Genomic DNA, 57,671 nt, shown 5'->3' with positions numbered 1-57,671 from the left:
TTTAAAAAATCAGAAGATACCTCTTCTTCTGGAGATATTAGTCACTTCCAAGCACTTATGACAGCTATGGCCGCAACGATTGGTATGGGAAATATCGCTGGTGTTGCAACAGCTGTTACAATTGGTGGTCCTGGTGCAATATTTTGGATGTGGATTACCGCTTTATTCGGTATGGCAACAAAGTATGCCGAGGCAATACTTGCAGTGAAATACCGTGTTAGTAATGAAAATGGTGAATATTCAGGTGGACCAATGTATTATTTAGAGCGTGGTTTAGGTAAGAAATGGCTTGCTATATTATTCGCTATATTTGGTACAACTGCTTCTTTCGGTATTGGTAATATGGTGCAATCTAACTCAGTTGCAGAGGCAATGCGAATTAATTTCTCTTTCCCTCCTGCTTTAACTGGTATACTAATGGCATTTTTAATCGCAATTGTTATTTTAGGCGGTGTAAAAAAAATCGGGAAAGTGACGGGTTATGTCGTTCCGATAAAAGCTTTCTTTTATATAATTGCTGGTCTTATAATTATTTTCTATCACTACGACCAAATTCCAGAAGCATTTTCACTTATTTTTTCTGGTGCATTTAATGGTACGGCAGCTGCTGGTGGTTTTATTGGGGCAACAGTTGCATCAGCTATCCAAATCGGAATGGCGCGTGGTGTATTTGCGAACGAAGCTGGTTTAGGGAGTGCACCAATTGCTGCTGCGGCTGCAAAAACTGATTCGCCTGCAAAGCAAGCTTTAGTTTCAATGACTGGTACTTTTCTAGATACGTTTATTGTATGTACAATTACAGGACTAGTATTAATTACTACAGGCGCTTGGAAATCTGGTAAAACTGGCGTTGAAGCTACAACACTTGCATTCCAATCTGTATTCGGTACTGCTGGTAGTATGATTCTCGGTATCGCAATTATTTTATTTGCCTACTCTACTATTTTAGGCTGGTCGTATTATGGAGAAAAATGTGTAGCTTATTTATTCGGAGAAAGTGCAGTTAAATATTATAAAGCAATCTTTATTGTCATGATTGCAATTGGTGCTAATTTAAAACTAGGAATCGTATGGACATTTGCTGATATTGCAAATGGACTTATGGCAATTCCAAACTTGATTGGTCTAATTGGATTAAGTAGTATTGTTGTTGCTGAAACGAATCGCTTTTTACAAGCAGAGAAATTGAAAGAAAGTAATAAAAAACAGGCAAGTTAATCTATGAAAAAAGGAATGACTCATACATGTTGAGCATTCCTTTTTTCATCCCCTCTTTTACTTAATTACTGTCATTAAAAATATATTTATATCAATGTTTACTCCTTTTTATTCCTCCAAAAGTTTTTCACATAAATGTCATAAATCGTATGGTCTAACTATATAGTTGAAAAGGAATGCGACATTAAAGAGTCGCTGAAAAACTCATCCAAGAAAAGGGAGGAAAAATCTTTTGAAAAACAAAATCATTGCTTTCCTATCTGTTTTGTCATTTATTATTGGTGGTTTCTTCTTTAACACAAATACTTCAAGTGCTGAAACTTCATCTACTGATTACGTTCCTAACCAATTAATCGTTAAGTTCAAGCAAAATGCATCTTTAAGTAATGTGCAATCTTTTCATAAATCTGTCGGAGCTAATGTCTTATCTAAAGATGATAAGTTAGGTTTTGAAGTCGTACAATTTTCGAAAGGTACTGTAAAAGAAAAAATAAAGAGTTATAAAAATAATCCAGATGTGGAATATGCAGAACCGAATTATTACGTTCACGCCTTTTGGACTCCAAACGACCCATATTTTAAAAATCAATATGGATTGCAAAAGATTCAAGCTCCACAGGCTTGGGATAGCCAACGAAGTGATCCTGGTGTAAAAGTAGCTATTATTGATACAGGAGTCCAAGGATCACACCCTGATTTGGCTTCGAAAGTAATTTACGGGCATGATTATGTTGATAATGACAATACATCTGATGATGGTAATGGTCATGGTACACATTGCGCTGGAATTACTGGAGCACTTACAAATAACAGTGTCGGAATTGCTGGTGTTGCCCCACAAACTTCAATTTATGCTGTCCGCGTATTAGATAATCAAGGAAGTGGTACTCTTGATGCTGTAGCGCAAGGTATTCGAGAAGCTGCTGATTCGGGTGCAAAAGTAATTAGTTTAAGTTTAGGAGCTCCAAATGGTGGTACTGCATTACAACAAGCCGTTCAATATGCATGGAATAAAGGCTCTGTTATAGTTGCAGCTGCTGGAAATGCTGGAAACACAAAAGCTAATTACCCTGCTTATTACAGCGAAGTAATTGCAGTTGCTTCTACAGATCAATCAGATAGAAAATCTTCATTTTCTACTTATGGTAGCTGGGTAGATGTTGCAGCACCAGGTTCAAATATATATTCAACATATAAAGGAAGCACGTATCAATCATTAAGTGGTACATCTATGGCAACACCTCATGTTGCAGGAGTCGCTGCTCTTTTAGCAAATCAAGGATATAGCAATACACAAATCCGCCAAATTATTGAGTCAACTTCTGATAAAATTAGTGGTACAGGTACGTACTGGAAAAATGGTAGAGTCAATGCATATAAGGCTGTACAATACGCTAAGCAATTACAAGAAAATAAAGCTTCTTAATAAATAAAGTAAAATTTTAATCGGTCGATCTACCATTAATGCCGGATAAAATAGAAGGAGAGACTTCTACAATTACAGCCTCTCCTTCTTACAAACTATATTACTCTCCCTGCTTTTTAACCATATGTAAATACAGTACAAAATCCATCATTGTCGACGAATGACCAAGTTGACGGATCATCGCTGTTATATTTCCTCTATGATATATACCATGATTTACGACATGTTGCACTAATTCTAAAATCGAAGTTTCTAATTTCCCTACGTATGGATTCTCAATAACAAATACAGCATTCACATCTTGTATTGTAATTAAAAACTCTTTATATTGATTTGCCATGTTTTCAAACATTTTTTCTAATTCATGTAACGATTTAGTTTCAATTTGTTTTCGTAAATCTTCTCGGTCTTGTATTGCTTCATTCATACTTTTACCATGCAATATATGTAACCACACTTGATCTGTAATATAAATATGCACAAAAGTATCCTTAATGGATGGGAATACACTCTGTATCTGCTCATTAAAAATTGTCTCATAGTTTGGTAACTCTTTTAATCGATTGAATAATCTAGTATTAGCCCAAGCATGGTAATCACACTGTTTTAATATATAATCTTTCAATTTATATTACCTCCTTATTGTATGAAACGAATGGTTTGTTTCTTCATTTCTGATTCTCTATCAGCCTTTGCAATCCCTTTTTCTTTCATTTCATGCTTATTTATCGTTTTATATTTTACATACGTATAAAATTCCGTTTGAAATGGAAATGGTGTAATCCGAATTGTTTCCTCGTCCACCCATTCAGCTTGAATAAGTTTCTCCTCTTTACTATTAAACATTTCTGTTCCTTCAAAACCATCTTTAAATAAGTCAATTTCATCTTTCTTTTTGACACCAGGCTTATTCATACATACGTATAAAGAAAGTTCATCACAAAATTTTAATAATCTATAATGCTTATCGAACATCGCAAACTGTTCCTTTGTTAACGTTTTCAAAATTCTTTTTTGTCGTTCTAATTCATGTTTATAAAATGACATCATTTCTTCATCTTCCTCGTTTAGTGGAAATGATAAAAAATGTTTACTACAAAGCAATGCCCCGTATGGATTAGAATTTTCAATTTCATTCAACCCAATCGTATAAAAAACAAAACGTAATGGGCTTGGACAATCCATAAATGTATATGGAATATTTTTAGCATCATTCAAAATTGGTACTTTATCAAGCTCTATCCATCCTCTGTCATGCTCATATATTGCATCAACTGTTTCTTTTAAATATGTTTTATCTTCAAAAAAGTCTTCTTTTATATGCTTTGCAATCTCTCCAGCTAAAAAACCATGATCATGTTGACGAATTAAAATACTTTCCTTCTCATTTTTTTCACGAAAAATCATTCGTATACTCCCCCTTATCCTCATATTAAAGCTTTTTATATGCATCGATTCTTAATTAATCCCTAAATAATAGAAGGGATTCAGTCTCTTGCAACGAAATTAACATAATTATATAGTATTCTTTCTAATCATAGTGATAGCTTTATCTTTACTATCTATTATACTAAAACATTCATTCCAAAAATTTTTTTATGAGGTGAAAACATGAACAAAACAGAATTAATTAAAAACGTAGCTCAATCAGCTGATATTTCTCAAAAGGACGCTTCTGCAGCTGTACAATCCGTATTTGACACAATTGCTAATGCATTACAATCTGGAGATAAGGTTCAACTAATCGGGTTTGGAACTTTTGAAGTACGCGAAAGATCTGCTCGTACAGGACGTAATCCGCAAACTGGCGAAGAAATTCAAATCGCCGCTGGTAAAGTTCCTGCATTTAAAGCGGGTAAAGAATTAAAAGAAGCTGTTAAATAAAAACAAGAAACCAGCCATTTTATAGGCTGGTTTCTTGTTTTTATTTAAGCAATTGCTTTATATTCTCTGCATGATACACTTCACAAATATAAAATACACATTTGCAGTTACTTACAATTTGATACTTTCTAGTTGGATACACATTCGCTGTAACAGAACATCCATCAAACAATTCAATAATATTTCCAGATGGCTGATATCCTTCATATAATACGTTTCTTCTTACTTCCATCTTTTCTATAAGCTTTTCAACAGGAATATTTCCACTCTCTAATTCACTCTTTATTGCGTCCGGTAAAAACGAAGTGTCTGCAAAAATTAGATTTTCAGATAACACCTTTCCTTTATAACTAACATTAGATACACGGTAAAGAAATGTTCCATCTTTATCAAAGAAATTCTTTGCTTCTTTCGGAATGTACTGTCTACCAAGTGCCTCTTGTTCAAGAACATCAAACTGAACTGTATCATTTAAAATCTTTTCTAAAGCATGAATGGATGATGTATCTCCAGAAAATAAAATATTTTTAATTGCTTGTACATTATAAGTGAATTCATTCTTTCTATTTTCCGCTACTAACATGAGGAACACCTCTTCTGTAATTTTTTTATTTAAGATTTAAAAGTGCTGCTGCGTCTAATTGCGTAATTTCAGTCACTTCCTTACTGAATATTGCAACAGAAGCCCTATAATCTAAACTAGGCCTTACATCTTCCATCATTGTATTACTTGCTAACTCTTGTCTATCCTTAAAAACCAACAAGTTTGGAGGATCATTTGGAGCTGATACTGTAATATGTACTGGTGGAATCATTAGTCCTTCACCTGTCGCTTTCAGCACCGCTTCTTTTCGAGTCCAATATGTTAAAAAACCTTCTATTTTCTGTTCATTTGACAGTTTCATAACTTGCGCTATTTCAATGTCTGTTAATACACCTTCTGCCATTTTCATAACATCTATACTTGGATTCATTTGTTCTACATCTATGCCAACAGGTGCGGATTTTGTAAATGCAACGACAACCCACTCACCTGAATGCGAAACGGATAATTGCGGCATACCTTCTGGTAATTGTGGTCTTCCATGCTGCAATTTACATACTGAGCACATTCGATCAATTGGTACTTGGACTGGTGACATAGAAAGTATCTTGCCGAGAACTAATCTACTTATTACGCAACCTATTATAAAACGAGCTCGATCTGCCGAATAATGATACGAATTTGCTTTCTCTCGCTCTATATCATTTAGTAAATTGTAATGCCATGATTGTAAATCCGAAATTCTTGCCCACCATATTTGACAATCATTCTCATTCAAAGTTGGAATAGAATCTACAACTTTACTTTCTATCATGTAAACTCTCCTTTATTCAACGAATATCAATTTTCATAAAAAAGCATACGTATATTGTTATTCATTGACAAGTACTTTCTCTTTTTCTGATACAGATAATGTTTTTTCTTTCTTCTTTGACATTACCTCTTTATCGGAAATACGTAAAGAAAATAGTAGTGCTATGAGCAAAAATATTGCTGACCCAATTAATGCTGCTTGATATGGTAAAAAATCGGATTGAACGTTATTACCTCCAAAACCAGCTAGTATACTAGCTAAAACCGCTACTCCTATTGCTGAACCTAGTCGATTTTGCACATTGAATATAGTAGTCGCTCTCCCCATAGAAGGCGGCGTGATATTGTTAAAGGCAGAAAATTGAACCGCACCGACAGATTGACCTAAGAAAATACCGATACCAAACAATAATGCCCGGATTTGCCACGGATTCGTATCGTGATTTACAAAACTTAATAAAACAAAGATAACCGCGGTACAAATTAATCCAATAGAAATTACCTTTCGAGCTCCTAATTTCTTATATGACCATGGTACAATTTGTGAAGAAATCATTAATCCAATCGCCTCTGGAAATGTCGTAAGTCCTGATTCCAGTGCAGAAACTCCTATCACATTTTGATACATAAGAGGAAAAACAAATAACATTCCTAATAAACCAGCTGATGAAAATAATGATATAAGGCTCATCTTTCTAAAGACTGGTTCTTTTAATAAGCGTAAATCTAACATCGGTTGCTTTACTTTCAGTTCTACAATTATAAACAATGTAATGAATACAACCCCAGCTATCCCAGTACTCATAATTTCTGGAGAAATCCACCCTTTTGATGGTCCCTGGCTGAGTGCATATATGAGCATCGCAAATCCTGGTGCTGATAAAATAAAGCCGAGCGAATCAAAGCGACCAGCTGATTTTTCAACATGTTCTGCTAAAAATAGAAGTCCAAATAGCAATGCAACGATTCCAAACGGTAGATTAATATAAAATGCCCAACGCCAAGACATTTGATCTACAAAGAAACCACCGATGATAGGACCAATTGCTGGTGCTACAGCAATTGGAAGTATAATGAACCGGGAAATCTTCGGTCTTTCCTCTGGTGAAAATGTTCGAAATAACATCGACATTCCAACCGGTGTTAAAAGCCCTCCGCCAGCACCTTGAATAATACGGAAAATATTCAATGAAGTAATATCGTTAGCCATTCCGCATAAAGCAGATGCAATTGTAAATACGAAAAGAGCAATTAAAAACACTCTTTTCGTACCAAAACGATCTCCTAACCAACCAGAAATCGGAAGGAAAACAGCTAAACTAACTAAATACCCAACATTAACCGTCCCCATTGCAGATGGAGGTACTTGTAGTTCTCTACTTATCGTTTGCAGTGCTACATTTACAATCGTTGCGTCCATCGCAGCCATAAACATCGCAGTTATATAAACGATACTTACAACTACTTTTGGATTTAGTTTTTCTTTCATTATCGTTTTCCTACTAATGTTTTTTCGCGAACTTGATTACCTTGTGGATTCAAATCTTTCCAGTTATATTCAACATATTCTAAGCAACTCTGCCTACTAGCTTCTTCATATACGACATTCCAGCCAATAGGTACATCGAGAAAAGCAGGCCAGAGAGAATACTGGCCCTCCTCATTTATTAATACTTTATATGTGTAATTATCATTTTCAAATGGATTCGTCATACTCTACTTACCCCTTTCTTATTCTGCAAATATTTCGCTAATACTTGTCCAATTTCCGTAAGTGGACCTGGCTGACATAGATCTTTATGTCTACAATCAATATCGTGCTGCACAATTTGCCCATCTAAATAATTTAGCCACGTATTTGGAGAAATAGGATCAAACCAGTCTGGTATAACAGTAGATCTAAAGAATAAGATATCTCCGTTATAAACTTTCGGTACATATTTCCCTAACAACCCTACTGAATTTACATATGTTTCTTTCAAGTTCAATATAGTCTCTTCTTCAAGACTTGCTAATGCACTTCCATCTTTACGAAGGATTTCAACTGCACTTTCCATTGTAAGTGGTTTACCATCCATGTTATCTGGGTCATATCCGCCTAAAGCAAGTAATGCGATTAACGCTTCCTCTTCAGTAGGCGCTTCCGTATTCGGTAAGAAGTGTCCAGGATAAGAGTCAAGCATAACGAGTAATTCTACTTCTTCCCCTTCATTTTGTAATTGCGCCGCCATTGCATGCACAACATTTCCTCCAAGCGACCAACCTAGTAAACGATATGGTCCATAAGGCTGTACTTCACGAACATGTTTCAAGTAATCCGCCGCCATCTCCTCTAAACTTTTTGGAAGTTCTTCATTTTTAGCAATACCTCGTGCTTGTACACCATAGATTGGATAATCTGTTCCTAAAGATTTCATAAGTCCTGCATAGCACCAACTTAATCCACCAGCTGGATGTACACAAAATAGTGGTAATTGATCCCCACTTGCTCGTAATGGAAGCAACACATCAAGTGCACTTTGACCATTCCCCATCTCAAGTCTTTCAGCTAACCCTGCAACAGTCGGTGCTGCAAATAAAGTACCAATATTTAGTTCCACTCCAAGCGCCTCTTTCATGCGGCTCATAAGCTGCACTGCAAGGAGTGAATGGCCACCAAGATCAAAGAATCCGTCATCAATTCCAATTTGAGGTACACTTAGCACTTCTGTAAACAAGTCACATAACATTTCTTCTTGCGGTGTTCTTGGACCACGACTAGAAGATGATGCAATAAATTCTGGAGCTGGCAATGCCTTTCTATCTAATTTACCGTTTGGAGTTAAAGGTAACTCATTTACTACTACAAAAGCGTATGGAACCATATAATCTGGTAAACTACCACTAGCAAACTGACGCATTTCATTCGTATCAATCGCTTCATTATTTGATGCAACGATATAAGAAACTAACCGTTTATCCCCTGGTTGATCTTCACGTACAATAACGGCTACTTGCTCAACTTTAGGGTGCTTCATTATGACTGCTTCTATTTCTCCTAATTCAATTCGGAATCCACGAATTTTGATTTGATGATCTGCACGTCCTATATAATCTAGCGTCCCATCTTTACGCCAGCGAGCTAAGTCTCCTGTACGATACATTCTTGTACCTGGCTTGCCAAATGGATCTGCGATAAAGCGTTCAGCCGTTAATCCTGCTCTTCCTAAATATCCACGCGCAAGCCCTGCACCTGCAACATACATTTCTCCAACTACTCCAGGTGGCACTGGTTGTAAATAGTTATCTAACACATACACTTTAAGGTCAGGTATACTGCACCCAATTAAACTATTTGCTCGTAAAGAGACGATAGTTTCATCTAATTCAATATAACTAACATGTACTGTCGTCTCCGTAATACCGTACATATTAATAAGCTTTGGTGCGTTATGAGGATGTCGACTATACCACTCTTCTAAGCGACTTAGCTCAAGTGCTTCTCCTCCAAAAACAACATATCGTAAAGATAATTTTTGGCCAATCTCTTCATTTTCACGATCTGCTTGCATCAATTGATAGAACGCTGATGGAGTTTGGTTTAAAATCGTAACCTTTTCTTTAACAAGAAGCTGTAAAAATTCTTTCGGTGAGCGACTTACAGTATGTGGCACTACAACTAAACGCCCTCCGTATAATAAAGGTCCCCAAATTTCCCAAACCGAGAAATCAAAAGCATATGAATGGAACATCGTCCAAACATCGTTTTCATCAAACTGGAACCAATGATCAGTTGCTCCTAAAAGTCTTACTACATTTTGATGAGGTATCATAACGCCTTTCGGTCTACCCGTTGACCCTGACGTATAAATAACGTAAGCAATATGTGATGGAGATAATGGCTTAATACGTTCCACTTCATCAATATTGTCTTCACTATATTTCTCAACTTCTGCTATTACTTTTACATTATCAATTAAAACTTTTAGTGCCTCATTACATTCAATTTCCACTTCTGAATTCGTTAAAACACATGATGGTTTCGCATCGTGTAGCATAAATGAAATACGGTCTGCTGGGTAATCTGGATCTAACGGAAGGTATCCAGCACCAGCTTTAAGAACAGCTAATAAGCTTACAACCATGTTTAATGATCTTGGCATCGCTAAAGCAACGAGTTGATCAGGACCAATCCCTTTTGCTATTAGGAATCGAGCTATTTTATTTGCTTTTCTATTTAACTCTTCATAAGTTAATTTCTTATCTTCAAAGACAACAGCAATAGAATTTGGATTTATATGAGCCTGCTTTTCAAATAATTGTGGCAATGTCATTTCTGGTGCAATTTGAAAACCACCATTCCACTTTTCTAACACTGTATTTTTCTCTGCTACAGTTAATATTTCTAATCTGCCAATGGATCGATCCGGATGTTTCGCTGCATCATCTAATAACAAAACGAATCGTTCTATTAGTTTTTGAACCGTTTTACGTTTATATAAATCGGTACTAAACTCTAGTAATCCATGTAAACCGTTCGGAGTACCGTCACCCCCGTTACTCTCACTAATTTCAAATGTTAAGTCAAATTTTGCAGAACCGACGCTTTGAATTTCAAGGTTCGCTTCTATATCCGGGGCATCAAAGATTGCTTCTGGCGTATTTTGGAAAGCTAACATAACTTGAAATAGCGGATGACTATTTCGAGTACGCACTGGGTTTAACACTTCAACGAGTCGTTCAAATGGAACATCTTGATTTTCATAAGCTGCAAGATTTGTCTGCTTTACTCTATTCAATAATTCTTTAAAACTTGGATCTCCTGATGTATTTGTACGTAACACTAATGTATTTACAAATAAGCCGACTATGTCAGAGAGTACATCATCATTTCTTCCAGCAATCGGACTTCCAATTGGTATATCAGTGCCTGCACCTAATCTTGTAAATAGTGCACTAAGCCCTGCTTGCAATACCATAAACAAACTAGCTCCATTTTCACGTGCAAGCTCTACTAACCTACTATGCATTTCTTCATCTATATGAAAATGAATTGTTTCCCCGCGGTAACTCGTCTCAATTGGACGCTGGAAATCTGTAGGTAACTCCATTTGGTCTGGTAAACCTTTAAGTTCTTCTTTCCAAAAATCTAATTGTGTTGAAATAAGACTCTCTGGTGTCGTTTCATCACCTAGCAATTGCTGTTGCCAAAGTGCATAATCTGCGTATTGAACGGGAAGTGACTCCAGCTGAATTCTTTCACCTTGACATCGCGCTTTATACGCCGCTGTAAAATCTCTCGTTAACGGCTGTAATGACCAGCCATCACCTACAATATGATGTAATAGAATTAATAATACATGTTTGTTTTCACTCACTGTAAAAAGTTGCAAACGAACTGCCGGCTCAAAATCGAGGTTAAAGCTATATCTTACCGCCTCTGAAAGTACACTTTCTAATTCATCTTTACATGTATTAGTTATAACCATTTGTAGATTTAAGTTTTCCATATCTAAAATTTTCTGATAGGAACTACCTAATACGTTAGGGAAAATTGTTCTAAGTGTTTCATGTTTCTCAACTACATCATAAAAAGCACCTTGTAATGCTTCTCGATTCAATATTCCATTCATACGAATGACTAGCGGAATATTATAAGTAGGACTTGGACCTTCTAAACAATTTAAGAACCATAACCTGCGCTGTGCAAATGAAAGTGGAACTTCATTTGGCCTACTTGCTTTCTGAATAGCTGGTCTTGCGCTTTTGGCATGGTCTAATTGTTTCGCCAGTTCGGCAACAGTTGGTGATTCAAATAGTTTCCCGATTCCTAATTCCACACTTAACGTTTCACGAATTCTTGCCATTAAACGAGATGCTAGAAGGGAATGTCCACCCATTTCAAAGAAATTATCATCAATGCTAATTCGAGAAACACCGAGTACTTCTGCAAATAAATCACATAATATTTCTTCTTTCGGATTTCTAGCAACCCTCTCATTGTTCATTCCATTAAAATCAGGAGCAGGTAATTTCTTTCTATCCACCTTACCATTTGGCGTTAATGGTAATTCTTCTAGCACAACAAATGCTGATGGTATCATATAATTCGCTAAACTTTCTGAAACATAAGAACGAATTTGTGAAAGATTAATCAGTTCCTTTTCTTCTGCAACGATATACGCAATGATGCGCTTATCATTTGGGCGATCTTCTCGTACCATTACAACCGCTTGTTGAATATTTTCATGTCGTTGTAATACCATTTCAATTTCAGCTAATTCAATTCGGAATCCACGGATTTTAATTTGATGATCTGCACGACTAATGTACTCTAACACACCTTCACTATGCCATTTCACGAGATCTCCAGTACGGTACATGCGCTTCCCTGATTCTCCATAAGGATTTGCAACAAATCGTTCAGCTGTTAACTCAGGTTTTCCTAAATATCCGCTTGCAAGTCCTTCCCCTGCAATATATAATTCCCCAATAACTCCAGGTGGAACTGGTTGTAACCCTGCATCCAATACATACACTTCTGTATTGCAAATTGGCTTTCCAATAGGAGGTATACCCTTTTCACCTTCATCAATGTTCATGAAAGTAGACCAAATCGTCGTTTCAGTTGGTCCATATAAATTGGTTATTGAGCAACCTAATTCTTTTAATTTATTTGCTAAATGCGCTGGAAGAGCTTCACCACCAACAAGTATATTTAGCCCTTGTAGCTTCTCTGGATAATCAGTTACTAACGCCTGCCAAAGCGTCGGTGTAGCCTGCATAATGGTCACTCTTTCTTCATGTAAAAGTGTCGTTAATGCAGAAGGCTCTTGTATGTCTTCTTTTTGCGCAATTGTTAAACTTGCACCACTAATAAGAGGTAAATAAATTTCTAGAGCAGAAATATCAAATGCAAACGTTGTAACTGCTAATAAATGATCATTTTCATTTAATGAAAACTTTTGTTGCATAGCCATTAAAAAGTTACTTAAACCTCTCATAGGAACAATTACACCTTTTGGGTTTCCTGTTGAGCCTGAAGTATATATTGTATAGGCTGGGTTTAAAAGTGATACATCATTCTTACATGCTATATTCATACGAGAATATGTATGTAACGCTAGTTTCGTTTCTTCTTCATCTAATACAATTTTTTTCATATCATTTTCTATAACTAACTTAGATGAAACAGATGAATGTGTTATGATACAAACTGGTTTTGCATCATTTACTATATAATTAATTCTTTCTGCTGGGTATTCTGGATCTATTGGTAAATACGCTGCACCAGCCTTTAAGACTGCTAGCATACTAACTACCATTTCTATTGATCTAGGGAATACTAAAGCTACAAACCGGTTTGGTCGTATTCCTTCTTCTACTAAATAATGTGCTAGTTCATTCGCTCGTTCATTTAGCTCTTTATACGTAAGGTTTACACCGTCACAAGTAATGGCTAGTTTATTGGGGTTTTTTTGCACTTGTTTTTCAAATGATATAGGCAGACTGATTAACTCATCGTCTTCCTTCGTTTCATTCCATTCCAATAAAACTTTATGATTTTCTTCAGGCAGAGTAATGTTTATTTTTCCAATCGACTCGTTTTTCTCATAATTATTTACTACTAATTCAAATAGATTCATAAATCTTTCTTTATGCAATGCTAGCTCCGCGCCATTATATACTTCAGGATTTGCATCAAAATGAATCATTAGCTCATTTTGATCAAAACGTTTATATACATTTATTGATAAATCATCGACAGGTCCTGCTGATAAATTATGCGTAATACCACGATTTCCAGCAAAATTTAGCCCGTAATCAAAAGGCATAACATTCACTAACGGTCCAAACAACCTTTGATTTTCACCTAGTAACTTTAAGTCTCTTCTTAATTCCTCATGACGGTATTTATAATGGCGACGTACATCTCGGATTTCTTTAGAAACTTGCTGCAATAATTCCGCAAGAGTTATATTTGGAGTTACTGTAATACGAAGTGGAACTAAATTCATTACCATACTTGGTGTATGAATAGATACCGAACCTAGACGTCCCATCATCGGTAAACCTAAAACAATATCATTTGCACCTGTTAACTTATGCATATAAATACTTGTTACAGCGACAATGAATTCCGGCCAACTTGTTAACGAAATATTGATATCTTCTAATAAAGTTTTCGTGCTAGAACTAGATAAATAAGCTGTTTCTCGTGAAAATCCATTTGATGTTCTCGGTGCTCGCTCTGCCAAGCTTACAACTTCTGGTTCATCCGCAAATTTTTCTAACCAAAAAGTACGATCTTCCTGAAATTTTTTAGACTCACGATACTCAATATCTTCTTGCACGACCTTTGTAAGAGAACCAAATGGCTTTTCATTCTTGTTTGTTTCTTCTATAAGTGATGTATACTCATTCGCTACTTTTTGGCTAAGAAGTGAAAATCCATAGCCATCCATCACAATGTGATGGATGCGCTGATACCAAAAGAAACGATTATTTTCAACTTGAATAAGTGCTTCAGTAAATAGTGTATCTTTTTTCAAATCGACTGGCATAGATAAATCATTTTTCATCCATACTTTAGCAGCTTCTTCAGGATTTTCTTCTTTACGAACGTCAATAAAATGCATATGAAAATGTGATTCTTCAATAACTTGCCATGGGCCAATTTCATCCTCCTCGAAGCGAACATGAAGTGCTTCTGCTTCCATTACAACTTTACGTACAGCTAATTCGAAAATTTCTTGATGAATATTTCCGTTTATTTCTACATATTCCCCAGTATTGTAAATTGGATTAAGCGGATCTAATTGTTGCGCAAACCACATACCAGACTGCGCAGATGATAACGAATGACGAATCTTTTGACTGTTAGGCATTCTTTACTACCCCTTTATTATGTAGTCTATTTGTTACAGCACCTGTGCTGTTTGTGAAGATAGTAAACTGTACCAACCTGCAACAGTTGGACGTTCTGCTAAATGTGCAAAAGTGATTTCTTTCCCTTCACGACGCCACTTCTCTACTAAACTCATAATTCTGATCGAATCAATCCCTCTATTTAATAAGTCCTCATCAATATCAATACTCTCTACTGGCTCACGAAGTAGTTGTGCAACTAGTTCATGCACTTCCTGTATAGTGATTCCTTCACTCTCATCATCTTTTACACTTTGTAAATCGTTTAACAGTAGGTTTGTTGATGTCGTTACTGCACATCTATTAGATGCATACTCCAATGCTTGTTTATGATGCTCTAGTGAAAAATCAGCAACTGCATCTGCTACAAAGAACGGCTCTATACCATCCATAAATGCTTCACAAGCTGTTAAAAGACAGCCAATATGCGCATAAATACCGCAAATAATGAGTTGATCTTTTCCTTGTTCATTTAAAATTTCTAATAGATTTGTCTTTTTAAATGCACTATATCTCCATTTTGTGAGGAATATATCATCCTCATCAGGAGTAAGTTCATCAACAATTTTCTTTTTATCTGGTCCAGCAGGTATACCGTCACCCCAAAAGTCTTGTAATAAACCTCGTTGTTCTAACGTTTGCCCACCAGGTTGTGCTGTATAAACAACTGGTATACCAAGTTCCTTACATTTTTCTCTTATCATTTTAATATTTGAAATAAGTTCTACTTTTGGTGATTCTTTATCGCTATATGCATCAAGAAAATATTCTTGCATGTCATGAATTAAAAGTACTGCACGTTTCGGATCTGGTGTCCAATTCACTTTATTTTTTGGTAGTTCTGATTCAATTGGCATTTTATATACTGAAATAGATGGGATAGCCATCTAATCACTTCCTTCCGATTTTTATTATTGTTTTACTGTAATAAGCTTTTCAGCAATGACTTTACGTAGTTCTTTTTTGCTGACTTTTCCGACTCCTGTTTGCGGGAATGCTTCAATAAATTCAATTCGATCTGGAATTTTATAAGCCGCTATACCACGTTCTCTTAAAAACATTTTTAATTCACTTACTGCTGGAACTTGTCCGCGAGCTATAACAAAAGCACAGGTGCGTTCACCTAAATAATCGTCAGGCATAGATACAATTGCTACGTCATGGACCGCATCGTGTGCTAATAGATGATTTTCAACTTCTTCCGCAGCAACTTTCTCACCACCGCGGTTAATTTGATCTTTATCTCTTCCTTCTACAATGATGTATCCTTGTTCATTTACTTTTACAAGATCACCTGTGCGATAAAATCCATCCTTTGTAAATGATCGTGCATTATGCTCTTCGGCTTTATAGTAACCACGAATTGTATATGGACCTCTTGTTAATAAACTACCTACTTCGCCAGGTTGCACATCGTTGTCATTTTCATCAACAACTCGTACTTCATCGAGTGCAGACATTGGTCTACCTTGTGTATAAATAATAATTTCTTCCGGATCATCTAATCTTGTATAGTTCACTAATCCTTCCGCCATACCGAACACTTGCTGTAACGTACATCCAAATGTAGGACGTATACGTTTTGCAACCTCAGCGCTAAACTTAGCACCACCTACTTGCATAACCTCTAGGCTTGATAAATCGGCATTACGAGAAGATGCAGCATCAAGCCAAATCATTGCTAATGGCGGAACGAGCGCTGTAATTGTAACTTTTTCTTTTTCGATAAGAGCAAAGGCCTCATCTGGACTACCACCAGTTGCCAATACCACTTTTCCACCCGCATAGAAAGTTCCAAATGTCCCTGGAGAACTCATTGGGTAATTGTGTGCTACTGGAAGAACTGCCATATAGACGCTTTCTGCATTCAAATTACAAATTTCAGCGCTAACACGTAAACTATAAATATAGTCATCATGTGTTCTAGGAATTAATTTAGAAAGACCTGTTGTGCCTCCTGATAATTGGAGAAATGCAACATCACTTGGCTGAACTTCTGGTAATGAGACGGGATCCATATACAGATCATTTATGTTCACAAACTCTTCTTCTTCTCCCACTACAATTACATGTTGTAAAGTTGGCACTTTCTCTTTCACTTCTCTTGCTAATTTTCGATAATCAAAACCGAGAGCCTTATCTGAAATAACGTAAGCGCTCGCCTCGCCAAACTCACAAAAATAACTAATTTCACTGCTTCGATGTGAAGGTAGTGCAAAGACAGGAAGCGCTCCAATTCGAAATAGTGCAAAACATATTTCGAAAAACTCGATAATGTTAGGTAACTGGATTACAACTCTGTCCTCTTTCTTTATTCCTAAATTCAGTAAACCTGCCGCTAAACGATCTACCTTTTTATTAAGTTCACTATATGTTATATGCTTCTTACCACTTACAACCGCGATTCGATCTCCATATTTCTCAGCCCGCTCTCTTAACACTCCTCCAAATGTTTCACCAAGCCAACATCCTGCTTCTCGGTAACGATCGGCAAATTCTTTTGGCCATTCTGTATAACCTACTAGCATTCTTTCTTCCCCCTATTTTTCATTAAGTGAACTATCTCTTAACCCTAAAGCTTTTAGCATTGTTTGGAACTTAGCTGATGTTTCTGCTAACTCATCTTCTGGTTTTGACTCAGCAACAACTCCAGCTCCTGCATATAAACGAAGTGTATTTTCTTGTACTTCAGCACAACGAATTGTAACAATCCATTCTCCATCTCCATTTAAATCGCTCCATCCTAGCATTCCTGTAAAGAACTCGCGGTCAAATGGCTCAATATGCTGTATAGCCTCTCTTGCTTTTTCCATCGGAGTTCCGCAAACTGCTGGCGTAGGATGAAGGGCAATTGCTAATTGTAAAGAAGAAGTATTTGGATCCTTAAGTTCACCTTTCACTTCTGTAGACAAATGCCACATCGCTTCACTATGAATAACTGATGGCTTTTCTGGAACATGTAATGTATGACAATACGGACGAAGTGCAGCGGCAACCGCTTCAACTACTACCGCATGTTCATGTAAATCTTTTGGCGAAGAAAGTAATTCCTCTGCTCTTCTTTTATCTTCTACTGGGTCCTCACTACGTGGCCTTGAACCAGCTAACGGGTTAGAAATAACTTGCATACCATTACGTGAAACAAGTAATTCAGGGCTTGCTCCAATTAGCGTCTTACTGTTCTCTTTTTCATCTTTCGGTAAATTTACAGCAAATGTATAACCATACTTATTATGCTCTGCTAATTCTCGCAGAAGTTTTTGCTTATCAATCTTTTCGGAAGATTTAACATCTAACGATCTGGATAGAACGATTTTCTTTAAATCACCGTCCTGTATTTTTTCAATTCCTTGCTTCACACCATTCATATAAACTTCAGGGTCTGGCACTGGTGTCATTTCAAATGTTACATTCTCATTTGTTTCAAGCTGATTTGTTGTATCCAATTGTAAACGCTCAGAAATTCTGCTATATTCTGGTACGATGAGTTGGACTTCTTTTCTACGATCAAATGGCAAAGCACCCACAACGATAGGATTTGGATTTCCAGCTTGTTTCGCATTACTTAATGTCGCTTGCACAAGCTCTGGGAAACTTTCAATTTCACGATGCTTTACTGTAGTAAACTCTCCTTCTGCTAATATCGTTCGAGTTGGTGAAGCGAAAAAGAATGAAGATTCAGTCTTATAATCTTCTAAAAGTTTTTCTGACAATTCCTTTACAGCTATATGTTCATTCATAATATAATAACCTCCTGAATTTTTATTAAACTCCTAACGTAGCACCGCCATCAACACATAAATTGTGCATTGTAATATGACTTGCTCTATCTGAGGCTAAAAATAACACTGCTTCAGCAACTTCTGAAGGTTGTGCAATTTTTTGTAATGGAATTCCGAGTCTATATGTATTTTGAGAACCAGCAATTATATTTTTAGCTCCATTCTCATCAGCCCATAGTAATCTTTGCATCTCAGTTTCAGTAGAACCTGGAGAAACTAAGTTGCAGCGTATATTGTATGCCGCAAGCTCTAGTCCTAAACATTTCATAAACATCGTCGTTGCGGCCTTTGACGCAGCATACGCAGCCATCTCCATTCTTGGCGTATTTGCCGCATTTGAACCGACTGTAACAATTGCCCCCGATTTTCTTAACATCATATTTTTACTTACCGCTCGGGACATATTGAAAACCCCTGTCGTATTTACAGAGAATGTTTTATTCCAATCTTCATCACTTAACGAATGAATTGGTCCCATACGTAAAACCCCTGCAACATTTATTAAAATATCTATTGGCGCTATTTCATTTGCAATATGATTTACCATGTCTTCAACAGCGGCGCTATCACTCACATCTAAACGAAACGTTTTCATACGTGTATTGTTTAATTCATTTTGATTTAAGAGTACATTTAACCCCTCTTCATTTTGATCAACCGCAATAACTGTGGCTCCTCTTTCTAAAAACATTTTGGCAACGACACTGCCTATGCCTTGTGCTGCACCTGTTACTAAAACTGTTTTCCCATCAAATTCCCCTAAGTTCATTTTCTCTATCCTTTCACATAAACATTAATTTCATTAAGTAACACCGATGATATTGATTTTCATTATCAGTTGTGTTGTAAAAAATAATACACTTACTAAACTAATTGGTCAAGTGCGCATTACTTTAAAATCCATTTTATTGATAATGTTTTTCATTTACCATCTTACACCGAAATGATAATGTTTCTCAATAAACTTGTCAATCTTTTTTTATTTTTCAGATAAACCATTTTAATGCTTCTTAATAAAATCATATGTAAACGCATTAAAAGTACTTATATTATAAATAAAATTCAAAGTCCTCTTTTTAAAATTGAAGAAACTAAACTAGAGATACGTTCATTTACAATGCTTTATGAAAAACTCAAGTATATATTTTCTCAATATTTTTCTGAAAATATATCTTACAAATACTAATGAATGTCTTTTTTGTCATTTAAGATTTAATATATATTTCGAATACGATGTATCAATTTATTATATTCCACTCACTTTTACATCTATAAAAATCCCAAAAGTAATTTAACCTTGTTAAAATAACTCATAAAAAAGCATCCTAATTAATAGAATAGGATGCTTTTTCGTAATCATAGTGTTATAGAAGATTTGTATACTTATGCTACGCTGCGATACTCTTCTTCTTTTTCTTTTTTCTGCTTAGGTGCTTGAATTAAAATTGCGATAATGAATGACACGACACATAATACACCTATTACCATGAACGTTGGTTTGAATCCACCTAGAAGTGCACCGATAAAGGAACCTGCAAGCGCCCCAAATCCAAATCCTTGATACACAATTCCGTAGTTCTTACTATGGTTTTTCATACCGAAGAAATCACCAACAATAGCTGGGAAAATAGTGATATTTCCACCAAAGCAAAACGCTACACTTGCTACACATACGAAGTAAATACCATAATTTAAATCTACAAAACTTAGAACTAAGACTGAACTCGCCATAACAACAAAAGTACCAGTAACGATTTTTAAACGCCCAATTTTATCCGATAACGGTCCTAAAATGATACGACCTAATGTATTGAAGATTGCAACCATAGCCACCGCATTAGCAGCTGTTGCTGCGCTAAGTCCTACAAGTTGAACACCAATGTCTTTTACCATACCAATTAAGTATAAGCCACTCATACATGATGTAAATAACATGATAAATAATAAGTATACTTGTTTTGTGCCTAACATTTCTTTCGTTGTGTATTCCTCAGTTTTTGTTTCATGAACTGCTCCTTGATCTGCAGCTTGATGGATTAAACAAGCACCAATTACAATCATAGCTGTAACAATTAAACCCCAGTATATAAATGCTTGGGATACACCAACTGATTCAATCAACTGTGCGTTAACGTATTTAAAGATTAAGCTACCTGAACCATATGCAGAGACAGAAATACCAGCAATTAAACCTTTACGCTCTGGAAACCACTTTATTAAATTTGATAATGAAGTGATATATGCTGTACCATCTGCATAACCTACAACAACTCCCGCTAGTACATAAAATAATATTAGTGAGGATGCTTGTGAACTAAGTATTAATCCTAGTCCTAATGCTAATCCAGCTATCATAATAAGTTTACGAAGTCCCCATTTTTCTTGCAATTTACTCGCAAATAAAGTTGAAAATGCTAAAGAAAGACTAGTAATTGAGAAAGTTATCGCAACAGCGTTAAGACTCCAACCATATTTACTAACTAAAGGCTGATTGAATAAACTCCATGTATATATCGTCCCAAGCCCCATCTGTACTATAACTGTGCCAAGGACAACAAGCCATGGATTAACAGTTGATTTTTTCATATCTTTCCGCCCCCTCTTTCTATTTCAATGCTATTCGCTAAATTTACTTTTTTTATGTTCATTTTGGTCACCTCTTTTGATTTGACACCTTCATTGTATAAGATGTTTTCATTTATGTAAGCACTTACAAGATAGAGCGTCAAAAACATGGAATCAGTTACAGAAAATGAAGGACGAAATACAAAAAACTATTTATTAAAGAAACGGTTTTATTAAGTCAATTCAAAAGCCTGACTTTCTTTATACGCTTATAATTGTTTATTAAAATGTGACAATTTAACAAACAAATTCCATCATAATGAAAGCATTTTTAATACGTCTTGTTAAAACCTCTTTTAATTCTGCACACATAGACAACAAATATTTTTTTGATAAATAAAACTAAATATTCACTAATATATCTATCCGTGGTTTAATATATATAATAAAAAAATTTCTGTCTTTAATGAGGAGGTACTATGAAAGCAAACATAGGGGATACTATACTTTTTCAACGAAATAATTTAAAGATTACAGGATCTGTATTAAAACTTTATACTGAATCGGTCTTAGTTGAAATTACAAATGTAAGCGGTGGTACTTTTGAATTTGATCGAACAATTGTAAATCATAAAAACTATAAAGTTTTAAATACAAATACATAAAACAACACAAAATAGCCCCTGCTCAACAGCAGGGGCTATTTTATATAAAAATATTTCACTAGTTTATATACCCTAAAACATTAACAATCTTACTCGCTTTTAAATTGTTAATATGATAATAAATTTCTAAACCTCTTCTCTCTGCTCGTAACACTTTACCCTTCATTTTTGATAAATGTTGTGAAACAGTAGATTGCGGAATATTCAGTAACTCTGTTAATTGTGTTACATTACAAGTTTTTCTCGTACTTAATTCATTTACAATTTGCAGTCGGATTGGATGCGCCATAATTTTTAAAATATCTACATCTTCTTCTGAAACTAAAGTTTTTCTCATTTCACTCGTATATGTTGTCATAAGACATTCCCCTTTTATATGAATTCCATATTCATAAGATCTATTTCCAAATTTTTTAAAACCCTTGATTAAAACTTTTATATAGAAATAAAAGGATTTTAAATTTTTGAAAACAGAACTTACATTCACTTTATTTATTTATTTGGTACATATACATAATACAATGTTAATATGTGCTCTATGTGAAGTTCACATAAATTTGTGATGAAGATTTATTTAGCCACTCGCATCCTACTCATCTAATTACTCACTGCATAAAATCATCAGTTATTTTAACACATTTTAGGCGTTTGTATATACTATTTATAAAGTAAAACTTTAATCAGCCCTCACCAATCGTGCTTTTACGGGCAACCTGCCCCCCTCATAATTTCTTTGCTTCCGCTGAATTTTGAGATGGGCGTCTTACTGCACGGCAAATAGCGAAATAAAGCAACTTTTATAAAGGGGAATTCATATGCCTACAGCGTTACAAGAAGAAGTCGAAGAAGCACCGGAAACATATGTCAGTCATATCATCTTAGTTGGAGGATCGACTTTATTTTTAGTAGGCGGGGCTATATCGGCAATTTCAGCTTTTCAAGCTTATAATCGTTTGGAGAATACGCCGCCTTCTTCCGATAATTCATAGATATATAAATAAAACGTCGTCTCCAATGAAGAGACGACGTTTTATTTTATTACATACGAGACTAAAAGTATCGGTAGATTCCCTACTCCATTCTCTAAGCTTACTTCACCACAAACCTAGTCTGACTACATCCATCTTTCTGCTTCGTTACTTCTAATACAGCTGGCATTGCGTTTTTCAGCTCTTGTACGTGTGAAATGACACCGATAAATCGGCCTGATTTTTGTAGGTCAATTAAGGCATCTACTGCTTTCGTTAATGATTCTTCATCTAATGAACCGAACCCTTCATCGATGAACATCGTTTCGATGGAAATACCACCTTCATATGCTTGAATTACATCTGCCATTCCTAGCGCTAAGCAAAGTGATGCGTTAAATTTCTCTCCGCCAGATAATGTTTTTACATCGCGCGTTTGGCCAGTGTATGCATCGTACACATCTAAGCCTAATCCACTTTGGCGGTTTCTTTTTTCAACTCGTTCACTTCGTTTTAAATAAAATTGTCCATTTGATAATTTACGTAATCGTTCGTTTGCGATTTGAACAATTTGTTCCAGATACTCAATTAAGATGTAACGTTCAAATGATATACGACTTTCGTTATCACCTTTCATTACTTCATATAAATCAACAAGTTCTTGGAAGGCTTTTTCTTCCTCGTGAATTTGTTCGTCAATACGTCTAATGTTTTCATGTAAATCAGAAATATATGTTACCGCATTTTGCGCACGTTGACGTTTTTCTTTAATGATATCGAGATTAATTTCTAGTTCTTTTATGTGTTCACCTAAAGATGTAATATCCATATACTCTTTATCTTTTAATTCTGAGTTTAACTCTTCGATTTGTTTTGCAAGCACTTCAAGCGATGAATAATAACCTTGAATTTCTTTTTGTAACATCTCCATCTCGGCATCGCTTAATTTGGCTTCTTTATACGTGAATTGATCTGTAAACCCACTTTGTTCTAGCTCTTTCATAAAGCGTGCGAAAGTCTCTTCTTTCTTTAATTTTGCACTTTCAAATTGATTAGAAGCACCTTTTTGTTCAGCTTGAATACGTATATTTTCATTTTGCCAATGCTGATACGCTTCCTGCACTTTCTTCCATTCGTCCTCCAGTAACCTAAGTTCCTGCATAGCTTGGTCAAACTGTACTTTCCAAGCTTGTACTGTTTGTAAGCTTTCTGGAATATTTCGTTTATCATGTTCATATGACGTACGAAGTTGCATACACTCCATTTCTGTACGGTGCTGCATTGTTTCCATTTCTCGTTTTTGTTTCTGAAGTTCTTCTATTTTTTCTTCTACGCTTTTCATGTTCGCAGCAATCTGCTTACGTGTTTCTTCACTTGCTTTTAACGTATTCACGTCTGCAGCTAATTGTTTTCCTTTTTGAACAAGTGCACTATATGTTTCAGCTAATTTTTCCGAATTGTAGCCGCGCTTCACAACTTCTTCTATCACTTGTTCATATTGTAGTCGATAGAAATTCCATTTCTCCTCTACTTGCACATGTAATTTTTCAGCAATGTTCTTCTTATCTCTTAAATCGTTTAACTCTTTTTCATCGATCGCATTACTTTGCTCTGTAGCTTTTTGTGGATGATTCGTACTACCACATACCGGACAAGATTCACCGTCATGTAAATGAAGAGCTAATATACCAGCTTGTTCACTTAACCAGCGGCGCTCCATGTTTTCATATGCACGAACTGCCACTTGCATTTTATTAGTTGCCGCTTCTTTTTCTTGCTCGAATTTTTGTTTTTCTTGCCAAACATCATATGCTTGCTTTAAAACTTTTGCATCTTCTCGCATATTCGTTAGTTCTTCTACTTTAGCTACATATTGCTCAAGTGCTTGTTCTAATTGCTGCAATTCATCAGACATTCTCTGTTTTTGGTTTGTATGCTCTTCTAGTTGTTGATCTAACTTTTGCATACTTTCTTTTAATTTCCCTATTTGAATTTCGGCATTTTGTAAATTCAGCTTTCTCTCAGCTAATGATTCAATGATTGCTTGTAACTCTTCTAATCTTTGAACAAGTTTTTTAGCCTCTTCTCGTTCAGCTTCTTTATTCTTTACTACTTCATACTTCTCCTTAGCAAGTTCAAAGCTGTTCATTATCTGTTCTTGTTTGACAATTATCTGTTTTAACAAACTTTCAACTTTCTGCTCATTTTCCATCGCTTCTTCATACCATTGTTCAAATGGTAATAAGCGCTTTGCTTGTTCCGCACGTTTAAAGGATTTTTCTTTCCTTTCAATTGCTGCACGGTTCTCTTGTAAAGTGTTATATTTCTCATTCTTTTGTTGTAAATCTATAAATTTCTCATTTATAGATTTTGCTGCATGAAAACGTGTTTCTGCATCCTTTAATTGCTTCGTTTGAACATCTTGTTCTACTTGTAATTGCTCAACCTCTGCTTTATACACGGTTGTTTCTTGTTCTAACGCTTCTACTACTTGATGCGTATTTACATGTTCTTGTGCCACTAATGTCTCTAATAATGCTCCATCACGGATTGGTAATTTAAAAACATTACGGAAATAGAGCTCTCTCTCTTTTTGTTTTTCTTGCAAGACATCTTTCCATTGTTTTCTCTTTTGATCAAGTAACTCACGCATTAATTTATAACGATCCGTTTTAAAAATACGACGTAAAATCTCTTCTTTGTTTTCCGTCTCAGATGTTAATAGTTTTCGGAATTCCCCTTGGGGTAACATAACAATTTGGCTAAATTGATGTTTACTTAACCCAATTAAATCTTCCACTTTTTTGTTTACGTCTGTTACATGAAAACGATCGACGGCTGGAACGTTTTCTCCATCAATAACTTCATATAATTCTACTGCATGTCCTGTAATGGTCTTATTCCCTTGTTTTTTATGTCCAAGTTGTCGTTTTATTTCATAGCGTTTCCCTTTTAACTGAAAGGTTAATTCAACACTTGTATAAACATTATCATCAGCAAATTGACTTCGAAGCATGCTCGTATCACTACGTTCTTCTCCACTAGCCTCACCATATAACACATAACAAATCGCATCAAAAATCGTTGTTTTTCCAGCTCCTGTATTCCCAGAAATAGCGAAAATACGATGTTCTCCAAGATCTTCAAAATCGATTACTTCTTTCTGTTTATATGGCCCGAATGCTGTCATAATAAGCTGAATCGGTCTCATCCTCGTTCACCTTCCCGTTCTTGCACTGTTTGTAATACATCTATAAATAGGCGTTCTTTCTCTTCTGATAAATCTAACCCTTTCATTTCTTTATAGAAAGCCTTTAAAAGAGATAAATCATCCGTTTTATGTCTTGAAACAGTTACTTCATTTGTATCTGTGAGTTCTCGCCTTTGCATCGCTCTTTCAACGTGCATTGCATTTGGATATACAGATCGTATTTTCTCCATCGGCTGTAAGACAGGGTTTTCGTCTAATAATTTTACAAATACGTAATCTTCACTTACTGGGTGCTGTAATAATTCATCTATTTTCGCTTCTACTGTTCGCATTTTACGACGTGGTGAAAGTAATCTTTTTTCAATTGCTACTTCACCAGTTTCATTCAGTTCTACAATGTAATAACCTTTTTTATGTTTCTCTTCAGAAATTGAATAGGCAAGTGGTGAACCTGAATATCGAATCGTCTCATTACGTACGAAATGCGCTTGATGTAAATGTCCAAGCGCTGTGTAATGAAACTTATCAAAATAATGACTATTTACATATTCAGCACCACCAATTGAAAGTGGTCGTTCTGCATCACTTGTATTCTCCTCCGCTTCTCCTGAAGAAGTTACAAATGCATGTCCAACAAATACATGTCTAGCTTCTTTATCCATCGTTTCAGAGAGCTCATTCATAAAAATGCGCATCGCATCATCATGAGAACGTACGTCTTCATTTTTCAACACGTGCCTCACTATGCTTGGATCTGCATACGGTATTAGATGGAAGTGAACCTCTCCATGTTCATCATTTAGTACAACAGGTTCATACGGGAATTGAAATTGACCTGCAATATGTAATCCTTGTTTTTTCATTAAACTACTTCCAAAATGGATACGATCCGGACTATCATGATTACCAGCTACCGCAATAACTGGTGTTTGCAAATCAATAACTATTTTTTGCAGCACATCATTTAATAAGTCTACTGCTTCTGTAGGTGGAATTGCTCGATCATATAAATCCCCTGCAATAATTACAGCATCTGGTTTTTCTTCTTCAACAGCCTGTACAAACTGATCTAATACAATCTTTTGGTCTTCAGTCATATACACGCCATGAACAAGCTTACCTAAATGCCAATCCGCTGTATGAAATAACTTCATATTTTTCTACTCCTTTTAATTTACTGATTTTAGTGAAACGAGTTGATAGTTTATTGTAGTTTTTCCGTTCTCCCACTCTAGCTTCAATATCGTTGCACTTCCAATTCTTTCTTCATTTGATTTATATAAAGGCAATATTTCTTGAACTGTAAATAAGTGATAGCCATCCAATATTAATTGAAATATATTTTCTTCAATATGTAATCTTACTTCTTTTTCATTTGAAATAATTTTTGTGTGCATCTCAAATTTCATGATAGATACAACCCCTTTTTATAATCTCTACATTTTAATAGTATAGTGGCTATGCAAGATTGACAAGTACATACACAGCAAAGTACACACTTTTCTATTGTTATATACTTCATGTATTTTATATAAAATACGGTATGTGAAATTTTATATTTTCTCCAAAATAAAAATGCCTATTATGACATCTTTATTTTTGTATAAAGTCTTTCATTACATAATATAAAACGGTAATTAAAACGATTGCGACGAAAAATGAGAACACTGCGACAATGTACCCATCTTTATTTAATAAAATACAGAATGAAATAGATATTATAAAAATCGGAAATACGAGACGTACTTTATCCTTCACTTCTTCTGTCGTATCTGTATGATGAAAATACTGCGTTATTCCTATCATTAAAAAAGACAAAATAATAACCGACAATAGTAAAGGTCCTGGCATTCCGATTTCTCCTTTCTCTATTTCTAATTCAGTGTAAAATTTTTTATTACAATTGTACGATTTATTTTTTCTTCAAACACTCTTTTAGAATTGATAATGAACAATTCACACCTATATAATAGCGCTTTTATCATTATAACTTCAAATAATTACACTTACAGTAATGTTGTAATATTCCCCCTCAGTCTCTGAAATCCTGCAAAGATAACTCGTCAAAATATGCGGTGACCAAATTAATATTTACCGTCAACTTTTGACAAAATTTATAAAGGACATTTCAGTACATATCAAGAATTAAGAATAAGAAGATATGTAAGGGAGGATGCATTATGACTGAACAAGTTTTATTTTCTGTTAGTGAAAACGGCGTTGCGACAATTACTTTAAACCGTCCAAAAGCACTTAATTCTTTATCTTATGACATGTTACAACCTATCGGACAAAAACTTAAAGAGTGGGAACACGATGAGCGTATTGCACTTATCGTGTTAAAAGGAGCTGGCACAAAAGGTTTTTGTGCAGGCGGCGACATTAAAACTCTTTATGAAGCGCGTTCCAATGAAGTGGCATTGCAACATGCAGAACGTTTTTTTGAAGAAGAGTATGAAATTGATACATATATTTATCAATATACAAAACCGATTATTGCTTGTTTAGATGGAATTGTAATGGGCGGTGGTGTCGGTCTTACAAATGGTGCGAAGTATCGCATTGTAACTGAGCGTACGAAATGGGCAATGCCAGAGATGAATATCGGCTTCTTCCCAGACGTGGGAGCTGCATATTTCTTAAATAAAGCGCCTGGATATACAGGACGATTCGTTGCTTTAACAGCATCTATTTTAAAAGCTTCTGACGTATTATTTATTAATGCTGCTGATTACTTTATGACATCTGATTCATTACCAAAGTTTCTTACTGAACTTGAAAGTGTAAATTGGTATAAAGAAGATGATGTACATACTAATTTAAAAGAAGTTATTCGTACATTTGCAACTGCTCCAAACTTAGAAAGCGAGCTCGCTCCTTCATTAGAAGTAATCAATTCACATTTTGCTTTCGATACAATTGAAGAAATCATCCATTCATTGGAGAAAGATGAAAGTTCCTTTGCTCTAAAAACGAAAGAAACACTGTTATCAAAATCCCCTATTTCACTAAAAGTAACATTAAAACAGTTTATTGATGGAAAAAATAAATCCGTTGAAGAATGTTTCGCTACGGACCTAATACTTGCTAAAAATTTCATGAGACATGAAGATTTCTTCGAAGGAGTACGCTCCGTTGTCGTTGATAAAGATCAAAATCCGAATTATAAATATAAACAGTTAAGTGACGTTTCAGAAGAAGATGTGAATCGTTTCTTTAACTTACTTAATGCATAAAATGAAATTGTCATGAGGGGATGTTTTGTTCATCCCCTACCTAACTTCTTTGCTTCAGCTAAATCTTGTGCGGTGAAAATCTTACTACCCGCAAATAGCGGGATAAAATCGAAGCTATATAGTAGTGTAATTACAGCTACTATATAGCCTTTTTTATTTAATTATTTTTAACAAAATTTAATTTTATTAAATCCATTTTTGTGCTACACTGATTTTAATCAAATATTCTAAAAATAAAAAGGAGGGGCGGCTATGATAGAAAATTATCTTCTTTTCATCATTATGTCTATTTGCCTTATCATTTTACCTGGTCCAGATACAGCAATGGCTACGAAAAATACATTGGTTGCTGGTAAAGTCGGTGGAGTGAAAACAGTGTTTGGTACATGTATTGCACTATTAATTCATACTTTAGCTGCTGTAATTGGTCTTTCTGCACTTATTGTAAAGTCAGCTCTTTTATTTTCTATTTTCAAGTACGTTGGGGCTCTCTATTTAATATATATCGGTATTAAAGCCCTTTTAGCAGTAAGAAACAAAGAAAACTTAGATACAAATGATCTATCTTTGAATAATGAAAACGAACATACTTCTTGCTTTCGCCAAGGATTTCTTACAAATTTATTAAATCCTAAAGTAGCAGTCTTCTTTTTAACTTTTTTACCACAATTTTTAAATCCAAATCATAATACATTTATTCAACTTCTTGTAATGGGCCTTACTTACCTCGTTTTAACAGTCATTTGGTTTGCATTTTATATATTTTTAATTGATAAAATTAGTGCTTTTATGAAAAAACCGAAGACGCAACGTTATATTCAAGGGCTAACAGGAGTCGTCCTAATTGGATTTGGTATTAAACTAGCTTTTGAAAAAAATAATTAACAAGACGAAAACCACCACTATTAATAGTGGTGGTTTTCATCAAATAACTGATTTGGTTGTTTACTCTATATTAAAACCAGCGCTCAGTTACAACTTTTTTACGTGTATAGAATTGAACGCCATCTGTACCATTTGTACCTAAATCACCAAAGAATGAAGCTTTATTTCCTGCAAATGCGAAGAATGCCATTGGTGCTGGAACGTTTACGTTTACACCAATCATACCAGCATCGATGTTATCACGGAATGTTTGTGCATGTTTACCATTTGACGTATAAATAACCGCACCATTTGCAAATTTAGATTGATTTGTTAGTTTAATACCTTCTTCTAAATCTTTAACACGTACAATACTTAATACTGGAGCAAAAATTTCATCTTGCCAAATTTTCATTTCTTGATTCACGCCATCAAAGATTGTCGCACCTACAAAGTAACCTTCTCCAACTTCTTCATTAATTTTACGGCCATCTACTAATAAAGTTGCCCCATCTGCTACACCGCTATTAATATAGCCTAAAACGCGCTCTTTATGAGATTCACGGATTAATGGTCCAACATAGTTATCTTCATTAAAGCCATCGCCTACTTTTAATTTTTTCGTTTCTGCTACTAATACATCAATGAATTCATCAGCAATTTCATCCACTACTGCTACTACTGAGCATGCCATGCAGCGCTCTCCACTACTTGCAAATGCAGATCCAATTACACCTTGTACTGTTTTCTCAAGATTGCAATCTGGCATTACAATCGCATGGTTTTTCGCACCTGCTAACGCTTGTACACGTTTTCCGTGTTTCGTACCTGTTTCATATACGTAACGAGCTACCGGCTCAGAGCCAACGAACGAAACAGCCTGAATATCTTTATTTTCTAAAATACTATTTACAACATCTTTTCCGCCTTGCACTAAATTTAATACGCCTTTTGGGAAACCTGCTTCATAGAATAATTCTACAAGTCGCTCCGCTAAAAGTGGCGTTCTTTCAGATGTTTTTAATACGAATGTATTACCGCAAGCAATAGCAAGTGGGAACATCCATAACGGAATCATCATCGGGAAGTTAAACGGTGTAATACCAGCAACAACTCCGATTGGGTAGCGCCAAATCGATCCATCAATTCCGCTAGCGATATTCGGAAGTGCTTGACCCATCATTAAATTTGGCGTAGATGTTGCAAGTTCTACCGCTTCAATACCACGCTGTACTTCACCTGTTGCATCCGTTAGCGTCTTACCATTTTCTAGCGTAATGATTTTTGCAAGCTCATCTTTGTTTTCTTGTAATAGCTGTAAATATTTATATAAATTTCTTGAACGATTTGGAACTGGTACTTTAGACCATGTTTCGAATGCTGCTTTTGCCGCTTCAACAGCTTTTTCAACATCTTCTTTTGGAGATAGTGGAACGTAAGCGATAATTTTTCCAGTCGCTGGATTTGGAACTGCTTCTACTTCCGTACCTGTCGATTCAACCCACTCACCGTTAATGTGATTTTTTACTCGTTTAATTTCAGTTGTAATCATTGTATTCTCTCCTTTGTATAATTTATTTTTGATTAGAAATTAATTGCTCGCTAACTTTCTTATATAAAGCAGCCATATCGTTTTCACCATATCCAGCTTGACTCGCTTCGTCATATACGTTTAGTAACATTTCGCTTACCGGTAAATGGAGTTCGCTTTCCTTAGCTAAGTCAACTGCAAATCCTAAATCTTTCTTCAATAAGTTCACAGTAAATCCTGGCTCGTAGTTTTCAGGTGCTATAAAACTTTTATAATTACGTTCATAAATTCTACTTTGACCGTAACTTACATTTAAAATATCAAACATTTTATCTAAATCCATATTGTTCTTTTTCGCTAATGTTAAAGCTTCACTCACACCAGCTGTATAAAAACCAATTAATAAGTTATTAATTAACTTAACAGTTGTACCACTATCAATCTGCTCACTAACGTGGAAAATGTTCGCGCCTAGTACGCCCATGATAGATTCCGTTTTCTCATATACGTCTTTTGATCCACCAACCATAAACGTTAATGTTCGGTTTTCGGCTCCGATTACACCACCGCTCACAGGTGCTGCTAAAAAGTCTACTTTCTTTTCCTTTGCAGCTTCCTCTAACTGTTTGTTTAACTGCGGCGATACCGTACTTGTATCAATGAAAACTACATTCGAGTGACCATTTTCAAATAATCCTTCAGCTCCAAAATATACCGCTTCAACAGCGCGAGGTGAAGGTAAACTTGTAAAAACTACATCACATGTTTCTGCTAGTTTTGAGATTGATAGACCGATAATTCCGCCTTCTTTTTCAAAGGACGCTTCCGCCTCTTTATTTAAGTCCACGCCATATACTGTGTAACCTGATTTAACTAGATTTTTTGACATTGGAAGGCCCATGTTACCTAAACCGATAAAACCAATCTTTTTCATATCGCTTTCCTCCTATTTACACAATATATTTCCCGCGATTTATAATAGCTTTCGCAATTTCTCTCTTCTTCGTAAATACGTTCGTGTATAAAGGCACTAATAATTGACGGATTTCAGCTAAAATCACATGTCTATCTTGTTCTTCTGTAACAGCCGCTGAAAGTACAGAAATCGCCGCTTCTTCTACTTTACGGTATCCTTCTTCACAAATAACATCCGTTATTAGTTGCTTCGTACGTTCTTTTTCCTCTCCATTTTTACGTACCGCTTTTCTCGTACGTAAAAACGCTGATTCCATGACGTACACGTCCGTCAACATATTTGAAATTACACGTGAATATTCTTGTTCTTGGTCAATTTTTAGGCCTGGAGTTTTAGAGAGCGTTTTCAAAGATTGTTTCAACAATTTTTTCGCTAATAAAATGTAACGATGGTTTCTTTCTACATTTGCTACATTACTTTCTACTTCAGTGTCTTCTAATTGTTCGATTTGTTTCATTAACATTTTAGCAACTGTTAATCTATTAATTTCGTTCGTTCCTTCAAAAATACGACTAATTCTTGCATCACGATATAATCGTTCTACCTCATACTCTTGCATATAACCGTAACCACCATGAATTTGTACAGCTTCATCTACGATATAAGCAAGTGTTTCAGAAGCATTTACTTTATTCAGTGCACATTCAATTGCAAATTGGGACATTTTCTTCATAAGATCTTCATCGCTCTCATGAATTGCTTCATCGATTACACCTGCTGTACGATAAGCTGCACTTTCGGCTCCATATGTAGCAATGATCATATTTGCAATTTTCTCTTGAATCATCGTAAAGTCTACTAATTCCGTTTGGAACTGTTTTCGCTCTTTTCCATATTGAACCGACAAACCAATTGCTTGTTTTGCTGTTCCAATATTTCCAAAAGCAAGTTTAAGTCTAGCAAAGTTAAGAATATTAAGGGCTACGTGATGCCCTTTCCCAACTTCCCCTAAAACATTATCAGCAGGGATGACAACATCTTCTAAAATAAGAGTCGCTGTTGAAGAACCTTTAATCCCCATTTTCTTTTCTTCTAATCCAATAGATACACCTTCACATGTTCTTTCGACAATAAACGCTGTCATTCCTTTATTTGTCTTCGCAAAAACAACGTATACATCTGCCATATGAGCATTTGTAATCCATTGCTTCTCACCATTTAACTTCCAAGCTGTTCCCTCTTCATTCAATACGGCGCTTGTTTTTGCACTTAATGCATCCGAACCAGCATTTGGCTCTGTTAAAGCATAAGCCCCAATCCATTCTCCCGATGCGATTTTCGGTAAATATTTTTCTTTTTGCTCTTTCGTTCCATAATATATGTAAGGCAATGTACCGACACCAGCGTGTATATTAAAAGAAACGCTAAACGCACCAGCGTAACCCATTTTCTCTGCTACAAGACCTGAGACAGCCTTTCCTAACTCGAACCCGCCATAATCTTCTGGTACCTCAATGCCTAATAATCCAAGTTCCCCAGCTTTCTCAAATAATTGACGAGAAACTTTATAGTTATGTTGTTCAATATTCTCCATTTGTGGAACAATTTCTTGTTTAACGAATTGTTCTGTCGTTTTTGCGATTAAATCTTCATCACCTGAAAAATCTTCTGGTGTAAAGTAAGTATGATTTATATCTTTATTAAGTGAAAAAAATTCATCCCATGGTAACTTCGTTTTCTCCATATGTATCCCCCTATCATTCGGCTTTCATAGCTTTTTGCTTATGCTCGTCTACGATGAGTGGAATATCTTTTTTGAAAATAGAAGGCGATGATTTTTCACATCAAGCATTTTATTTTGCCAAAGATGTATTTTCATCGCCTTCGCTGCTTTATCTATTGATCTTCTGATAATACTGTTTTTGCAATACCAGTATCTAACTCTTCAAAGTCATGATATGAAATTGTTTCGTATAATTCACTTCTCGTTTGCATATTAGAAAGTGCATCTTTTTGAGAACCTGTTTCTTTAATTAAAGCAAACACATTTTCATACGCTTTCGCTGCAACGCGAAGTGAAGTTACAGGATAAATAACCATTTGGAAACCCATATTCGCAAATTCCTCTGCACTATAATATGGAGTTTTTCCGAATTCAGTCATATTCGCAAGCAAAGGTGCATTTACCTTACTATTAAATAGACGGAATTCTTCCTCTGATTGAAGCGCTTCAGGGAAAATTGCGTCTGCACCTGCTTTTACATATGCATTTGCTCTTTCAATTGCTTCATCTAATCCTTCAACGCCACGAGCATCAGTACGTGCTACAATGTATAAGCTCGGTGCAACTTCTTTAATCGCTTTAATTTTTTGAACCAATTCTTCTGTAGTAACAAGTTTCTTACCATTTAAATGTCCACATTTTTTTGGTAATTGCTGATCTTCAATTTGGACAGCTGCTACTTTCGCTTCCACCATTTCTACAGCTGTTCTCGCCACATTTAGTACACCACCAAATCCTGTATCAATGTCAACAAGAACAGGTAAGTCTGTAGCTCTTACTAAATCTCTTGCTCTCTCAGCCACTTCAGTAGACGTCACGATACCTAAATCTGGTAAGCCTTTACTTGCAGTATAAGCAGCTCCTGATAAATAAAGAGCTGAAAAACCTGTATTTTTCGCAACAAGAGCTGCCATTGCATCATGAGCACCTGGAATTTGCAAAATTTCATTTGCTTCTACTAAAGCTCGGAATCGATTCGCAAGCTCCTCTTGTGTTGACTGCTTTTTCACAACCCAAGCCATTCTAAATTCCCCCCTATTATTAAATTAAGAATAGATCTACAAATTCGTTTACATTCATATTTTCTAGTTTTTCTTCATTTAAACAAACTTCATGAATTTGTTCTTGTTGCTTACTAGAATAATGACCTGCCATATTTGCAGTGAATTTTTGAACAACTTTTGGAATTGCTTCGTCTCTACGGAAGCGGTGACCAAGTGGATATTCACATTCCACATTTTCTGTTACTGTGCCATCTTTAAAGTGAACTTGAACAGCGTTGGCGATTGAGCGCTTGTTCGGGTCAAGGTAATCTAAACTGTACTGTTTGTTTTCAACAACAACCATCTTATTACGTAATTCATCTACACGTGGATCGTTTGCTACTGCATCTTCATAATCGTCTGCAACGATATCTCCTTTTAATAAACCAATTGCCGTAATGTATTGTAAACAATGATCACGATCAGCTGGGTTATTTAATGGACCTTCTTTATCAATAATACGAATTGCTGATTCATGAGTTGTAATTGTAATACGGTCAATTTCATCTAATCTCTCTTTAATTTCCGGATGCAACTTCACTGCACATTCTGCAGCCGTTTGTGCATGGAATTCTGCTGGATATGACACTTTAAATAATACATTTTCCATTACATATGACTCTAGTGGTCTTGCTAATTTTAATTCTTGTTTATTGAATAATACATCTTGGAATCCCCATCCTGGCGCAGATAATGCTGTTGGATAACCCATTTCACCTTTTAGAGCAGTCATTGCAAGATGAACACCGCGGCTCGTTGCGTCGCCTGCAGCCCATGATTTACGTGAGCCCGTATTTGGAGCATGACGATATGTACGAAGACTAGAATTATCAATCCACGCATGTGATAATGCATTAAAGATTTCTTCACGTGTTCCGCCAAGCATTTTCGCAACTACTGCAGTTGTTGCTACTTTTACATATAATACATGGTCAAGACCAACTCTGTTTAAGCTGTTTTCTAAAGCAAGCACGCCTTGAATTTCATGTGCTTTAATCATCATTTCTAATACTTCACGTACTTTTAAAGCTTCTTTTCCTTCTGAAATACGAACACGGCTAATATAATCTGCAACTGCTAAAATTCCGCCTAGGTTATCAGATGGATGTCCCCACTCTGCTGCAAGCCAAGTATCGTTATAGTCTAACCAACGGATCATACATCCAATATTAAATGCACCTTTTACTGGATCTAGTACATAAGACGTACCTGGTACACGTGTACCATTTGGCACGATTGTTCCTGGCACAACTGGTCCTAGTAATTTCGTACATTCTGGATATTGCAGTGCTAAAATTCCACATCCAAGTGTATCAAGTAATACGTAACGAGCTGTACTGAATGCTTCTGCACTAGTAACCTCTTTATTTAATACATAATCGGTAATCTCTTCTAATAATGCATCTTTTTGCTTAATTTCATTTGTTTTAATCATGCTATTCTTCCCTTTCTGTCGAAAATTCGTTATTATTAATGATGGGTGTCGGTCAAACACCCATCTGGCGGGCGGCGCTAACAACTCCCCAGTTGTTCTTATTTACTAAGTACATGTCGCTCGCCAATATAATTTACACGAGGACGGAACAAACGATTATTTGCATGTTGCTCAATAACGTGCGCACATAACCCCACTGTTCTAGAGCTAAAGAAGATTGGTGTGTAAAGTTGAATTGGAATACCTAACATCCAATATACTGGAGCTGCATAATAATCAAGATTTGGATAAATTCCTTTTTCTTTTTCCATAATCTTTTCTCCAGCTTCACACATTTCATATAGTGTATAATCACCTTTTACATCACATAACTGTTTTAAAGCTTCCTTCATCATAAGTGCTCTTGGATCCATCTTCTTCATATAAACACGGTGTCCAAAGCCCATAATTTTTTCTTTGTTATATAGTTTCTTCTGTAATAACTCTTCAAATTTCTCAACATTACCAGCTTCTAAAAGCATGTACATAACCGCTTCATTTGCACCGCCATGTAAACTTCCTTTTAAAGATGCAACTGCACCTGTTAAAGCACCGTATAAATCTGATTGTGTTGATGCAATAACGCGAGCTGTAAATGTAGAGTTTGGCATTTCATGCTCACTATATAAAACAAGGGAACGATCAAAGATCTTTTCCTCAAGTTCAGTTGGTTTTTTACCAGTTAACATATAGAAGAAATTCGCACTATAAGATAATTCTTTAAGAGGTTCAATTGGCTCCTCATTATTTAAAATATGATAGCTATTCGCTACAATGTTTGGCACTTTACTTAACAGCTTGTACCCTCGGCTTTTATTCACTTCTAACGAGCGGTTTTCGATATCATTATCGTAACCAGCTAACGCTGACACACCTGTACGTAATCCATCCATGGGATGCGTCTCTTTAGGCAATGCCTTTAGTACGTTGAATACACCTTCTGGTACTGCATATTCTTCTTTTAATTTCTTTTCAAGTGTTACTTTTTCATCTTCATTCGGTAGGTGTTCCTCCAATAAAAGGTGCACAATGTCTAAATACTCTTTTGTTTTTGAGAGTTCGATTAAGTCATACCCTTGAATTACAATTTCACCTTTTACTGTGTCAAGAAACGAGATTTTCGTCTCCGCTGCCACTATACCATCTAATCCCGGGGAAAATTTCTCTTCAGCTTTCATCATTATTTCCTCCAATCCTAATAGATCTTCGTGCACATAACTGTAAGCCTTTACAATATTGTGAAACTACATTTCTATTTCAATGTATCAGAGTTTTTAGAAGATTTCAATTTATTTTATAATGATAAGTTTCCTACACTTTTCTTACTGTAACAATACAATTTTTTGAAAATAATTCTTATATTTTATAAAGAAAGGATAGACTTCTTTGCGTATTTTCAAAAACAAGATATAAAGATTTTTCATATAACACCGCCAAATATACAATTATTCTAATTTTATTTGAGAAATAGAAAAAACGAGCTGTACATAAATACAGCTCGTTACTATATGATATTTATTTCACTATCTCTTAAATATAATTTTTATATAAAACTTATTCATTTTTAATAAAGTTATTATTTTACATAATTAAATTGAATTTCTTCCATTTCCTCATGATAACTTACAAATAAATCATAGTTTTGAAAATACCAAAGATCATCAGAATCTACAAAAAATATAATACCTTCCTTCTCAACTGACACTATTTCGCCATCGGGTTTCTCAGCAACAACCCCTAAAGAATATCCGGGCTGAATTGAACTATCCCCTCCGTACCTTACAGTAAAACGTACAGATTCACCGTGCTTTATACGTAATTCTTCCTGGAACCATTGCAGAGCTTTACGATCAATTGAAATTCTCATCTTTATTCCTCCAGTTTACGCAAACTCTTTTTTTCCTAATCGTTGTTTTACAAAGAAGACGAAAATAATTAAGGCTATCAATGCTGAAATTGCACTCCCTGAAAATAAAATACGATAACCAAACATTTGTGAAACAACTTCAAGTAAAATAGCACCTAACCCGATTCCTAAATCAAACGCTGTAAAAAATGAAGCATTTGCAACTCCTCTTTTACTCGGATCGACAATTGTAAGCATTGCCGCTTGCAAAGCTGGCTGCGCTGAACCAAATCCAATACCGTATAATGTTGCTGCGATAATTACACCTATCAAACCATTTGAGATAGTTAAAACAACTATAGCTAAAATAGTAATACATAATGCTGGAAGTATGATGAATACTTCTCCATACTTATCTAATAGTTTCCCTGAAATTGGTCTTACAATTGTTAATGCAATTGCATATACAAGAAAGAAAGTTCCCGGGTTTACATGAATTGATGATGCAAATAACGGTAAAAAGGTTGTTATTCCTCCATATGCAAACGATAAAAAGAATACTACAATCGTGATTGTTAATACGGATTTCTCAAATAGCTGAATTTTCCCTTTTTCTTTTTGTGGCGTAAATGGGATCTTCGTTATTAATGATAATACAACTGCCATAAAAGATAACAACGTCGCTAATAAAAATAGACCATCAAATGAATAATTTTGCACAACCCATAATCCAATCATAGGTCCAATCGCCATTGCAATTGTCATCGCCATCCCATACCAACCCATACCTTCACCGCGGCGTGAATCTGGAATAATATCCGTTATTGCTGTTCCAACAGCTGTTGTAGAAACAGCCCATGTTACTCCGTGAATAACACGTAAAACAACTAAAAGGACAATAGTCGATGCTATATTATAGGAGTACATCGTTAAGCCAAAAAAGATGAGTCCGAAAATAATAAAGGATCTTCTACCATATTGATCTAACATTCCTCCAATAATCGGTCGTATTACAACAGCAGCTATTGTAAACATCCCCATCATAAGTCCAACTTGCGATTCATTGCCGCCTATCTCTTTAATAAAGAGCGGGAGCGTTGGAACAAGTAAATAAAATCCTGTAAATAAAAATAACATTGCGAAAGTCATTTGAATAAATGATTTCGTCCATAATCGTTCCATAAAAATACCTCCATACACTCGTAAAATATTACGATTAACACCCTCATTGTATATTTTTTTTATCTCTTTTCCCTCCTCAAATAGACGTATCTTTTCATATTAAATAGTCCACCATCAGCTTACATTAGTCTTAAGACTTTGTACGCATATTTTAAACGAAAGTCCTATATATGTACCTTTATACGTGTGAAAAGAATATACTAATTTATTAACACAACTTAGGAGTGAATATTTTATGTGGGTATTATTAAGAGTAACTGCCGTAGTTCCTTCGACTCCTGGGATACATGTTCCTGCAGTTCATACAGCTAGCTCCGATGTAGGAATTGAACTTCCCGCAACTTGGCAGCAATATCAAATTCCCGGTCAAGTTACCCCATCATTTTGGCATCATGGTACACACCCCAGTAGTACTCCCATTCATAGCCATAGTTATCCTCCACTACCTCCGACTCAAGTCTTTTATCATTTCCCTTCAATTTTTTTTCAAAATTTTCATGGTACGTTTAACATTTAATAGCTATCACTGTATTACCCCTACATTTTAATAAGGCGAACCTTTAATCCAGTTTCAACATAACAAAGTCGAATTCCTTAAATAAGAAATTCGACTTTTTAATTGTTTTTCAAACTAAAGTAACCGTTAAAGAAAGACATTTATTAAAGATTTGAATATAATTTTTACTTATTTAATACTTTATATGATTCATCATAGTTAGTCCCTTTGCAGGATAACCAACACATACCATCATTTGCAAGTAGACTTTTCTCTCTTTACGTTAATTCACTCTTTTTCTTCTATCCAGCCCTTAACATTACATTTTCTGTAGCAAAATGAAAAAAGCACTTAAGATTGTAAATTTCCACAAATCTTAAGTGCTTTTTGAAAACTTTTCTATAAATTTTTCTTATTGTCCATTATTGGCAGGAACCTCTCCTGCATTTCCACCATTATTTGGTTGTACTGTTGCAGGTGGGGTTGGAGTTCCTTGACCTCCATTATTATTCGCTGGAGGTGTCGTTCCTTGACCTCCTCCGTTATTTGCTGGAGGTGTCGTTCCTTGGCCTCCTCCGTTATTTGCTGGAGGTGTCGTTCCTTGGCCTCCTCCGTTATTCGCTGGAGGTGTCGTTCCTTGGCCTCCTCCGTTATTCGCTGGAGGTGTCGTTCCTTGACCATTTCCGTTATTTTGTTCATTTTGTTTCTTTTCTTCTTCTTGTTTCTTTTGCTCTTCTAGTTTCTTTTGTTCTTCTTGCTTCTTAAGTTCCTCTTGTTTCTTTTGTTCTTCTTGTTTTTTCAGTTCTTCTTGTTTCTTTAATTCTTCTTGCTTTTTCTCTTCTTCAGTTTTTTGCTGTTGATCTTGTTTTGGTTGCTCCGTTGTATCCGGTACGCTAGTATTTGGCGATGAATCACGTTTTTCACCTTTTATACGTAGCTCACTACCTTCTTGAATAACGCTACTTGGCATTTTAAAGCGTGATTTATCTGTAGCCATTTCACTCATCATTTCTTTAAAAATCAACTGTGCAATTTTCGTATTTTTACTACTAATATACTCGTCTTTGCCATCTTTCATATACCCAGTCCATACTGCCATCGTATATTGCGGTGTATATCCAGCAAACCAACTATCACGAGTTGCACTTTCTGGAATTTTATATTGAGCTAATTGTTTTGATGAGTAGTTTGTCGTACCCGTTTTACCAGCTACATCTAAAGATGCTATATTTGCAGCTGTACCAGTACCTGATGTAACTACAGAACGAAGCATATCTGTAATCATATATGCTGTAGAGTCTGCCATAACTTGTTTTGGTTTTTGTCCAAAACTTTGTGACTTACCATCTGGATAAACGACTTTCTTAACAAAATGCGGTTTCGTATATTTACCCTCATTACCAAATGCCGCATAAGCGCCCGCTATTTCAGTTGGTGATACTTCATTTGTACCAATCGCTGTTGATTCAGTCGGTGCTGCATTAAATGTAATTCCTAATTTCTCAGAGAAGTCTTTTGATTTATTAATTCCCACTTCTTTCGCAGTCTTAATTGCTGGGATATTTCGTGACTTTTCTAATGCTACACGCATTGTAATAGGGCCCATATGACTTCTATCTGCATTTCGAACTTCTTGACCCGTTGAATACTTAAATGGAGAGTCATCAATTTGATGGTACGTAGCCCATTTTAAATATTCAATTGCAGGAGCGTAATCGAAAATCGGCTTCATCGTTGAACCAGCTGCACGATCTAATTCAATTGCCATATTATGCCCTTTAAATACAGCTTTATTTTCTCCACGGCCACTACCTATAGCACGAACTTCTCCTGTTTTCGTATCCATAAATGTGAATGCACCTTGGAATTTATCGTTCGGATAATCAATGATATTATTATTTAAAATATTATCAGCAAGTTTCTGTGCTTTCGGATCTAACGTTGTATAAATTTCTAAACCGTCAGAACCGATATTAGCATCTGGTAATTCTTTTTCTACTTCTTTCACAACTGCATCCATAAATGCAGGGTATGGCATTGTTTGTAGTTGAGCTGCAGGCTTAAGCCCCTTTTCTACGTCAACTTTTGATGCTTCTTCCATTTCCTGTTTTGTTATATATCCATGTCGGTTCATTAAACTTAGAACAACATTTCTTCTTTCTGTTGCTTTTTGAACATTTTCTTTTTTCGTTGGATCATAGTTATTCGGTGCTTTCGGTAAACCTGCAAGCATCGCAACTTCTGGTAATGTTAAGTCCTTCAATTCTTTACCATAGTAGTTTTGTGCTGCTGTTGCGATACCATATGAACGATTACCTAAGTTAATTTTATTTAAGTACATCTCTAATATTTCATGTTTTGAATACTGTTGTTCTAGTTTATAAGCTAGATATATTTCTTGCGCCTTACGCTTTGGTGTTTTATCCATTGATAAGAAGTAGTTTTTAATAACTTGCTGCGTTATCGTACTTCCACCTTGAGAGCCATAATCTCCTTTAAGACTCACTAAAACAGCACGGGCAGTACCTTTAAAGTCTACTCCGCTATGCTCATAAAAACGTGAATCTTCTGTCGCTAAAAATGCATTTTCTACTAATTTAGGTATTTGATCATACGTAACATTCGTCCTTTTTTCTTTTCCATATTCATATACCAAATCCCCGTTTTTATCATAAATTTTTGAGGATAACGGATTAACAAGTTTTGCTTTTTCCAGTTTTGGTGCGTCCTTAATCATTACGAAAAAGGTAGCAACCCCCGCCACTAAACCAACAATACCAAGTAATAAACAAGTAATTAAAAACTTGCGAAAGAATGATGTTTTACCTTTTGGTTTTTGTGTTTTAGAAGCTGGCTGTTTTTTCTTTTTAACTTGTCGTCGTTCCTCTCGAGAACGATAATTTTCTGACATGTTACTTTCTCCTGCCTTTCAATTCTCCCGTTGATTTACTTAAAAATATTGAGGTCACCTTCTAAAATGAATTTGATTAAGAAAGTATATTGACCTGGAGCATTCAATATTTTCCTAATTCACAGATTATAAATTTTAGAATACTTCTTATACAAACTATTTTCACTTCTATTTTTCCTAATAACGCTGCCCCTCTAAGCATAGAATGTAAAAAGTGAATTTTTAATACCTCGTATAAATAATATACCTTTTTTTCAAATGGTCAATATTTTCTTATTTATAAATCAAAGGTGAAATAAAAATAGCACAACGATATGTACTTCGTGTGAACTTCCTTATAATTACGTATAACAAATATTTAATATATTGCATATAAGTATAATACCTCTTTAATTATAAAGATTTCAACACCACAATACCGTTGCCTACAAAGAATTATTAAAAATGAAAAATAAGGAGTTGCATAATAATGAAGCTATCTCCGGTTACCTCAAAAAATATAGTTGCTGTTGGTTATAATCCTTTTTCTATGATTTTGCGAATCCAATTAAAGAATGGTATGTATGATTTCTTTAATGTACCAGAAAGCATTTATACTGGCCTATTACATGCACAATCTAAAAGTTATTATCATAATACTTACATTAAAAATTCTTTCCGCCACACAAAAATTTAAACTTAACACCCACTAAAAAAGAAAGGAGGTTAATCCTCCTTTCTTTTAAAAACATTTTGCAGATGAATTATCTTCGATTCCTCTTATTAATTTCATCATATGCTTGAATTTGTTTTTTCAAACGCCGATCAGCTTTTTTATCATGCACTACAAGAATTGCATGTATAACCCCTGGAACCCAAAATATTAATGTTAATATGAAATTTATGATTGCCTGAATTGGTTTTCCACAAAATAATACAGCAACAGGTGGAAGAAAAATTGCTAATAAATACATCATCCCTTGAAAACTCCTTATTTTGTATTTTATATATCACTTTTCAAAATATACGCAAAAAAACCTACTACCATTTTAATCTTAACCTGCCTCTAAAATCAATGTATCTCCTTCTATTTATATAAGTATTTCAGACTTTTCATTGTTTTCTAGCCTATTTTCTTCCTCTATTGCAGTTATTCCAATTGCGGAAATTAACGTTCCTGTCGCTTGTATCCAAATACCAATGAGTGCAATGATTCTCTCATCCTTCTTATCAAAAATACTATCTTTATTTTCTTTCTCATCTTTCAATACATTTAAAACACCTTGATACGCTTGTAATCCAGCTCCTAAACTTTGCATGGAGTTACCCAGTATAATAATTTTCTGTAATACATTTATATCCACCAAAGCTGCTTCTACTCCTAGAAAAGCACCAATCGATTGTAAACTGTTCCCTGTAATGATAAGATAATTATTTTCTTTCAATTGTTCATTTATATTAAAATATATTCCTATTACATTTGATATATTTCCTAATGCTAATAACTCAATTCCTATTTGATCAAGTAATTTACTTTGATTCTCTCTTTTTTCTTCCCCATCATCATAATTGCTCGCAATGATTTGTAATATATACCCGAGGGCTTGTAATGAGCTTCCTACAATAACAAGTTCCGATTCAACTTTCTCTTCTCCAATAAATCCTCTTGTCGTTCCAATAGCAGCTGTAAGATTCCCCCCTACTTGAAACCATGCCCCTGTCACTTTTAAACTGCTTGGATTCATTTTTATCACCTATTCAAATATTTTCTAAAGCTTTCAAAACAAACAAATCTCACCCTTAATCTTTTATTTTATTTTTCAGATGTAATTTTGTGAATGATATAATGTGCTACTAATATAAAAAGCACCTTAAAGGTGCTTTTTATATGCATGCTGGGCATGTCAATGAATCTCCATTTTTATCTATTGTTATATTCAATATATATTCAATTGCTTTATGTGACCAAGTTTCAGGTGTAGGCGATTCATTTATATATTGTGGCGCACATGACTTCAGCATTGGAGTACTAATACTCCCTCCAGGATCTAAAGCAACTACAGCCATGCCATGGGGTAATTCCAGGGCCATAGATTTAGTGATACCTTCAATTGCAAATTTCGAGGCACAATATGGCGCAAGCTCAGCTTCACCTTCTCTCCCCCAACTAGAACTCATATTAATGATAATTCCTTCTTTCCTAGATACCATTGCGGGAACAAACGCTCTTATTACATTTACTACACCATTCACGTTTACATTCATTACATTTTCGAATTCTTGAGCCGTAATTTTCCAAAGTTGTGCATTTTGATTTACAATCGATGCATTATTTATTATCAGATCGGGAGCCGTATGTCTATTAAGTATATAATTTGCCCAGTTATTAACTTGCTGAGAATCTGAAACATCAATTACTTGGAAATCATGTATTTTACTGTGCTGTTTTTTTAGTTCTTCAATTTTATTTTTTGAACGTCCACAACCATATATGTTCCACCCTAATTCATGAAATCGATCAACCATCGCACGTCCTAACCCTTGTGTCACGCCTGTAATAATTACAGATTTACTAATTTCTTTTCGCTTCATTTCTCTCATCCTCCTTCCCTATATCTTACTCTCTTCATTTTTATTCAGCGATTTACTATAGTATCAACTCAACTCATACTTTAGTAATGGTTTTGATATTGCATACATAAGCAAAAAAAGTAACCATCATGGTTACTTTTTGCTATATATCTAAAAATTCATTGTTTATTTCATTATTGTTTTTACATTTCAACTTCTCTTTTTCACATTTCTCACACTGGTAAATATAAACTACACCTAATATACATTTTTTAAAATCCTCATTATCCTGCCTCTTAATAAAAATATATTTATGTTTACAATGCGATTCACCCAAATAATTTTTAAACCACTTTTTCAACACAACACATTCCACCTTTATGATAGAACCTTTATTTAGCTGCTTTATTACATACTTTTATTTAAATGTTCAATCTCATCTTGCAATTTTTTAAATTGCTCAAAATGCATGGTAATAGATTGGCTACTGCCATAATCAACATTTTGTTTCACTAATATAACACCCGTGTCATGAAAAAGCGCTTCAAGTTCTTTCCTAATAGACACTTTCGCAATATGAGCTGTTTTAATTGCAGATAAAATTGCAATTTCATTAAACTTTAATTTTATTTCATTTGGACAAAATGCGTCTTCAACTAATATAACTTCATTACTATAAATTAATGCAACAAGATTACTTGATTTGGCATCTGTTAAATCAACTTTTTTCATAATATCTTTCATTACATTTTGCCTCCTTTATTTTCATATATATCAATTATACAAAATTTTTAAAAAAATTACTCAACTTTATTATATTAATTTTAACACACTTTTATTGAAATCCACGCTCCAAACGTTTTACTATTCCACAATTTTTATTGTATGAACCATCTGGACTATAACTCCATATAGTAATGTTAACAACTTATTATAAAGCAGGTGAAAATTATGCCCTCAGTTGTAGGAAATTTAGTTGTACAAAATAGCAATGGATCATTTAACTTAGGTGATTTCTACAACGTATCTCCGAAAGAAAATACGAAAGCTTATAATGGTTCCGGCGCATCAAACGTTGGTTTTGTTGTTAATACTTTTAGCGGTGTTAGCGCGACCAATACATTTGATTCTGACCTTGCAGATCAAAACCAAGTGGGTACAGCCTAATCTTATGTTCAACTTTCTGTATAGAAAATTTTAATTTGTCTATACTATAATCAGGCTGTTTGACAGCTCTTGTTGATTTTGGAGTACCCTATCTTTTTCTCCCTTTCCCTGGGGCTCAGCAGCTAGCACGAAGCTAGCTGCTTTTTCTTGTATTATTTGTCTCATAAATCAGAAATAAAAGAAGCTGCCATTTAATATTCAGCTTCTTTTACGTTATTTCAATAATATCCATAGCGTTAAATACGTAAGTTTTATAAAAGGCGTCTGTACAAATTACAATTTGTTTTACCGGATTGATATGTACAACAGTCATGTAGCTTGTTAGTATGTAACCATCTTCAAAATATGTTACCAATATTTCTTTCTCAGACAATAATGACGTTAATAATTTATCAGAAATTCTCTCTTTTGCTTCATTTGTTAAAAGCGGTTTTTGTACTTTTAATTTCTCTCCAATAATCTTTCTCATATTTAAAAGTTGTTCGGACATTACTGTAAACGGAACCCACTCTCTTTCTTCTTTTTGTATCTTTACATCGTTCATTTTTTATCTCCTTGATCATTTATACATTTATTTAGCCATACTATCCCTTAGTTATTTTTAATACTCACTAAACTCGGATTTACTTCTAAACTATAATTAGGTTACCTCTTAAAAGAACATTCGTTCTTATTATACACGAACTTACGTTCTTTTGAGAAGAGCCATACTTATTATTTCTTAACAAAAAACATAATTTTATTTATCTCCATACTTTTTTCCTTTATCAAATAAACTTCTCATTTCTTATATAACATGCATATAACAACTAAAAGGCGACTTCACCCAAAGTGAAATCGCCTTTTTCTAAAAAATATTTCAAAGCTTATTTTTCTATCCTAACTAATGTTCTTTCTGGAATACATAATTCATCTATATTAAAATGATTTATTTTTAAGTTCAATTCCCCTACTCGTTCCTTATCTTCATCACCAACCCAACAACTAAATAATTCGAAATAGTCTCCATCTTCCAAATAACCTTCCATAATCTTGCATAAAGTTAAAAGTTTTTCTTTCGCTTCTTTTTTTCCTTTACATTTTGCCACTCGACAAGTTCAATTCCCCAACTAGTTGAAACCTCATATGTGTAATTTGTTTGGAATTGATAATCTTGTACAATTTCAAGCATACTTTCATCTGAAAAACACGGTCCAAAAACAATTAGATTATTAGAATCCGGATCCGTTAACGGAATTTCTACATTACAGCCTATGTAACTTGCTAAACTCATTTTATACTCCTCCAGTATTCGTATAAAAAATACTTCATAGTATATTTATTTACTCAAATATAAAATCCCTGCCTAAACGAAAAAGTTTTAAAGTTTTATCGTTTATTAACCATCTATAACTGAAAACATATACTATGATGAACGAACTCACAAAGCATAAGAAAAGAGAGCATTTACAACACTCTCTTTTCTTACATACTCTATGGAACTTTACAAAACTGAATCAATGATTTTTATTATTATATTTTATTACATATACTTAGGTTGTACTATTATATGTAACTCTCTCTCTGTATCCGCTTTTTTCGGATGACGAAAATAATTAAGTTCGTACTTTAACACTTTATACTCAACCATCCCGATTTTAATCCCTTTCGTTTCTTTTAATATAGCTAATAAATCACTTACATTTTCATCATATGACTCAAAAATTTTCGCGCCGCCCTCTCCTTGAAAGATTACTTTCATATATTCTCCACCACCTTAATTTATTGATGTGGTAAATGACGCGTTTAAAACGATTCATTCTTTATCCTAAAATTTTCATATGAAAAAGAACATCCTTTCCAATCGAATGCTCAGCTTTTTACTAATTATCCATGTTAAATATTTATTCAAAAACATTATATGTATTATTTTTTAAATTATGTTCGATATCCATTATTAAAGAGTAAATATATGTAATAAACTTGCATAATGAAAACCGTAGAATATCCACTTTCGTTGAAATAATTACAATCCATAATTTTCCATTGTAATTCTTAATATTTAAATGTAATATTGTATTGTCTTACTATCTATTTATAACTCACACACTAATTAGAAAAAGGGAACTCTACATGAGTTCCCTTTTCTAATTATGATTACAGTCATTATTTCTTTTCTAGAAATTTAAATGTATCTTTAAATTCTTTATTATTCACTTTAATATCAGCATCTTTCAATAAATCATTGACTACTTGTTGTTTCCATTTACCTGTCGTATCTTGTAGTCTTTGTTGTTCTATATCTTTACGAATTTTATCCTTTACTTCATCAAATGGCTTTAATTCTTTTTTATCCGTCACTTTAATAATATGGTAACCGTAAATTGTTTTAACCGGCTCACTTACTTGGCCTGCATCTAATTTATACGCAGCTTCCTCAAATTCTTTCACTGTTTGCCCAGGAGCAAAACCAGATATTTCCCCGCCCTGTTCCTTTGAACCAGTATCTTCTGAATACTGTTTTGCTAAGGCAGCAAAATCTTCACCATTATTTACTTTCTCCTTTATTTCTTTAGCCGTTTTTTCATCTTTCACTAAAATGTGACTTACTTTCATTTCTGGTTTATAGTTATCTTTCACATCTTTATCTGTAACTGTTGCTTTAATCGCTTTCTCAAATGCAATTTCTGGCTTCATTTTTTCTTTTAATTCATCTTCATTTTTCAACCCAAGTTGTTCTAAAGTCGATTTAAAGTTTTCACCCATTTTATCTTTTGCTTCTTCTACTTTCTTTTTTGCTTCCTCATCTGAAACTTTATATTTATCTAGCAATGCCTTACTTAACATCATTTGATATAAAGTACTTTCTCCATATTGTTGTCGTAATTCTTTACTTAATTCTTTCTCTGTAACATTTCCTACTTTTGATGTTACTACGTTGTCTGAGGAACCACATGCAGATAATGCTAGCATCATGCATGAAATAATTGTTCCAATAAATATTTTCTTCTTTTTCAATTCAAATACCTCACTTTTATCATTATGCAAATTAACTATACACAGTCATTGTGAAAACAGTGTGTTTTCTACATGTAATTCATTTCATATGAGTTGACTATGTATCATGTATTTTCATTTTTAAATATAAAGAGTCTTCTTACTATGCATAGTAAGAAGACTCTTTATATAATTCTCAAAAAAATATAGCTTCTATAGTTGCTTAATAATTACATGTTTTTCAGGTATCCAACTATTCTGCCCGATATCTACCGCATTTCCCACTCTACCCCACACTCGAAAAGATGTCGATCCATCTATGTTTCCTTTATAATTCATACATTCAGGCTCTTCATAATAATTTACTCCGTAACCGACAGGATATTTTGAAGTTGCATAAAACCATTTCACATTAAAATGTTTTAAATATACCCACTGCTTATCGTTCCCTAAACAAATCATATCTTGCTCACCGCCTCCCCAATAACCTGCTAAGATTAAATATGGAATTTTCTGAGTGAGTGTACCTGTAAATTGGGGATTCATGGGGTTTTCATATAAATTTATTCCATATCCATCAGGATATTTCGAAACTGCAATACCAATGCCATTCGGTTGCTGTGTATACACTATGTTAGATTGATTTGCTTTGTTCGAATTTATAAACCAAGAAAGTGACTTATTTCCTACTAATCGATTCAGATCACATTTCCCAATCCCAGGAACATTCCCTGAATCCGTATATTGCCACATATCGCATGGATATGCTGGCTTATTCCCTCCATAACGAGGGATCCATACGAAATCAGCTTCAATATTACGTGCTCCAAATGATAGATACGTGTGATGCCCTACATATAATCCTACTTTTTCCGCACCTAAACGGCGTAATTCATCAATAAATGCCTGTGTCCCGCCTTGCATATCTACCATCGTTTGAACTTCTACGTCCGCTACCCAAAACTTAGCAGATTGATCACCACGATTCCAAAAATCTCGCGCCTCTTTCTTCGCATCAGCAATAGATATAAAACGGCAAAAAGCATAATTACCAAATGGGATACTATGCTTTTTCATTTCACTAACATAATTTTGATACATAAAATCCACCGTATTAGAGCCATCTTGAACTCTAGCAATCACTAAATCTAGCTGAGATGCTGCAATATCCCAATTGATAGTTCCATTCCATTTTGAAATGTCTACAATATACCCCATACATTCCAGCTCCTTTTGAATGTCCTATTCATAGCTAGTTTTATTGTAAGCCTCAGCTCTCTAAAACTAGCTATCTATAATATAAGTAAAAAGAATCTTTACCGTTTTTCAAAATATATTCTCTTTCAGAAATATTTCTATAAACTTTAACATGTATGCCACATAAAATATTCGAAATACACCCTACTATTCATTTATTATGTAATCTCGTCCTACCAATCATTTTTACATATATTAGAAAAAATCCCCTATATTATTAAGTTATAACTTTCAGTATCGATTTCCTTTCAACTAAAAAATTTCATCCCTCATTTTCTATATATTCTTAAGTCAAAATTACTACCTCTACATGAAATTTGAGATTTAGAAAAATTTTAATTAATTGAAGTTTACTCCTTTTAAATCACAATTTTCCAACCTGAACACTATTGGTGCATAAAAAAAGACATTTTCTATTAATGAAAATGTCTTTTTACAGTTTAATAAAACAACTTTGGTGCTAAATCTGTATTTTGTAATTCTTGATTTTCACTGCTCATAACACAACTTGTGGAAAATAGAATTGGGATACCACAAATCTCATCATTCATTACATCACGAAATACATTGGCAGCAACACCTGTAAACGTTTGACATAAGTTAGAAATATCGTCATTGAAAAACTGAATGACTTCCGCAGCGAAAACCGGAAAGACAACATTCGGTCCGCCAGGGAACTGAGGCTGTACCACAACTTGTTCAAAATAAGGATTATTTTCTAGTGCTACTTGAAATAAATGAGCTATTTCAAATGCATCTAGTGGACAAGGAAATGGATTTACAATTTCATTCTCATTATTCGTTACAATAACTGTCACACTTACATTCCCAAATTGTACAAAAGATTTTAAAAGCGTTGCTAATGCTCTCGCTTTTTCGTTGCTTAACGCATGCACTAAAATAATATAATTACCACCAACAGGAATAAGTGGCCCAACTGTAACAGTTGGATCAGCACCTATTGAATTTTTCAATTCATTAAAATATGTGATCCACGGTGGCGAAAGCTGAGCTTGTACATTTTCTTCCACTACTTTATATTACCTCCTTATACCATTCTTACTAACATAATATGTAACAAATTAAAAAATGTATTAGTTATATTAACTATTTTCGTATTTATTGATTATATTAATTAAACATTTTATTTCGCATTCTCAATTTCCCTTTTACATCTTTAAGCACTTTTACTACTATGAAATTCTTTATTATAAGCAAATCCACTGAAATTTCATATTATACTAATACGACTCTATATCCATTAAATTATAATACTCAATATTAGGAGCTGATTTCATGGAAAAAAAGCCTATCGTGTTCAAAATCCCACCAAATTCAAAGCTAAAAGTTACATTTTTCGGTCCTTGTAACGAAGTAATTACAAATGTGTCTATTATTAATCAACTATGCACCCCAAAATGTCAAACTATCACGCAATATCCAGACTTTAAGAAATATGTAACTGAAGTACGATCGTTATCCCGTTGTTAGTCCGCATAATGCACGATTTTCACAACTTTGTTACCTAAAATAACTGAGAAAGAAAATGACTGCATTCCTAGACTAAAATTACTCATTTTATGATATTCCATTGATAATTCATTGATTTTTTACACGTTTTTATTAAAAGGACATATATTATCGTATGGAGATTATCCACTCATAAAACCTATCTTTCTTTGGAGCGTACTTATTATGTATGCTCTTTTTTTATGTAACCGTCCCCTTCTAAATTGACCAACAATATATTAAAATTCTTTATGTACTCAAGGAGGTCAAATATGTTCAAGCTGCATCCAATACTACTCATCTTAGGATTGATTTTGTTTTTATATAGTGTAATCGCCTTTATGTTATTCTTTTCAGTGTACTAGCATTCCCTACACAAATTTATGTTCAATATGTAATTTCTATATAGTAAAGAAAAAACGTAATGATACGATCTTTTATGTATTTCGTCTTTCTTGTTCTATAAAAAAACTAGTAAACTTACTAACACTGAGTTTTCAGAAGCATGTTACTTATTTACATATTATTTTTTTCATTATCTGAATAAGGTTAAAGCCTCTACAAATTAAACTACACTTTACCTGTTTACTTATATATTTTAGAAAAACAATAATAATCCCCCACCATTTGGTAAGGGGATTAACTAAACCTACTAAAAAACATTTAATGATCTGTTTTATTTAATTGGAGAAGGAAATCTTGCCGCTTCAAAGTGAACCGTATTTAAACCATTAACATTTTGTACAATTACGCCCGCAATACTACTTTCTGCAAAAACTTCAACTGAATCTCCTGCTTCTAATTGAAGAATAGTAGTTACTGAAACATCATTATTAAAAAATACTCCTGTTCCAAAGAAATCATTATCTATCGCTATTGCTGGATTTCCATTTACACGAATTTCTACTCTAGCTCTGTAATTCACATTAAAATCATTTGGAGAAAATGTTATATTTCCTAATACACTATATACCCCTCTAGTTTTCGGAGTGAAAATGGATGTTACTGGATTATATTCATTCGCTAGATCAAATTGTTCATTTTGAAATAATACTTTAACAGGAGTATTTGCTAGAACAGGTTGATTAACTGTATTCACAGCTCTAAATGCCGATGCCCTTACAAGCTCCTCTTTCTTATCATCACAACACTTCACCTTTACATACTTCCTATCACATTTACTACTTTTTCTATAACAATCATGACTTTCCTTTTTGTAATCTTTACAATACTTACAGTAATAATAAGACATAGTTAGTCCCCCTTTACACTTATTTTTATATAGTATGCTATATAGATTAGAATAGCTTGGACGACCTGTTACTATTTTTAATAGAGTAAAAAACCCTCACCATTTCGGTGAGGATTTACCTTTAAGCTTCTGTAAACTCAATGTTTAATGACTTTATTTAATCGGCGAAGGAAATCTTGCTGCTTCAAAATGTGCTCCATCTTCTAAAGGACTTAAAACTCCATCTATACTACTTTGTGCATAAACCTCAACTTCATCCCCTGCATTCAATTGAACAATCGTCGAAACACTTACTACATTTCCAAAACTGATTGGACCAAAAAAGTCATTATCTATAGCTATCGCTGCGTTTCCATTCACACGAATTTCTACACGCGCTCTATAATTTAAAGTTGGATTGTTTGGAAAGAAACCAATCGTTCCAATAATAGAATATACACCTTTAGTCTTCGGCATAAAAATAGATGTTGCTGGATTATACTCATTCGCTAAATCAAATTGTTCATTTTGAAATAACACTTTCACAAAAGTATTAGCAGGAACATTTTGATTCACAGTATTTCTAGCTCTAAATGCCGATGCTCTAACAAGATTGTCCTTGTTATCATGACACTTACTAGTGTTCTTACAACAATCATGATGCTTCTTTTTATACTCCTTACAATGCTTACAGTAGTAATAACAAGACATACTAATTCCCCTTTCAAACTTATTACTACATATTATGTAAGATTGATTTATAAGGTTTGGACTAGCTATTCTTATTATTCATAAGGGCGCTATTAACCTGCACCCTTATTTATATACACCACTTCATTCCTTACTAGTTATAAGTTGTATACAGCTCCATATGGAATAGTCAGAAAAGAACTTCCGTACGGTGGAACTTGATATACTGGGTAAAAATACTCTACGGATGAATAATACGGTTGTACACCTTGCTGCATTTGCAATTGTTGTTGCATTTGCAATGCTTGTTGAATAGCTTGGACTGTACTTTGTGCTCCACTATACGTTATAGATGTACCATACGCTGGTCGCATACCAGTTTCAGAATTAAAATATGAATAAAACATGATTTTCAACTCACTTTCGTATAAGTTATTACAAAGTATGTTATGATTCTATATTTCAGTGAGTGCTGAAAGCTAATTCACTAGCTTTTATTAAGTTTAAACATTTTTAATCTAAATATCATTCTCCAAATAAAAGCACCCTCAACGGATGCTTTTTGTTTCTCGCTAAATTTTCCTACTACCATTATTCATTAGCAATAATTTAGTTGTCCACGAATTTCACCATTAGGATGTTGTACTGTATGAACATTAATATATATGTTTCCAGATATAATCTCATTTACAAGAGTGCCTAATGTTTGACCCGCTAACGGTCCAACCAAATCTTCTTGAGTAATCATTCCCGTAAGAGTTGCGCACTCTATTGAAACTGGATTTGTTATCGGTCCAAATAAAAAAGCTACAACAGGGCCGTTCGTTCCTTTTAATCCAAGATGCAGATGGGCAGCTACTACATCCTCTATATTGAATAAATCTAACTTGAACCTTAGGCTAAGCTCGTCCCGACTTAATTTAAAGAAACCCTCTCCTCGAGCATCTGTTTCTACTGGTGGAACTTCATTTCTACCACGCAATTTTGCAAAGAACATATCTATCACTCCTATAATTTTTATACTTCTAATATATTCTGACCCTTCTTATAAAGTGACAAAAAAGCAGCTGTTAGGTCAATTTTAATTTATTAAATATAATAGTTTAATTTATTAATTATATTAAATTCATACATTTAACTATTACACTTTTAAAGTTTAATCCATATACTATATTAGATTACTAGAGAGGAGGCGTAAGCATGGGAAGTTGTGTTTTGTTCGTTAATGGACAACCTCTTTTAGTGGTTTCAGTTGCTGGAATCGAAATTGCTAGATTAGAGCTTTCTCTTCAAGTAGCATTGACTCTAATAGCATTAGGAATTCCAATTTGCGCATAATAGTTAGATAATTATAAAAAAGAGGGTTTAAACTCTCTTTTTTATTTATTCCTTAACAATAAAAAAGACACCACTTGGATAATGGTATCTATCGAAATATTCGTCATAAGTTTCATTACTACTAAACTAACAATCCTACTAATTCACGTGTAATTCCTGAGAACGAATAGCCATATGCAAAACCTACAATACGAACTCCTGTATTCCATTTTCAATAAGTATATGTTATTTTTCTAAAAAGCAGTTTCTATTACCAGTTTTCATGAAAACTTTTCGCTTTTGCTAACCGCTCTTTTTTATTAAACTATTAATACTCCTTGAACCCTTTTTACTTACTGCATCATATAATTTTAAACTTAGCATTCAATAAAAAATTTTCCTACTATCAAATATGCGCAATATGTGAGGCTCTTTTACAACTAGTCTATTTATCGCTCCCTTCTAACTCCTCACTTTCTTCACGTATTTGTCCAATTAATGAAAATACAGAACCTACGGCTTGGATCCAACTTCCTATGGTATCTATTAACTGGCCTTCTTTCTTTTTATCCGGTTGACTATTTGCTTGATTGTCTAAAATTTCCCCTGTATCATTTACTAGATTTTCTTTACTATCCTGCCGATCTCTTCTAATACTTTTTAGCTCATATATCCCTCCAATCGCTTGCAAGGAATTTCCTATAGCTTGCAATAAGTTTCCTACAACATTAAAAGACTCATCTTTATCTGAAGTATCTTCAAATTCATCTGCTAATGCTGTAAGTCCTCCTAAAGCCTGCGCCCAATTTCCAGAAATAACCAATTTAACTTTTGTTTCATCTGTAAAATCAATAACTAACCCTGATATTACAGTTACATTACCAATTGATTGGATTTCGTTTCCAATTTTTTCAAAGGAAATTTCCCCTTGACCATCAGCCTCTAAAGCGTTACCAACTGCTTGCAATGTGTTTCCATATATATTCAGATTCTCCCTTACATTACTGCTTATAAAATAGAACGGTGTACTTCCAATAGCGGAAGTTATTGTACCTATAGCTGCTATCAATGCACCAAATATTTCTTTTAATTGGTTCTCCATTTATAACCTATCCCAACATTAAATAATTACTTTTATCCTATTTAATCACACAGCTCTCTGTTAGAAATTCAAACTGTCCCTTAACCTGTTCCTTCTTTATTATATTGTCTTATAAAAACAAACATCCTTAAAAATAACACCTATATATTGATCGTTTCTCTACATTGTTTTGTATAATACATATTACTAACACCGCTTTTTTTATGTTCCTATCTTTAAATGTATTAAACCACTTACTAGTCATTATTCTCTTCACATAAATTGCGCATTTTATGATTGGAAAAAATAAATAAATTCCCATTAAACTTTTTAACCTTCATTATATTTCCTATTAATAACTAAGCGTTGATATATATCCAATTAGAACCTCCCGATTTTCTTGAAAATTTTTTAAAAACTTAGAAGCGATAATAATTTATCTATATCACGATCTAAACTACTCTTCCTAGCCATACATATTCTTCGCCTTCGAATCATGTCTCTATAAAATAAAAAAACAGCTATTAAACTGCTTTAAATTCATTTTATCCCCAAAAGAAATGATATATATATTCTCCCGTTACACTTTGATCGATTCCAACAATTCTAGCAAATCTCATCAAGTCCG

56 protein-coding genes (2 of these 56 cut by a window edge) are annotated in these 57,671 nt (G+C 34.3%); 12 read left to right on the top strand and 44 right to left on the bottom strand.

Going from position 1 to position 57,671, the window contains the following annotated elements; all coding sequences use genetic code 11:
* Window positions 1-1,218, top strand: the 3' portion of a protein-coding gene (locus tag MR143_RS14725) for an alanine/glycine:cation symporter family protein (protein WP_000451045.1). It extends 150 nt beyond the left edge of the window; 1,218 of the gene's 1,368 nt are visible here — the last part of the coding sequence; the start codon falls outside the window, past its left edge; the stop codon is at window positions 1,216-1,218.
* A 232-nt stretch (window positions 1,219-1,450) separates the two neighbouring features.
* The gene (locus MR143_RS14720) at window positions 1,451-2,644 is read left to right on the top strand and encodes a S8 family peptidase (protein ID WP_000790911.1); all 1,194 of its coding nucleotides are present in this window, start codon (window positions 1,451-1,453) and stop codon (window positions 2,642-2,644) included.
* 100 nt (window positions 2,645-2,744) lie between these two features.
* On the opposite strand, the gene MR143_RS14715 is transcribed toward MR143_RS14720, so the two are convergent.
* Together MR143_RS14715 and MR143_RS14710 are read right to left on the bottom strand one after the other, a co-directional pair.
* On the bottom strand, window positions 2,745-3,269 hold the full coding sequence (locus MR143_RS14715) for a DinB family protein (protein ID WP_000656269.1): 525 nt from the start codon (window positions 3,267-3,269) through the stop codon (window positions 2,745-2,747).
* A gap of 14 nt (window positions 3,270-3,283) precedes the next feature.
* Window positions 3,284-4,051: a DUF3891 family protein gene (locus tag MR143_RS14710; protein WP_000577283.1), complete on the bottom strand. Its 768-nt coding sequence runs from the start codon at window positions 4,049-4,051 to the stop codon at window positions 3,284-3,286.
* 204 nt (window positions 4,052-4,255) lie between these two features.
* Between MR143_RS14710 and MR143_RS14705 the strand changes: the two genes are divergently transcribed.
* Window positions 4,256-4,528 (top strand): HU family DNA-binding protein, encoded by a 273-nt coding sequence (locus tag MR143_RS14705; protein ID WP_001043905.1) that lies wholly within the window; start codon window positions 4,256-4,258, stop codon window positions 4,526-4,528.
* A gap of 40 nt (window positions 4,529-4,568) precedes the next feature.
* Here the strand turns inward: MR143_RS14705 and MR143_RS14700 are convergent, their stop codons facing one another.
* The 10 genes from MR143_RS14700 to MR143_RS14655 form a co-directional block, all read right to left on the bottom strand.
* On the bottom strand, window positions 4,569-5,111 hold the full coding sequence (locus MR143_RS14700; protein ID WP_000959123.1) for a hypothetical protein: 543 nt from the start codon (window positions 5,109-5,111) through the stop codon (window positions 4,569-4,571).
* 25 nt (window positions 5,112-5,136) lie between these two features.
* Entirely contained in the window at window positions 5,137-5,886 is a 750-nt protein-coding gene (gene sfp / locus MR143_RS14695; protein WP_000573006.1) for a 4'-phosphopantetheinyl transferase Sfp, read from the bottom strand.
* A gap of 57 nt (window positions 5,887-5,943) precedes the next feature.
* A complete protein-coding gene (locus tag MR143_RS14690) occupies window positions 5,944-7,374 on the bottom strand; it encodes an MDR family MFS transporter (protein WP_000660203.1) in 1,431 nt (476 codons plus the stop codon).
* Complete coding sequence (locus MR143_RS14685; protein WP_000184059.1) at window positions 7,374-7,598, bottom strand: MbtH family protein; 225 nt, start codon at window positions 7,596-7,598, stop codon at window positions 7,374-7,376. Before MR143_RS14685 ends, MR143_RS14690 begins: the two co-directional genes overlap by 1 nt.
* Window positions 7,595-14,752, bottom strand: coding sequence for an amino acid adenylation domain-containing protein (locus MR143_RS14680; protein WP_001133924.1), 7,158 nt, complete (start codon window positions 14,750-14,752; stop codon window positions 7,595-7,597). Before MR143_RS14680 ends, MR143_RS14685 begins: the two co-directional genes overlap by 4 nt.
* 33 nt (window positions 14,753-14,785) lie before the next feature.
* Window positions 14,786-15,679 (bottom strand): isochorismatase family protein, encoded by an 894-nt coding sequence (locus tag MR143_RS14675; protein WP_001007252.1) that lies wholly within the window; start codon window positions 15,677-15,679, stop codon window positions 14,786-14,788.
* A 24-nt stretch (window positions 15,680-15,703) separates the two neighbouring features.
* Window positions 15,704-17,320 (bottom strand): (2,3-dihydroxybenzoyl)adenylate synthase, encoded by a 1,617-nt coding sequence (locus MR143_RS14670; protein WP_000960121.1) that lies wholly within the window; start codon window positions 17,318-17,320, stop codon window positions 15,704-15,706.
* Window positions 17,321-17,332: 12 nt separating this feature from the next.
* Window positions 17,333-18,532: an isochorismate synthase DhbC gene (dhbC, locus tag MR143_RS14665; protein WP_001002077.1), complete on the bottom strand. Its 1,200-nt coding sequence runs from the start codon at window positions 18,530-18,532 to the stop codon at window positions 17,333-17,335.
* 25 nt (window positions 18,533-18,557) lie between these two features.
* Window positions 18,558-19,343, bottom strand: a complete 786-nt coding sequence (gene dhbA / locus MR143_RS14660; protein WP_001048430.1) for a 2,3-dihydro-2,3-dihydroxybenzoate dehydrogenase — start codon at window positions 19,341-19,343, stop codon at window positions 18,558-18,560.
* A 614-nt stretch (window positions 19,344-19,957) separates the two neighbouring features.
* The gene (locus MR143_RS14655; protein WP_000750120.1) at window positions 19,958-21,160 is read right to left on the bottom strand and encodes an L-lactate MFS transporter; all 1,203 of its coding nucleotides are present in this window, start codon (window positions 21,158-21,160) and stop codon (window positions 19,958-19,960) included.
* 458 nt (window positions 21,161-21,618) lie between these two features.
* Between MR143_RS14655 and MR143_RS14650 the strand changes: the two genes are divergently transcribed.
* Complete coding sequence (locus tag MR143_RS14650; RefSeq protein WP_000646581.1) at window positions 21,619-21,804, top strand: YkvS family protein; 186 nt, start codon at window positions 21,619-21,621, stop codon at window positions 21,802-21,804.
* A 58-nt stretch (window positions 21,805-21,862) separates the two neighbouring features.
* On the opposite strand, the gene MR143_RS14645 is transcribed toward MR143_RS14650, so the two are convergent.
* Entirely contained in the window at window positions 21,863-22,162 is a 300-nt protein-coding gene (locus MR143_RS14645) for an ArsR/SmtB family transcription factor (RefSeq protein ID WP_000214801.1), read from the bottom strand.
* A 457-nt stretch (window positions 22,163-22,619) separates the two neighbouring features.
* Here MR143_RS14645 and MR143_RS14640 point away from each other — a divergent pair, with 457 nt between their 5' ends.
* Window positions 22,620-22,793 carry a hypothetical protein gene (locus MR143_RS14640; RefSeq protein ID WP_001141665.1) on the top strand — a complete coding sequence of 58 codons (174 nt, stop codon included), beginning with the start codon at window positions 22,620-22,622 and terminating at the stop codon, window positions 22,791-22,793.
* A 100-nt stretch (window positions 22,794-22,893) separates the two neighbouring features.
* Here MR143_RS14640 and MR143_RS14635 read toward each other — a convergent pair whose 3' ends face one another.
* The 4 genes from MR143_RS14635 to MR143_RS14620 all read right to left on the bottom strand — a co-directional run bounded on the left by MR143_RS14635 (window position 22,894) and on the right by MR143_RS14620 (window position 27,834).
* On the bottom strand, window positions 22,894-25,983 hold the full coding sequence (locus tag MR143_RS14635; RefSeq protein ID WP_001247460.1) for an AAA family ATPase: 3,090 nt from the start codon (window positions 25,981-25,983) through the stop codon (window positions 22,894-22,896).
* Complete coding sequence (locus MR143_RS14630; protein ID WP_000765144.1) at window positions 25,980-27,137, bottom strand: exonuclease SbcCD subunit D; 1,158 nt, start codon at window positions 27,135-27,137, stop codon at window positions 25,980-25,982. The genes MR143_RS14635 and MR143_RS14630 overlap by 4 nt, the downstream gene beginning before the upstream one ends.
* Window positions 27,138-27,152: 15 nt before the next feature.
* Window positions 27,153-27,392, bottom strand: a complete 240-nt coding sequence (locus MR143_RS14625) for a DUF2584 family protein (RefSeq protein WP_000667346.1) — start codon at window positions 27,390-27,392, stop codon at window positions 27,153-27,155.
* A gap of 184 nt (window positions 27,393-27,576) precedes the next feature.
* Complete coding sequence (locus MR143_RS14620; protein ID WP_001119404.1) at window positions 27,577-27,834, bottom strand: hypothetical protein; 258 nt, start codon at window positions 27,832-27,834, stop codon at window positions 27,577-27,579.
* Window positions 27,835-28,163: 329 nt separating this feature from the next.
* Here MR143_RS14620 and MR143_RS14615 point away from each other — a divergent pair, with 329 nt between their 5' ends.
* A complete protein-coding gene (locus MR143_RS14615; RefSeq protein WP_000139783.1) occupies window positions 28,164-29,219 on the top strand; it encodes an enoyl-CoA hydratase/isomerase family protein in 1,056 nt (351 codons plus the stop codon).
* Window positions 29,220-29,471: 252 nt separating this feature from the next.
* Window positions 29,472-30,104 carry a LysE family translocator gene (locus MR143_RS14610; protein WP_000572360.1) on the top strand — a complete coding sequence of 211 codons (633 nt, stop codon included), beginning with the start codon at window positions 29,472-29,474 and terminating at the stop codon, window positions 30,102-30,104.
* A 70-nt stretch (window positions 30,105-30,174) separates the two neighbouring features.
* Here the strand turns inward: MR143_RS14610 and MR143_RS14605 are convergent, their stop codons facing one another.
* The 8 genes from MR143_RS14605 to MR143_RS14570 all read right to left on the bottom strand — a co-directional run bounded on the left by MR143_RS14605 (window position 30,175) and on the right by MR143_RS14570 (window position 39,858).
* Complete coding sequence (locus MR143_RS14605) at window positions 30,175-31,635, bottom strand: CoA-acylating methylmalonate-semialdehyde dehydrogenase (protein WP_000633344.1); 1,461 nt, start codon at window positions 31,633-31,635, stop codon at window positions 30,175-30,177.
* Window positions 31,636-31,657: 22 nt separating this feature from the next.
* The gene (locus MR143_RS14600) at window positions 31,658-32,548 is read right to left on the bottom strand and encodes an NAD(P)-dependent oxidoreductase (protein WP_000719409.1); all 891 of its coding nucleotides are present in this window, start codon (window positions 32,546-32,548) and stop codon (window positions 31,658-31,660) included.
* 16 nt (window positions 32,549-32,564) lie between these two features.
* Window positions 32,565-34,274, bottom strand: coding sequence for an acyl-CoA dehydrogenase family protein (locus tag MR143_RS14595; protein ID WP_000415987.1), 1,710 nt, complete (start codon window positions 34,272-34,274; stop codon window positions 32,565-32,567).
* Window positions 34,275-34,426: 152 nt separating this feature from the next.
* Window positions 34,427-35,335, bottom strand: a complete 909-nt coding sequence (gene prpB, locus MR143_RS14590) for a methylisocitrate lyase (RefSeq protein WP_000312639.1) — start codon at window positions 35,333-35,335, stop codon at window positions 34,427-34,429.
* Between the two features lie 19 nt (window positions 35,336-35,354).
* Entirely contained in the window at window positions 35,355-36,791 is a 1,437-nt protein-coding gene (gene prpD / locus MR143_RS14585; protein ID WP_000598123.1) for a 2-methylcitrate dehydratase, read from the bottom strand.
* A 98-nt stretch (window positions 36,792-36,889) separates the two neighbouring features.
* Window positions 36,890-38,011 carry a citrate synthase gene (gene mmgD, locus MR143_RS14580; protein ID WP_002041090.1) on the bottom strand — a complete coding sequence of 374 codons (1,122 nt, stop codon included), beginning with the start codon at window positions 38,009-38,011 and terminating at the stop codon, window positions 36,890-36,892.
* A gap of 395 nt (window positions 38,012-38,406) precedes the next feature.
* Window positions 38,407-38,697 carry a HesB/YadR/YfhF family protein gene (locus MR143_RS14575; protein WP_001222842.1) on the bottom strand — a complete coding sequence of 97 codons (291 nt, stop codon included), beginning with the start codon at window positions 38,695-38,697 and terminating at the stop codon, window positions 38,407-38,409.
* Between the two features lie 15 nt (window positions 38,698-38,712).
* Complete coding sequence (locus MR143_RS14570; RefSeq protein ID WP_242280810.1) at window positions 38,713-39,858, bottom strand: MFS transporter; 1,146 nt, start codon at window positions 39,856-39,858, stop codon at window positions 38,713-38,715.
* A 235-nt stretch (window positions 39,859-40,093) separates the two neighbouring features.
* On the opposite strand from MR143_RS14570, the gene MR143_RS14565 reads away from it, so the two are divergent.
* Window positions 40,094-40,375, top strand: a complete 282-nt coding sequence (locus MR143_RS14565; RefSeq protein WP_000270088.1) for a hypothetical protein — start codon at window positions 40,094-40,096, stop codon at window positions 40,373-40,375.
* 391 nt (window positions 40,376-40,766) lie between these two features.
* Here MR143_RS14565 and MR143_RS14560 read toward each other — a convergent pair whose 3' ends face one another.
* Window positions 40,767-43,265 carry a transglycosylase domain-containing protein gene (locus tag MR143_RS14560; RefSeq protein WP_001293948.1) on the bottom strand — a complete coding sequence of 833 codons (2,499 nt, stop codon included), beginning with the start codon at window positions 43,263-43,265 and terminating at the stop codon, window positions 40,767-40,769.
* Between the two features lie 469 nt (window positions 43,266-43,734).
* Here MR143_RS14560 and MR143_RS14555 point away from each other — a divergent pair, with 469 nt between their 5' ends.
* Window positions 43,735-43,941, top strand: coding sequence for a KTSC domain-containing protein (locus MR143_RS14555; protein ID WP_000777844.1), 207 nt, complete (start codon window positions 43,735-43,737; stop codon window positions 43,939-43,941).
* A 67-nt stretch (window positions 43,942-44,008) separates the two neighbouring features.
* Here MR143_RS14555 and MR143_RS14550 read toward each other — a convergent pair whose 3' ends face one another.
* The 5 genes from MR143_RS14550 to MR143_RS14530 form a co-directional block, all read right to left on the bottom strand.
* A complete protein-coding gene (locus MR143_RS14550; protein WP_000990219.1) occupies window positions 44,009-44,221 on the bottom strand; it encodes a YqaE/Pmp3 family membrane protein in 213 nt (70 codons plus the stop codon).
* Between the two features lie 114 nt (window positions 44,222-44,335).
* Complete coding sequence (locus tag MR143_RS14545) at window positions 44,336-44,989, bottom strand: DUF6944 family repetitive protein (RefSeq protein ID WP_001070045.1); 654 nt, start codon at window positions 44,987-44,989, stop codon at window positions 44,336-44,338.
* 139 nt (window positions 44,990-45,128) lie between these two features.
* The gene (locus MR143_RS14540; protein ID WP_000823067.1) at window positions 45,129-45,836 is read right to left on the bottom strand and encodes an SDR family oxidoreductase; all 708 of its coding nucleotides are present in this window, start codon (window positions 45,834-45,836) and stop codon (window positions 45,129-45,131) included.
* A gap of 142 nt (window positions 45,837-45,978) precedes the next feature.
* Window positions 45,979-46,179, bottom strand: coding sequence for a hypothetical protein (locus MR143_RS14535; RefSeq protein WP_000915147.1), 201 nt, complete (start codon window positions 46,177-46,179; stop codon window positions 45,979-45,981).
* A 44-nt stretch (window positions 46,180-46,223) separates the two neighbouring features.
* The gene (locus tag MR143_RS14530; RefSeq protein ID WP_000651907.1) at window positions 46,224-46,559 is read right to left on the bottom strand and encodes a hypothetical protein; all 336 of its coding nucleotides are present in this window, start codon (window positions 46,557-46,559) and stop codon (window positions 46,224-46,226) included.
* 207 nt (window positions 46,560-46,766) lie between these two features.
* Between MR143_RS14530 and gerPF the strand changes: the two genes are divergently transcribed.
* On the top strand, window positions 46,767-46,982 hold the full coding sequence (gene gerPF / locus MR143_RS14525) for a spore germination protein GerPF (RefSeq protein ID WP_001141569.1): 216 nt from the start codon (window positions 46,767-46,769) through the stop codon (window positions 46,980-46,982).
* A 208-nt stretch (window positions 46,983-47,190) separates the two neighbouring features.
* On the opposite strand, the gene MR143_RS14520 is transcribed toward gerPF, so the two are convergent.
* The 7 genes from MR143_RS14520 to MR143_RS14490 all read right to left on the bottom strand — a co-directional run bounded on the left by MR143_RS14520 (window position 47,191) and on the right by MR143_RS14490 (window position 52,246).
* Complete coding sequence (locus tag MR143_RS14520) at window positions 47,191-47,526, bottom strand: YolD-like family protein (RefSeq protein ID WP_001999741.1); 336 nt, start codon at window positions 47,524-47,526, stop codon at window positions 47,191-47,193.
* Window positions 47,527-47,848: 322 nt separating this feature from the next.
* Entirely contained in the window at window positions 47,849-47,998 is a 150-nt protein-coding gene (locus MR143_RS33450) for a hypothetical protein (protein WP_194807957.1), read from the bottom strand.
* A gap of 26 nt (window positions 47,999-48,024) precedes the next feature.
* A complete protein-coding gene (locus MR143_RS33445; protein WP_000050517.1) occupies window positions 48,025-48,255 on the bottom strand; it encodes a KH domain-containing protein in 231 nt (76 codons plus the stop codon).
* Window positions 48,256-48,504: 249 nt separating this feature from the next.
* Entirely contained in the window at window positions 48,505-48,723 is a 219-nt protein-coding gene (locus MR143_RS14505) for a hypothetical protein (protein ID WP_000864279.1), read from the bottom strand.
* Window positions 48,724-49,127: 404 nt separating this feature from the next.
* Window positions 49,128-49,979 (bottom strand): peptidylprolyl isomerase PrsA, encoded by an 852-nt coding sequence (locus MR143_RS14500; protein WP_000727341.1) that lies wholly within the window; start codon window positions 49,977-49,979, stop codon window positions 49,128-49,130.
* A gap of 192 nt (window positions 49,980-50,171) precedes the next feature.
* Window positions 50,172-51,176 (bottom strand): glycoside hydrolase family 25 protein, encoded by a 1,005-nt coding sequence (locus MR143_RS14495; RefSeq protein ID WP_000540665.1) that lies wholly within the window; start codon window positions 51,174-51,176, stop codon window positions 50,172-50,174.
* 479 nt (window positions 51,177-51,655) lie between these two features.
* Complete coding sequence (locus tag MR143_RS14490) at window positions 51,656-52,246, bottom strand: hypothetical protein (RefSeq protein WP_000392280.1); 591 nt, start codon at window positions 52,244-52,246, stop codon at window positions 51,656-51,658.
* A gap of 265 nt (window positions 52,247-52,511) precedes the next feature.
* Between MR143_RS14490 and MR143_RS14485 the strand changes: the two genes are divergently transcribed.
* Window positions 52,512-52,706, top strand: a complete 195-nt coding sequence (locus tag MR143_RS14485) for a hypothetical protein (protein WP_000412557.1) — start codon at window positions 52,512-52,514, stop codon at window positions 52,704-52,706.
* A 694-nt stretch (window positions 52,707-53,400) separates the two neighbouring features.
* On the opposite strand, the gene MR143_RS14480 is transcribed toward MR143_RS14485, so the two are convergent.
* The 4 genes from MR143_RS14480 to MR143_RS14465 all read right to left on the bottom strand — a co-directional run bounded on the left by MR143_RS14480 (window position 53,401) and on the right by MR143_RS14465 (window position 55,642).
* On the bottom strand, window positions 53,401-53,976 hold the full coding sequence (locus MR143_RS14480) for a complement C1q domain-containing protein (RefSeq protein ID WP_000122944.1): 576 nt from the start codon (window positions 53,974-53,976) through the stop codon (window positions 53,401-53,403).
* Window positions 53,977-54,129: 153 nt separating this feature from the next.
* On the bottom strand, window positions 54,130-54,666 hold the full coding sequence (locus MR143_RS14475; protein WP_002181583.1) for a C1q-like domain-containing protein: 537 nt from the start codon (window positions 54,664-54,666) through the stop codon (window positions 54,130-54,132).
* A 137-nt stretch (window positions 54,667-54,803) separates the two neighbouring features.
* Window positions 54,804-55,052 carry a DUF3947 family protein gene (locus MR143_RS14470; RefSeq protein WP_242280809.1) on the bottom strand — a complete coding sequence of 83 codons (249 nt, stop codon included), beginning with the start codon at window positions 55,050-55,052 and terminating at the stop codon, window positions 54,804-54,806.
* A gap of 191 nt (window positions 55,053-55,243) precedes the next feature.
* Window positions 55,244-55,642 carry a CHRD domain-containing protein gene (locus MR143_RS14465; protein WP_000464545.1) on the bottom strand — a complete coding sequence of 133 codons (399 nt, stop codon included), beginning with the start codon at window positions 55,640-55,642 and terminating at the stop codon, window positions 55,244-55,246.
* 203 nt (window positions 55,643-55,845) lie between these two features.
* On the opposite strand from MR143_RS14465, the gene MR143_RS14460 reads away from it, so the two are divergent.
* Window positions 55,846-55,983 carry a DUF3956 family protein gene (locus MR143_RS14460; protein ID WP_000534225.1) on the top strand — a complete coding sequence of 46 codons (138 nt, stop codon included), beginning with the start codon at window positions 55,846-55,848 and terminating at the stop codon, window positions 55,981-55,983.
* 424 nt (window positions 55,984-56,407) lie between these two features.
* On the opposite strand, the gene MR143_RS14455 is transcribed toward MR143_RS14460, so the two are convergent.
* Entirely contained in the window at window positions 56,408-57,064 is a 657-nt protein-coding gene (locus MR143_RS14455) for a DUF6944 family repetitive protein (RefSeq protein WP_000431338.1), read from the bottom strand.
* A gap of 524 nt (window positions 57,065-57,588) precedes the next feature.
* Window positions 57,589-57,671, bottom strand: partial view of a hypothetical protein gene (locus tag MR143_RS14450; protein ID WP_199717810.1) — the 3' end only. Its footprint extends 244 nt past the window's final position; 83 of the gene's 327 nt are visible here — the last part of the coding sequence; the start codon falls outside the window, past its right edge; the stop codon is at window positions 57,589-57,591.

Source organism: Bacillus cereus group sp. BfR-BA-01347, assembly GCF_022663835.1.
GTDB classification, from domain to species: domain Bacteria; phylum Bacillota; class Bacilli; order Bacillales; family Bacillaceae_G; genus Bacillus_A; species Bacillus_A thuringiensis_K.
The sequence above is the reverse complement of the archived record's forward strand: the minus strand, read 5'-3'. Positions and strand labels throughout refer to the sequence as shown.

Coding starts and splice junctions, on each gene's coding strand:
- MR143_RS14710 (WP_000577283.1), bottom strand. CDS start 4,051: ATGATTTTTCGTGAAAAAAATGAGAAGGAAAGTATTTTAATTCGTCAA.
- MR143_RS14705 (WP_001043905.1), top strand. CDS start 4,256: ATGAACAAAACAGAATTAATTAAAAACGTAGCTCAATCAGCTGATATT.
- MR143_RS14700 (WP_000959123.1), bottom strand. CDS start 5,111: ATGTTAGTAGCGGAAAATAGAAAGAATGAATTCACTTATAATGTACAA.
- sfp (WP_000573006.1), bottom strand. CDS start 5,886: ATGATAGAAAGTAAAGTTGTAGATTCTATTCCAACTTTGAATGAGAAT.
- MR143_RS14690 (WP_000660203.1), bottom strand. CDS start 7,374: ATGAAAGAAAAACTAAATCCAAAAGTAGTTGTAAGTATCGTTTATATA.
- MR143_RS14685 (WP_000184059.1), bottom strand. CDS start 7,598: ATGACGAATCCATTTGAAAATGATAATTACACATATAAAGTATTAATA.
- MR143_RS14680 (WP_001133924.1), bottom strand. CDS start 14,752: ATGCCTAACAGTCAAAAGATTCGTCATTCGTTATCATCTGCGCAGTCT.
- MR143_RS14675 (WP_001007252.1), bottom strand. CDS start 15,679: ATGGCTATCCCATCTATTTCAGTATATAAAATGCCAATTGAATCAGAA.
- MR143_RS14670 (WP_000960121.1), bottom strand. CDS start 17,320: ATGCTAGTAGGTTATACAGAATGGCCAAAAGAATTTGCCGATCGTTAC.
- dhbC (WP_001002077.1), bottom strand. CDS start 18,532: ATGAATGAACATATAGCTGTAAAGGAATTGTCAGAAAAACTTTTAGAA.
- dhbA (WP_001048430.1), bottom strand. CDS start 19,343: ATGAACTTAGGGGAATTTGATGGGAAAACAGTTTTAGTAACAGGTGCA.
- MR143_RS14655 (WP_000750120.1), bottom strand. CDS start 21,160: ATGAAAAAATCAACTGTTAATCCATGGCTTGTTGTCCTTGGCACAGTT.
- MR143_RS14650 (WP_000646581.1), top strand. CDS start 21,619: ATGAAAGCAAACATAGGGGATACTATACTTTTTCAACGAAATAATTTA.
- MR143_RS14645 (WP_000214801.1), bottom strand. CDS start 22,162: ATGACAACATATACGAGTGAAATGAGAAAAACTTTAGTTTCAGAAGAA.
- MR143_RS14640 (WP_001141665.1), top strand. CDS start 22,620: ATGCCTACAGCGTTACAAGAAGAAGTCGAAGAAGCACCGGAAACATAT.
- MR143_RS14635 (WP_001247460.1), bottom strand. CDS start 25,983: ATGAGACCGATTCAGCTTATTATGACAGCATTCGGGCCATATAAACAG.
- MR143_RS14630 (WP_000765144.1), bottom strand. CDS start 27,137: ATGAAGTTATTTCATACAGCGGATTGGCATTTAGGTAAGCTTGTTCAT.
- MR143_RS14625 (WP_000667346.1), bottom strand. CDS start 27,392: ATGAAATTTGAGATGCACACAAAAATTATTTCAAATGAAAAAGAAGTA.
- MR143_RS14620 (WP_001119404.1), bottom strand. CDS start 27,834: ATGCCAGGACCTTTACTATTGTCGGTTATTATTTTGTCTTTTTTAATG.
- MR143_RS14615 (WP_000139783.1), top strand. CDS start 28,164: ATGACTGAACAAGTTTTATTTTCTGTTAGTGAAAACGGCGTTGCGACA.
- MR143_RS14610 (WP_000572360.1), top strand. CDS start 29,472: ATGATAGAAAATTATCTTCTTTTCATCATTATGTCTATTTGCCTTATC.
- MR143_RS14605 (WP_000633344.1), bottom strand. CDS start 31,635: ATGATTACAACTGAAATTAAACGAGTAAAAAATCACATTAACGGTGAG.
- MR143_RS14600 (WP_000719409.1), bottom strand. CDS start 32,548: ATGAAAAAGATTGGTTTTATCGGTTTAGGTAACATGGGCCTTCCAATG.
- MR143_RS14595 (WP_000415987.1), bottom strand. CDS start 34,274: ATGGAGAAAACGAAGTTACCATGGGATGAATTTTTTTCACTTAATAAA.
- prpB (WP_000312639.1), bottom strand. CDS start 35,335: ATGGCTTGGGTTGTGAAAAAGCAGTCAACACAAGAGGAGCTTGCGAAT.
- prpD (WP_000598123.1), bottom strand. CDS start 36,791: ATGATTAAAACAAATGAAATTAAGCAAAAAGATGCATTATTAGAAGAG.
- mmgD (WP_002041090.1), bottom strand. CDS start 38,011: ATGATGAAAGCTGAAGAGAAATTTTCCCCGGGATTAGATGGTATAGTG.
- MR143_RS14575 (WP_001222842.1), bottom strand. CDS start 38,697: ATGAGAATTTCAATTGATCGTAAAGCTCTGCAATGGTTCCAGGAAGAA.
- MR143_RS14570 (WP_242280810.1), bottom strand. CDS start 39,858: ATGGAACGATTATGGACGAAATCATTTATTCAAATGACTTTCGCAATG.
- MR143_RS14565 (WP_000270088.1), top strand. CDS start 40,094: ATGTGGGTATTATTAAGAGTAACTGCCGTAGTTCCTTCGACTCCTGGG.
- MR143_RS14560 (WP_001293948.1), bottom strand. CDS start 43,265: ATGTCAGAAAATTATCGTTCTCGAGAGGAACGACGACAAGTTAAAAAG.
- MR143_RS14555 (WP_000777844.1), top strand. CDS start 43,735: ATGAAGCTATCTCCGGTTACCTCAAAAAATATAGTTGCTGTTGGTTAT.
- MR143_RS14550 (WP_000990219.1), bottom strand. CDS start 44,221: ATGATGTATTTATTAGCAATTTTTCTTCCACCTGTTGCTGTATTATTT.
- MR143_RS14545 (WP_001070045.1), bottom strand. CDS start 44,989: ATGAATCCAAGCAGTTTAAAAGTGACAGGGGCATGGTTTCAAGTAGGG.
- MR143_RS14540 (WP_000823067.1), bottom strand. CDS start 45,836: ATGAAGCGAAAAGAAATTAGTAAATCTGTAATTATTACAGGCGTGACA.
- MR143_RS14530 (WP_000651907.1), bottom strand. CDS start 46,559: ATGAAAGATATTATGAAAAAAGTTGATTTAACAGATGCCAAATCAAGT.
- gerPF (WP_001141569.1), top strand. CDS start 46,767: ATGCCCTCAGTTGTAGGAAATTTAGTTGTACAAAATAGCAATGGATCA.
- MR143_RS14520 (WP_001999741.1), bottom strand. CDS start 47,526: ATGAACGATGTAAAGATACAAAAAGAAGAAAGAGAGTGGGTTCCGTTT.
- MR143_RS33445 (WP_000050517.1), bottom strand. CDS start 48,255: ATGAGTTTAGCAAGTTACATAGGCTGTAATGTAGAAATTCCGTTAACG.
- MR143_RS14505 (WP_000864279.1), bottom strand. CDS start 48,723: ATGAAAGTAATCTTTCAAGGAGAGGGCGGCGCGAAAATTTTTGAGTCA.
- MR143_RS14495 (WP_000540665.1), bottom strand. CDS start 51,176: ATGGGGTATATTGTAGACATTTCAAAATGGAATGGAACTATCAATTGG.
- MR143_RS14485 (WP_000412557.1), top strand. CDS start 52,512: ATGGAAAAAAAGCCTATCGTGTTCAAAATCCCACCAAATTCAAAGCTA.
- MR143_RS14480 (WP_000122944.1), bottom strand. CDS start 53,976: ATGTCTTATTATTACTGTAAGTATTGTAAAGATTACAAAAAGGAAAGT.
- MR143_RS14475 (WP_002181583.1), bottom strand. CDS start 54,666: ATGTCTTGTTATTACTACTGTAAGCATTGTAAGGAGTATAAAAAGAAG.
- MR143_RS14470 (WP_242280809.1), bottom strand. CDS start 55,052: ATGTTTTATTCATATTTTAATTCTGAAACTGGTATGCGACCAGCGTAT.
- MR143_RS14465 (WP_000464545.1), bottom strand. CDS start 55,642: ATGTTCTTTGCAAAATTGCGTGGTAGAAATGAAGTTCCACCAGTAGAA.
- MR143_RS14460 (WP_000534225.1), top strand. CDS start 55,846: ATGGGAAGTTGTGTTTTGTTCGTTAATGGACAACCTCTTTTAGTGGTT.
- MR143_RS14455 (WP_000431338.1), bottom strand. CDS start 57,064: ATGGAGAACCAATTAAAAGAAATATTTGGTGCATTGATAGCAGCTATA.